Annotated in this window: 50 protein-coding genes (1 of these 50 cut by a window edge); 23 read left to right on the top strand and 27 right to left on the bottom strand. The window is 36.6% G+C overall.

What is annotated here, in order from left to right; translation table 11 throughout:
• The 4 genes from fumC to BMW42_RS02615 all read left to right on the top strand — a co-directional run.
• Positions 1–49 carry the final stretch of a class II fumarate hydratase gene (gene fumC / locus BMW42_RS02630; protein ID WP_092766317.1) on the top strand. 1,346 nt of this gene lie to the left of the window's left edge, so 49 of the gene's 1,395 nt are visible here — the last part of the coding sequence; its start codon lies off the left edge, out of view; the stop codon is at positions 47–49.
• A gap of 252 nt (positions 50–301) precedes the next feature.
• Positions 302–1,240 carry a DUF4760 domain-containing protein gene (locus BMW42_RS02625; RefSeq protein ID WP_143047392.1) on the top strand — a complete coding sequence of 313 codons (939 nt, stop codon included), beginning with the start codon at positions 302–304 and terminating at the stop codon, positions 1,238–1,240.
• A gap of 142 nt (positions 1,241–1,382) precedes the next feature.
• Positions 1,383–1,874, top strand: coding sequence for a hypothetical protein (locus tag BMW42_RS02620; protein WP_035267803.1), 492 nt, complete (start codon positions 1,383–1,385; stop codon positions 1,872–1,874).
• A 244-nt stretch (positions 1,875–2,118) separates the two neighbouring features.
• Positions 2,119–2,721 carry a nitroreductase family protein gene (locus tag BMW42_RS02615; protein ID WP_092766315.1) on the top strand — a complete coding sequence of 201 codons (603 nt, stop codon included), beginning with the start codon at positions 2,119–2,121 and terminating at the stop codon, positions 2,719–2,721.
• 49 nt (positions 2,722–2,770) lie between these two features.
• Here BMW42_RS02615 and BMW42_RS02610 read toward each other — a convergent pair whose 3' ends face one another.
• The 4 genes from BMW42_RS02610 to BMW42_RS02595 all read right to left on the bottom strand — a co-directional run bounded on the left by BMW42_RS02610 (position 2,771) and on the right by BMW42_RS02595 (position 6,135).
• Positions 2,771–3,979, bottom strand: coding sequence for an MFS transporter (locus tag BMW42_RS02610; RefSeq protein WP_092766314.1), 1,209 nt, complete (start codon positions 3,977–3,979; stop codon positions 2,771–2,773).
• On the bottom strand, positions 3,976–4,425 hold the full coding sequence (locus tag BMW42_RS02605; RefSeq protein ID WP_092766313.1) for a MarR family winged helix-turn-helix transcriptional regulator: 450 nt from the start codon (positions 4,423–4,425) through the stop codon (positions 3,976–3,978). The genes BMW42_RS02610 and BMW42_RS02605 overlap by 4 nt, the downstream gene beginning before the upstream one ends.
• 100 nt (positions 4,426–4,525) lie before the next feature.
• Positions 4,526–5,080 (bottom strand): thermonuclease family protein, encoded by a 555-nt coding sequence (locus BMW42_RS02600; RefSeq protein ID WP_092766312.1) that lies wholly within the window; start codon positions 5,078–5,080, stop codon positions 4,526–4,528.
• A gap of 140 nt (positions 5,081–5,220) precedes the next feature.
• A complete protein-coding gene (locus BMW42_RS02595) occupies positions 5,221–6,135 on the bottom strand; it encodes a LysR family transcriptional regulator (protein WP_092766311.1) in 915 nt (304 codons plus the stop codon).
• Between the two features lie 89 nt (positions 6,136–6,224).
• Here BMW42_RS02595 and BMW42_RS02590 point away from each other — a divergent pair, with 89 nt between their 5' ends.
• Genes BMW42_RS02590 through BMW42_RS02575 form a run of 4 tightly spaced genes read left to right on the top strand, consistent with a single transcriptional unit; the run spans position 6,225 to position 10,085 of the window.
• The gene (locus tag BMW42_RS02590; protein ID WP_092766310.1) at positions 6,225–7,466 is read left to right on the top strand and encodes an acyl-CoA dehydrogenase family protein; all 1,242 of its coding nucleotides are present in this window, start codon (positions 6,225–6,227) and stop codon (positions 7,464–7,466) included.
• A gap of 27 nt (positions 7,467–7,493) precedes the next feature.
• Positions 7,494–8,615, top strand: a complete 1,122-nt coding sequence (locus BMW42_RS02585) for a phosphotransferase family protein (RefSeq protein ID WP_092766309.1) — start codon at positions 7,494–7,496, stop codon at positions 8,613–8,615.
• The gene (locus BMW42_RS02580) at positions 8,612–9,310 is read left to right on the top strand and encodes a histidine phosphatase family protein (RefSeq protein ID WP_092766308.1); all 699 of its coding nucleotides are present in this window, start codon (positions 8,612–8,614) and stop codon (positions 9,308–9,310) included. Before BMW42_RS02585 ends, BMW42_RS02580 begins: the two co-directional genes overlap by 4 nt.
• A gap of 31 nt (positions 9,311–9,341) precedes the next feature.
• Positions 9,342–10,085 carry an SDR family oxidoreductase gene (locus BMW42_RS02575; protein ID WP_092766307.1) on the top strand — a complete coding sequence of 248 codons (744 nt, stop codon included), beginning with the start codon at positions 9,342–9,344 and terminating at the stop codon, positions 10,083–10,085.
• 24 nt (positions 10,086–10,109) lie between these two features.
• Here the strand turns inward: BMW42_RS02575 and BMW42_RS02570 are convergent, their stop codons facing one another.
• Positions 10,110–11,480, bottom strand: a complete 1,371-nt coding sequence (locus tag BMW42_RS02570) for an alpha/beta hydrolase-fold protein (protein WP_092766443.1) — start codon at positions 11,478–11,480, stop codon at positions 10,110–10,112.
• Positions 11,481–11,634: 154 nt separating this feature from the next.
• Here BMW42_RS02570 and BMW42_RS02565 point away from each other — a divergent pair, with 154 nt between their 5' ends.
• Both BMW42_RS02565 and BMW42_RS02560 read left to right on the top strand, forming a co-directional pair.
• Positions 11,635–12,369 (top strand): SGNH/GDSL hydrolase family protein, encoded by a 735-nt coding sequence (locus BMW42_RS02565; RefSeq protein WP_092766306.1) that lies wholly within the window; start codon positions 11,635–11,637, stop codon positions 12,367–12,369.
• A gap of 1 nt (position 12,370) precedes the next feature.
• Entirely contained in the window at positions 12,371–12,958 is a 588-nt protein-coding gene (locus BMW42_RS02560; protein WP_092766305.1) for a uracil-DNA glycosylase family protein, read from the top strand.
• 29 nt (positions 12,959–12,987) lie between these two features.
• On the opposite strand, the gene BMW42_RS02555 is transcribed toward BMW42_RS02560, so the two are convergent.
• The gene (locus BMW42_RS02555; protein WP_092766304.1) at positions 12,988–13,425 is read right to left on the bottom strand and encodes a hypothetical protein; all 438 of its coding nucleotides are present in this window, start codon (positions 13,423–13,425) and stop codon (positions 12,988–12,990) included.
• Between the two features lie 90 nt (positions 13,426–13,515).
• Complete coding sequence (locus BMW42_RS02550) at positions 13,516–14,994, bottom strand: phospholipase D family protein (RefSeq protein ID WP_092766303.1); 1,479 nt, start codon at positions 14,992–14,994, stop codon at positions 13,516–13,518.
• 201 nt (positions 14,995–15,195) lie between these two features.
• Here BMW42_RS02550 and BMW42_RS02545 point away from each other — a divergent pair, with 201 nt between their 5' ends.
• Positions 15,196–16,305 carry an S-(hydroxymethyl)glutathione dehydrogenase/class III alcohol dehydrogenase gene (locus BMW42_RS02545; RefSeq protein ID WP_092766302.1) on the top strand — a complete coding sequence of 370 codons (1,110 nt, stop codon included), beginning with the start codon at positions 15,196–15,198 and terminating at the stop codon, positions 16,303–16,305.
• 41 nt (positions 16,306–16,346) lie between these two features.
• On the opposite strand, the gene BMW42_RS02540 is transcribed toward BMW42_RS02545, so the two are convergent.
• Complete coding sequence (locus tag BMW42_RS02540; protein ID WP_035267772.1) at positions 16,347–17,552, bottom strand: amino acid aminotransferase; 1,206 nt, start codon at positions 17,550–17,552, stop codon at positions 16,347–16,349.
• 243 nt (positions 17,553–17,795) lie between these two features.
• Here BMW42_RS02540 and BMW42_RS02535 point away from each other — a divergent pair, with 243 nt between their 5' ends.
• The 4 genes from BMW42_RS02535 (at position 17,796) to BMW42_RS02520 (ending at position 23,849) form a co-directional block, all read left to right on the top strand.
• Complete coding sequence (locus tag BMW42_RS02535; RefSeq protein WP_092766301.1) at positions 17,796–18,566, top strand: alpha/beta fold hydrolase; 771 nt, start codon at positions 17,796–17,798, stop codon at positions 18,564–18,566.
• A gap of 375 nt (positions 18,567–18,941) precedes the next feature.
• A complete protein-coding gene (locus tag BMW42_RS02530; protein WP_092766300.1) occupies positions 18,942–21,077 on the top strand; it encodes a sensor domain-containing protein in 2,136 nt (711 codons plus the stop codon).
• 409 nt (positions 21,078–21,486) lie between these two features.
• On the top strand, positions 21,487–22,524 hold the full coding sequence (locus BMW42_RS02525; protein ID WP_092766299.1) for a 3-deoxy-7-phosphoheptulonate synthase: 1,038 nt from the start codon (positions 21,487–21,489) through the stop codon (positions 22,522–22,524).
• Positions 22,525–22,685: 161 nt separating this feature from the next.
• Positions 22,686–23,849 carry a PilT/PilU family type 4a pilus ATPase gene (locus tag BMW42_RS02520; protein ID WP_035267499.1) on the top strand — a complete coding sequence of 388 codons (1,164 nt, stop codon included), beginning with the start codon at positions 22,686–22,688 and terminating at the stop codon, positions 23,847–23,849.
• Positions 23,850–23,902: 53 nt separating this feature from the next.
• Here BMW42_RS02520 and BMW42_RS02515 read toward each other — a convergent pair whose 3' ends face one another.
• From BMW42_RS02515 to BMW42_RS02460, 12 genes are all read right to left on the bottom strand, one after another.
• The gene (locus BMW42_RS02515; protein ID WP_035267500.1) at positions 23,903–25,078 is read right to left on the bottom strand and encodes an MFS transporter; all 1,176 of its coding nucleotides are present in this window, start codon (positions 25,076–25,078) and stop codon (positions 23,903–23,905) included.
• 196 nt (positions 25,079–25,274) lie between these two features.
• Positions 25,275–25,649, bottom strand: coding sequence for a glycine cleavage system protein GcvH (gcvH, locus tag BMW42_RS02510; protein ID WP_035267502.1), 375 nt, complete (start codon positions 25,647–25,649; stop codon positions 25,275–25,277).
• Between the two features lie 68 nt (positions 25,650–25,717).
• A complete protein-coding gene (locus BMW42_RS02505) occupies positions 25,718–26,749 on the bottom strand; it encodes an AraC family transcriptional regulator (protein ID WP_035267503.1) in 1,032 nt (343 codons plus the stop codon).
• Between the two features lie 116 nt (positions 26,750–26,865).
• Positions 26,866–27,300, bottom strand: coding sequence for a MaoC family dehydratase (locus BMW42_RS02500; protein WP_035267505.1), 435 nt, complete (start codon positions 27,298–27,300; stop codon positions 26,866–26,868).
• Entirely contained in the window at positions 27,287–29,152 is a 1,866-nt protein-coding gene (locus BMW42_RS02495; RefSeq protein WP_092766298.1) for an ABC transporter ATP-binding protein, read from the bottom strand. The genes BMW42_RS02500 and BMW42_RS02495 overlap by 14 nt, the downstream gene beginning before the upstream one ends.
• A gap of 30 nt (positions 29,153–29,182) precedes the next feature.
• On the bottom strand, positions 29,183–30,424 hold the full coding sequence (locus BMW42_RS02490) for a mechanosensitive ion channel family protein (protein WP_228143075.1): 1,242 nt from the start codon (positions 30,422–30,424) through the stop codon (positions 29,183–29,185).
• Positions 30,425–30,981: 557 nt separating this feature from the next.
• On the bottom strand, positions 30,982–31,518 hold the full coding sequence (locus tag BMW42_RS02485) for a DUF2058 domain-containing protein (RefSeq protein ID WP_092766296.1): 537 nt from the start codon (positions 31,516–31,518) through the stop codon (positions 30,982–30,984).
• 12 nt (positions 31,519–31,530) lie between these two features.
• The gene (locus tag BMW42_RS02480) at positions 31,531–32,208 is read right to left on the bottom strand and encodes a YoaK family protein (protein WP_092766442.1); all 678 of its coding nucleotides are present in this window, start codon (positions 32,206–32,208) and stop codon (positions 31,531–31,533) included.
• Positions 32,209–32,242: 34 nt separating this feature from the next.
• Positions 32,243–33,445 carry a serine/threonine transporter SstT gene (gene sstT / locus BMW42_RS02475; RefSeq protein WP_092766295.1) on the bottom strand — a complete coding sequence of 401 codons (1,203 nt, stop codon included), beginning with the start codon at positions 33,443–33,445 and terminating at the stop codon, positions 32,243–32,245.
• Between the two features lie 162 nt (positions 33,446–33,607).
• Entirely contained in the window at positions 33,608–35,353 is a 1,746-nt protein-coding gene (locus BMW42_RS02470) for a SulP family inorganic anion transporter (protein WP_092766294.1), read from the bottom strand.
• A gap of 115 nt (positions 35,354–35,468) precedes the next feature.
• Positions 35,469–36,881: an amidase gene (locus tag BMW42_RS02465; RefSeq protein ID WP_092766293.1), complete on the bottom strand. Its 1,413-nt coding sequence runs from the start codon at positions 36,879–36,881 to the stop codon at positions 35,469–35,471.
• A 529-nt stretch (positions 36,882–37,410) separates the two neighbouring features.
• Positions 37,411–37,932 carry a hypothetical protein gene (locus tag BMW42_RS02460; RefSeq protein ID WP_228143074.1) on the bottom strand — a complete coding sequence of 174 codons (522 nt, stop codon included), beginning with the start codon at positions 37,930–37,932 and terminating at the stop codon, positions 37,411–37,413.
• Between the two features lie 342 nt (positions 37,933–38,274).
• Between BMW42_RS02460 and BMW42_RS02455 the strand changes: the two genes are divergently transcribed.
• On the top strand, positions 38,275–38,511 hold the full coding sequence (locus tag BMW42_RS02455) for a VF530 family protein (protein WP_092766292.1): 237 nt from the start codon (positions 38,275–38,277) through the stop codon (positions 38,509–38,511).
• Between the two features lie 207 nt (positions 38,512–38,718).
• On the top strand, positions 38,719–39,417 hold the full coding sequence (locus BMW42_RS02450; protein ID WP_092766291.1) for a DUF1826 domain-containing protein: 699 nt from the start codon (positions 38,719–38,721) through the stop codon (positions 39,415–39,417).
• Between the two features lie 17 nt (positions 39,418–39,434).
• Here BMW42_RS02450 and zigA read toward each other — a convergent pair whose 3' ends face one another.
• Complete coding sequence (gene zigA, locus BMW42_RS02445; protein ID WP_092766290.1) at positions 39,435–40,655, bottom strand: zinc metallochaperone GTPase ZigA; 1,221 nt, start codon at positions 40,653–40,655, stop codon at positions 39,435–39,437.
• 246 nt (positions 40,656–40,901) lie between these two features.
• Between zigA and BMW42_RS02440 the strand changes: the two genes are divergently transcribed.
• Positions 40,902–42,047, top strand: a complete 1,146-nt coding sequence (locus BMW42_RS02440) for an RICIN domain-containing protein (protein WP_092766289.1) — start codon at positions 40,902–40,904, stop codon at positions 42,045–42,047.
• Positions 42,048–42,907: 860 nt separating this feature from the next.
• On the opposite strand, the gene BMW42_RS02435 is transcribed toward BMW42_RS02440, so the two are convergent.
• From BMW42_RS02435 to betI, 4 genes are read right to left on the bottom strand one after another with little or no spacing between them, the layout of a single operon-like run.
• On the bottom strand, positions 42,908–43,687 hold the full coding sequence (locus BMW42_RS02435; RefSeq protein ID WP_092766441.1) for a TorF family putative porin: 780 nt from the start codon (positions 43,685–43,687) through the stop codon (positions 42,908–42,910).
• An 8-nt stretch (positions 43,688–43,695) separates the two neighbouring features.
• The gene (betA, locus tag BMW42_RS02430; RefSeq protein WP_092766288.1) at positions 43,696–45,369 is read right to left on the bottom strand and encodes a choline dehydrogenase; all 1,674 of its coding nucleotides are present in this window, start codon (positions 45,367–45,369) and stop codon (positions 43,696–43,698) included.
• A 10-nt stretch (positions 45,370–45,379) separates the two neighbouring features.
• Entirely contained in the window at positions 45,380–46,855 is a 1,476-nt protein-coding gene (gene betB, locus BMW42_RS02425; protein WP_092766287.1) for a betaine-aldehyde dehydrogenase, read from the bottom strand.
• Between the two features lie 33 nt (positions 46,856–46,888).
• Complete coding sequence (gene betI / locus BMW42_RS02420) at positions 46,889–47,470, bottom strand: transcriptional regulator BetI (RefSeq protein WP_035268653.1); 582 nt, start codon at positions 47,468–47,470, stop codon at positions 46,889–46,891.
• A gap of 248 nt (positions 47,471–47,718) precedes the next feature.
• Between betI and BMW42_RS02415 the strand changes: the two genes are divergently transcribed.
• Positions 47,719–49,755 carry a choline transporter gene (locus BMW42_RS02415; protein WP_035268654.1) on the top strand — a complete coding sequence of 679 codons (2,037 nt, stop codon included), beginning with the start codon at positions 47,719–47,721 and terminating at the stop codon, positions 49,753–49,755.
• 34 nt (positions 49,756–49,789) lie between these two features.
• Positions 49,790–50,398 (top strand): MarC family protein, encoded by a 609-nt coding sequence (locus BMW42_RS02410; protein WP_035268656.1) that lies wholly within the window; start codon positions 49,790–49,792, stop codon positions 50,396–50,398.
• A gap of 69 nt (positions 50,399–50,467) precedes the next feature.
• Here BMW42_RS02410 and BMW42_RS02405 read toward each other — a convergent pair whose 3' ends face one another.
• Entirely contained in the window at positions 50,468–51,082 is a 615-nt protein-coding gene (locus BMW42_RS02405) for an OmpW/AlkL family protein (protein ID WP_092766440.1), read from the bottom strand.
• A 309-nt stretch (positions 51,083–51,391) separates the two neighbouring features.
• Here BMW42_RS02405 and BMW42_RS02400 point away from each other — a divergent pair, with 309 nt between their 5' ends.
• The 3 genes from BMW42_RS02400 to BMW42_RS02390 are packed head-to-tail and all read left to right on the top strand — an operon-like array spanning position 51,392 to position 54,508.
• On the top strand, positions 51,392–53,857 hold the full coding sequence (locus tag BMW42_RS02400; RefSeq protein WP_092766286.1) for a heavy metal translocating P-type ATPase: 2,466 nt from the start codon (positions 51,392–51,394) through the stop codon (positions 53,855–53,857).
• 23 nt (positions 53,858–53,880) lie between these two features.
• Entirely contained in the window at positions 53,881–54,276 is a 396-nt protein-coding gene (gene cueR, locus BMW42_RS02395) for a Cu(I)-responsive transcriptional regulator (protein ID WP_092766285.1), read from the top strand.
• 34 nt (positions 54,277–54,310) lie between these two features.
• The gene (locus BMW42_RS02390) at positions 54,311–54,508 is read left to right on the top strand and encodes a heavy-metal-associated domain-containing protein (RefSeq protein WP_035268662.1); all 198 of its coding nucleotides are present in this window, start codon (positions 54,311–54,313) and stop codon (positions 54,506–54,508) included.
• Between the two features lie 77 nt (positions 54,509–54,585).
• Here BMW42_RS02390 and BMW42_RS14695 read toward each other — a convergent pair.
• The coding region (locus BMW42_RS14695) for a BapA/Bap/LapF family large adhesin (protein WP_171260673.1) at positions 54,586–57,671 on the bottom strand (3,086 nt) is incomplete at its 5' end.

Genomic DNA, 57,671 nt, shown 5'->3' with positions numbered 1-57,671 from the left:
TGATGAAGTCGTTGTACCTGAGAATATGGTTTCACCTAATGTGAAGTGATTTTGATTTGGTGAATTTTATGATTTGAAAGTTGATAACATATATTGACAAGCAACTGTCTTTAATATATTGACCAATTATTCATTTCAGAATACTATTTATATAACGACCTTTCATACGTCACTTAAGGCTTTTACAAAGGAGACAATCATGAATAATTATAAAGCTCGTCTAATCCTTGAAGAAGGCTATGGATTAGGTTGAGACTCATTTAAATTTGTGTAATAAAGCATCCATTAGGGTGCTTTATTTTTGAGTAAAATAAAATTGAATTACTTTTATACTTATCTTTTGATTATTCCATATGTCACTGTAATTGCTTATTTTTATATTTATCGTAGAGATAATTTCTTTATTAAGATTAGAAGTAGTAATCAACTCCTTCTCATCTTAATTTTATTAGGTATCACGTTTGTAGAAATATTAATTTGGAAAAGTTTTTTTGAAGATTATAAATTTCTAAATTTTGATATAGAAAATACAGATGGGCAGTTTAAAACGACAGCATTAGTTACGGTTTTAGCAGCTATAGCTGCCGTTTTTGGTTGGATTTTTACTTCAAGGGTGCAAATTATAAACACTATAAGAAGTCATTCAGTACAAGTATTGATGAATAGTAGGAATTCTACTGCGTATATTGCTAAGGTTGATATTGCAACCAAAATAAGAAGGAATTTGGGGAAGGATCAAAACGTAGAGTCGAAAGATAAAGTGCAATTGACTAGAGAAAAATTTAATTCATTGGAAGATGAGGAAAAATCGGCTGTAACATATTTATTAAATTTTTTGGAATTTGTAGCAATTGGAATCAGACATAACAACTTAGATGAAGAATTAGTAAAAAGTAGTTTCAAATCAATACTTAAAGCTAATTACAACCTCTTCCAACCTGTAATTGAATATTTAAGAGAGATTGATAGTCCTAAAATTTACAATCAACTCGAAATTTTGCATAAAAGGTGGGAAGAGAACAAAGAACCAGAATGTATCAATTGTAAGCAAGGTATTGATGATGAAGTTCAGAATAGAAAGAAACATAAATTTAATAATCTTCGGAACATTACATTAACAATTTTAACGGGCTCAGGGTGGCTAATAATGATAGCTATCATGAGATTAATAGAGAAATTAACGAAATATTCGACGGAGGAAGATTTATTATGCGATAACTGTAAAACATTAAAAAAATAAGTAAAAACTTCATCACATAGTCATGTAATTATTATGAGATTGATTAACTCGTCACAATTGTTAAAATACACATTGCTTTTAATTGCTGTTGTATCAAAGTTCTTATCTTAGACTTAAGACAGCCAATCTACGGAAATTTTCAATGCTCGATATATATTTAACAGATGTTCAAAAAAATGTTCAATTTCAAGATTATCCAGGTGAACATCCTGTTAAATTTATTCTTAACTTTAAAAAAATCTTCCCAAGTATCATGGAATTACTACTTCCTGTTCTGCCTAAAGATGAAAATCTAGAAGACATGACGTGGGAATCAACAACAAAAGATTTTGAAACGTTCAAACTCCTACTGACAGGTTGGGGTGTTATTGAACTGCGTCTAAATGCCATTACACAATTCAAAAATCGTGAATTTGCAGATCAGCTAGTAAAAACTGCTCAACAAAAAAGAGCAAAGTTTTCTAAAGAACAACCTAAGCTCAGTACGGTAGATTTAGACTATTTGTTCATGCATGAAGTTCATACGGCGATTGATGCTGAATTAGTAGAGTTAGGTGAAAAATTCTATTTGCCAACCTTACGCTCCCTATGGAAAAACCAAGTATCGGCTCAGGTTCTTGAGGCTAAATTTTAAGCTTACATATGCCAAGAAAAGCCCTCTATCATGGAGGGCTTTTTACTATTGGGTAAAAAAAATACGAATAAAATCAAATCTTCGAATTAGGGTTCAAAATGGATAGATGTTGGTCTGATAAATGCTTAATGTAACACTACAACATATTTGATTTGTTGAATATTTAATCTTTGGTTAAGTATTTCTAATGAATTAAAGGTCAGAGTATCGTATTTCCCCGAGGAAATACCAAGGATTTCAGAAAATGTCGAATCAATTTTTAGATTTAATTCAAAAACGCCGTACGATTTATGCTTTAGGAAAAGCAGTTGAACAATCTCCTGAGTACTTAACAGATCTTATTCAGAATGCGATTAAACAAAGCCCATCATCTTTTAACTCTCAATCTTCACGTGCGGTGATTTTATTTAACGCTGAACATGAAAAGTTTTGGGGCTTTGTGAAAGAGAAGCTAAAGTCATATGCGAAGGACGAGGCGAGTGCAGCAAAAACTTCTGCAAAAATGGATAGCTTTGCTGCAGGCGTAGGCACTGTATTATTTTTCGAAGAAATGGATACGATCACTGACTTACAAGAGAAATATCCTTCGTATGCGGAAAACTTTCCAATTTGGGCGGAACATTCAACAGCAATGGCACAATTTGCGGTTTGGACAGCTTTGCATACAGAAGGTTTAGGTGCAAACCTTCAACATTATAATCCGATTGTAGATGATCAAGTCCAAACTGAATGGGCTATACCAGCTTCGTGGAAACTACGCGCACAATTGGTATTTGGATCTAAAGAAGGAGAGGCTTTCGATAAAGGCTATATTGACGACGCCGCACGTTTTAAAATGTTTAAATAAAATTTGGAAAAGCACTCATTGGAGTGCTTTTTTTAAACCCATAAATAGCCTAAGCAATATTCATATTTCGAAATTTTTTCCCATGTAATACATAATATAAGACAATGCAAAATAAAGTACCAATAGCACTATATAAATAGAGTTGTTGGTAACTGATCAAATCTAAAGCTAAACCTAAGAAATAAGGACCGAATCCTAAACCTGCATCTAAAAAGATAAAGTAAGTTGAGGTTGCAAATCCCATCCGTTCCAAACTAGTACTTTTTACTGCTATTGTTTGGCAAATTGATTGGATATTACCGTATCCTAAACCTAATAATCCTGCGCAAATCAACAAAAGACCCGAACTGTTAGCTTGGCTCAACAAGAAGAATGCAAGTGCCATAATGAGAAAGGCAGGATACATAATTATATTTTCGCCCTTCTTATCCATCAGTGGTCCCGTAATAGGACGAGAGAGCAGAATCGTCAACGCATAAATGAGAAAGAAAAATGATGCTGCTTCAACCAGATCAATTTCTTTGGCATAAAAATTAATAAACGATAGAACACCTGAATAGAAGAGGGAGCTTACCAACATGATCAGAGCAATGGGTAAGGCGCTCTTTTCAATATATTGAGATAGAAAACTATTTTGAGTATGGGCCTGATCAGGTATAGACGAAACCTGATGCAATTGAGGAACTTGAATAAATAATGCTGTAATTAAACATAAAACTGCAAGGATTGAAGATAGGGCAAAAATAATGTTGTAACTGACATGAAGCATTAGCCAGATTGCCAAAAATGGTCCAATTGCAGTTCCTAAAGTACTACTCATACTGTAGTAACCTATACCTTCACCACGACGGGTTGCGGGAATAATTTGAGCGATAATTGTGCCAAATACGGTGGAGGCAACCCCCATCATAAAGCCATGCAAGAATCGAACGATTAATAAAGTTCCAACCTCTAAATGGAGAAAATAAAAGCCTGAAAATATGAGAAATCCAGTGAGTCCGACCAGCATGGTGACTTTAGAACCGAATTTAACGAGGAATTTAGCCACCAATAAACGACCAATCAGTGTACCCACAATAAAAAGTCCTGATACTAAACCAGCCTGCGCCGTCGTCGCTCCAAGTTCTGCTATCGAAAATCCCACAATGACAATGACGAGAAGATAAAAAGTCAGTACCAATTGAAAGTTAATTAAACTGACCAGAATAAAGTTACGTGTCCAAAGAGGCTGATTAACTTGATTTGAGGAAGTACTCATAACTCCTCCACGATATTTAAGCTTTTATAATGCTCTAAAATAGACAAAAACAGTTGAAGTGTCTCAGCACTTTGAGCAATGTCTTCAGGATTTACTTGATTCAAAAACTGTTGTTCAAATTGATCAATCTGAATTGTACAAATTTGATAAAGATCTCTACCTTTTTCGGTTAATTGAATTAATTTTTGGCGTTTATCAGATGATTCTAAAAACTGAATAACATCTAATTTATGTAAAGTATTAATGCGTTTTGCAATTGATGGTTTAGAAACATTGAGTTCATGAGCCAAATCAATTGAAGTGATGGAGTCATGATCATAGATATGATAAATCAACTGCCACATTGAATAGTTCAGTTGGTATTGAGCCAAGATATCATTTAAACGGTCACTAAAGAGTCGCGCACTTCGCAGCAATACGACACGGAATTTGGGAGAGTTTTGCATATAGTTAACCAAGCTAACTAGTTTGTTGGCTTGAATTTACGCTCAATAATTAGACGAATCAAGCGTAATGCACTTATTGATAATCAGGGTACTGAAAATATTAGTTTTTTTGTTTTCTAAAAGTACTTGGTCGAATAGGACGGGTCCCGCGCCAGAGACCACGTTTATTGCGTTTTGCACTATCTTGTAGCGAGATCATATATTTTAATTGCTTTGGATCACGTATGTATTCTTCGTAAACCCACGCACCACCACGCCTCACTAATTCTTCATTCATATTCTTGCGATAGCGGTAGACCACACCCACGCAACGTCCATAACGATCAATATCCGTGATTTTTACACGAACAATTTTACCTTGAACCATTTTCTTAACTAAGCGTTGGGATTCAAGCCCGTAACTTTGATTAGATTCAGGCGCATCTACAAAAGCAAAACGTAATTTAGTTTTGGAACGTCTCAAATTCAAACGATGGCAGGAGAGGGTGTCACCATCACTCACCGCTGTAACACGACACCAATAAGTTTTTCCTTTTTTAAAAGGTTTAAATACTTGAAGAAGATAAATCCATATTTGTCTGAAGATAATAAGAAGTAACAAGCATAAAATTGCCCCAAGCCCAATGAGCCATGATGCAGAGAGTTGATCAAACATAGAAAATACAAGAGAAAACAAGCCTTAATATGATAAATCAACTCGAAGTGAGTGTTTGATTCAATATTGAACAGATGGTGTTCACACAGATTTTCAACTAAATAGCCTAAATTTTATCATCTATCACCGCCACAAATAGCCTAAGCAAAAATTTTATTAATTTCTGAAATTAAATATTCAAACTTTTGATGTGATGCTAATTGTGAATTCCAATAAATTCCCATTTTCATTAAAGGAAATTCAACAGGGAGTTCAGAAATTTTTAAATTTTGAGGTAATTTTAAATTTTTTAAAATACTAAAAGGTAAGGTTAACAATGTGTCAGGATACTCCTTCAAAATTTGTAGTGCTGTTGAGTAATGTTGACAGCGTAAAAAAATATCACGTTGAATATTCAACTTTTTAAAATGTAAATCTTCAATAAGCACACCAGAATGCCTTGATGAAACACCAATATGTTGGGCATGTTTGTATTGTTCTAAATTTTCGATGGTTGTCAAACCACATATGACAAAACGATCATTCACTAAAGGGTTAAAATAAATTTTCTCATCAACTTTCTGTTGAAGATCGACCACTAAATCAAGTTGCTGTGATAATAAATCTTTTGCCCAGTTAGTGCGATCTAACTTGATACTTTGAAACCGTGTCGCTAGTCCTAAATCACGAAAATGACGAATTAACTGCGGAAAAATTAAAGGCTCAATTTCATCATGAATTGCTATACGGATAGATTGAATCGTCAATGGGTCAAAAGATATATGATGAGTCGAGATATGCTGAATTGCGATTAATGTTTCTTTTATTCGCGGATAAATTTGATGTGAAAAGGGTGTCGCAACCATCTTTATACCACTTCGGATAAAAAGATCATCTTTCAATTGTAATCTTAATCGCTGTAAAGCATGACTGGCTGTAGATTGTGTAATACACATCAAATTTGCGGCTTTGCTGATACTTTGATGTTCGTATATCGCAATAAATAATGGATATAGATTGATATCAATGTGTGAAAAAGCGCTCAGATCCACAGATTCCTGATGAATTCTATTCATAAAGTAATATTTAAATAAATCATTTTATTCATAGTAGATTTCAAGCTATGTTGATGTAAAGCGTGTTGAGAATATAGTTTGAGGGATTAATGTTTCAATTAACGGAAAAAGCTAAACACTTTTATGATTTAGCACAACGCTTTATTCAAGACGAAATAGAGCCTATAGAACAAGAATTTTGGCATAAAGTTCATCAATTAAATCCAAGTGATGATTGGACATCATGGACGTGGCCAGCAGAACTTGAAGTACTCAAACAAAAAGCTAAATCACAAAATCTGTGGAATCTTTTTTTACCAGACCCAGAATTTGGTCAAGGTTTAACAGTTCAAGAATATGCACACATTGCTGAGTTAACTGGTCGTAGTTTATTGGCTCCTACAGTTTTCAATTGTAATGCGCCAGATAGCGGTAATATGGAGTTAATTTGGCGCTATGGCTCAGCACAACAAAAAGAGCAATGGTTAAAACCTCTCTTAGACGGAAAAATTCGATCCGTATTTTGTATGACTGAACCAGAAGTTGCTTCTTCAGATGCGACGAACATGCAAGCCACTGCTGTAATTGAGGGAGACGAAATTGTTTTAAATGGACGCAAATGGTGGTCTTCGGGTTTAGGCGATCCTAATGCAAAAATCATTATATTTATGGCACATACACCAGACGCAAATAAAGGTCGACATCAACAACATTCAATGGTTTTAGTTCCAGTTGAAACTGAGGGCGTAAAAATTGAAAGAATGTTACCTGTATTTGGTGATTATGATGCGCCACACGGTCATGGAGAAGTAACCTTTAATAATGTTCGTGTTCCAGTCACTCATTTTATTGGTGGAGCAGGTCAAGGGTTTGAGATTGCACAGGGGCGACTTGGTCCAGGACGTATTCATCATTGCATGCGTTGTATCGGTGCTGCTGAGAAATCATTGGAATTAATGATTGATCGTGGAATGCAAAGAAAAGCATTCGGTAAGGAAATTTTGAAACTTGGTGGTAATTTGGAAAGAGTCGCGGAAGCGCGTCTTGCCATCGATCAAGCACGTCTTTTGACCTTATATGCGGCATATAAAATGGATAAACTGGGCAATATGGCTGCACTCACTGAAATCTCTGCAATTAAAGTCGTTGCACCTAGTGTTTTGGAAAAAGTTGTCGATATGGCAATGCAAATTCACGGCGGTGCAGGTCTATCTAGAGATACGCCATTGACAGGTTTTTTTGCACAAGCGCGTGCATTACGTTTGGCAGATGGGCCAGATGAGGTGCATAAAGGCATGATTGCAAAATTGGAACTTGCGAAACGTGGTTTTTCAACTCGTCATTCTCAATAAGATGAGCACTCGATTTAAGGAAGAAATATGTCAGTTATAGATACAGCAGGGCAAGTCAGACGTGGTGAAGAGCTCGATATCGTTTCAGTCACAAACTGGTTAAATCAAAATGGTGTGGAAGTGATTGAGCCTGTAGAAGTTACACAATATTCTGGTGGAGCTTCAAACTGGACATACCGGCTAAAATATAGCAATGCAGATCTGATATTAAGAAGACCACCCGCAGGAACCAAAGCCAAATCTGCTCATGATATGGTTCGAGAACATAATGTTCAGAAAGCTTTAAAAGATCTATATCCAGTCGTGCCCAAAATGCTGGCATTATGTCAGGATGAATCTGTACTCGGATGCGATTTTTATGTGATGCAGCGAATCGAGGGAATTATACCAAGGGCAAAGCTTCCACCAGAACTAAAACTCACTGAGTTTGATGTGCATCAGCTTTGTATAAATGTTTTAGACAAATTGATTGAATTGCACCAAGTTCCTTATCAAGGAACAGCTCTTGAGCAAATTGGAAAAGGTGAGGGTTACTGCCGTCGTCAGGTCGAAGGTTGGGACAGTCGCTACGACAAAGCCCATACCATCAATGTGCCGACCTTTAAGTTTGTACGAAATTGGCTTAAAGACAATATTCCTGAGGATTCAACCAACTGTATTATTCACAACGATTGGCGTTTTGATAATGTCATTTTGAATCCTCAACAGCCTACTGAGGTCATCGGGGTGTTGGATTGGGAAATGGCGACAATTGGTGATCCACTTATGGATTTAGGATCAGCCTTAGCATATTGGGTTGAAGAAAACGACAATATGATCTTTAAATCGACACGTCGACAACCTACACATCTTAAAGGCATGTTTACACGTAAAGAAGTTGTGGATTATTACCTAGAAAAAACAGGACTAAAGCCATCTAACTGGACGTTCTATGAAGTTTTTGGGATCTTTAGATTAGCGGTCATAGCACAACAAATTTATTTTCGTTATTACCATAAACAAACGGATAATCCTGCATTTAAGGATTTTTGGATTGTGATTCATGCATTACATATTCGTGCTTTAAAACTTATAGGTATACAAAAGCTTGAAGCGAATGAAATTGCAAAAACTTATCTCGCAAAATTACAGGATATTCTGCCAAGATGACGACAATATATTTGGTCAGACATGGTCAAGCTTCATTTGGTGCTGAAAGTTATGATCAGCTTTCTCAGAAAGGTGAAGTTCAAGCACGTGTGTTGGGACAATATTTTCAAAAGTTACTACAAGAGCGACCATATGTCATAGCTGGCTCGATGAAACGTCATCAGCAGACGGCGGATATCTCTATGAAAGAGTGTTTTCCTGACAGTCAGATTGATATCGATCCACATTGGAACGAGTTCAATCATCAACAAGTGTTTGCAAAATATGAACCACGTTTTGCAGATCCTGCATTACTTAAAAAAGATGTTAGTCAAGCGGTAGATCCACGTGCCTATTTAGGAAAAATTTTTGAAGGTGCAATTCAACGTTGGACCAATGGTGATCATCATCATGATTATGACGAAAGCTGGCTTCAATTTCAGCAAAGAGTACTTCAAGGCTTGAACAAACTATGTGTACAACTTGAAAAGGAAAAACCTCGCTATGCCGTAGTTTATACGTCTGGTGGTGTTATATCTGTTGTTGCAGGGCATTTACTTGGTTTAAGTGCAGACAAAACTTTTGCATTGAACTGGGCAATCACCAATACCAGTTTTACCACCTTAAGATTGGTTGGTACAGAACCACAATTACTCAGTTTAAATGAACATCATTATTTAAAAGAACAAGATCGTGATTTGCTCACTTGGATTTGATCAAGGCTATATGCCATAGAGAGAAAATGGAATGAACAAAACTATATTAATTACAGGTGCAAGCTCAGGTATCGGTGCTGGGATGGCACAAGAGTTTGCAAAAAAAGGATATAACCTAGCGATCTGTGCACGTCGTTTAGAAAGGTTGTATGCTTTAAAAGATGAAATAGAACAACGCTATCAGGTAAAAGTAAGTGCGAAGGCATTGGATGTCACGGATGATGAGCAAGTCTTCCGTGTATTTAAAGAGTTTAAAGATGAGCTAGGCACTATCGATCGAGTGATAGTCAATGCTGGTGTGGGCGAAGGACGTCGTATCGGTAAAGGTAATTTTGCGATTAATAAAGCAACAGTTGAAACTAATTTTATTTCTGCGATGGCACAATGTGAAGCAGCGGTCGAAATTTTTAGATCTCAAAATTCAGGACATTTAGTTGTAATTTCGTCGATGAGTGCTTTGCGTGGTATGCCAAAACATCTTACAGCTTATGCTGCCAGTAAAGCGGGAATTGCGCATTTAGCCGAAGGGATTCGGGCTGAACTTCTTGGAACACCAATTAAAGTTTCAACGATTTATCCTGGTTACATTCGAACTGAAATTAATGAAGGTGCTGAAAAATTACCTTTTGAGGTCGATCAAGCCACAGGATCACGACTATTAGCTGAAGCAATCGAAAAGCAACCAGTCAAAGCATATGTTCCAAAGTGGCCATGGTTGCCATTGGGTTTTGCAATGAAGGTTTTACCGCTTCAGCTCGTCAATAAGCTGAGTTAAAATAACGTCTTATAAATCCCACATTTAGTGGGATTTATTTTTAAAGAAATATTTCAAAGCATCTTGTATGACGATTTGCCAAACGGCATATGAATGTCCGCCTATATATTCTTGATAGTGAACATTGTGTCCCTGATCGATTAAATCCTGAGCGACAATCGGAGAGGTTTCTAGAATGCTTAAGCTATTATTTTGTCTCGAATTTTCATAGCTATTGGCTGAAATATACCAATTGAGTTTCTTTGTATTGTCTAATGTTGAAGCTCTGATCAGTTTACTCATACCATTGATTGTATCGTTTGGATCAGATTTCCACCAAAATGAACCAGAAAGTGGCACGACGTGACTAATATCATTGGATGTTTTTAACGCCAAATAAGCAGAACTCAGACCACCTAAACTTGAACCCAATAAGACTGTTTTGTTGTGATCATGTTGGTAGGGCAAATGTTGACTCATCCAAGGCAATAATTCTTCTTGAAAAAACTGTGTGTATTCTGGATTGGGGCTAAGTTCTTTAGCACGTAATTGATCATTTGGGTGTCCAACAAAAACAGCCTGTATAGGTGGGAGTTGCTGTTGTTGAACCAACTGATCTAATATATGGGGAACTTTAACTAAATGCGCATATTGCTCACCATCAAAAAAAATCAGAGTGATATATGATTTTCCGACTTGAGGTGGAGTTGCATAAATCTGAATAAGACGATCATTTCCCAAAACTTTACTTTTCAACACGGAAGAAGTTAATTGTTTTTCACTTTTTTCAGCCATTTGAGTTGGATCAATAAAATTGGGCGCTCGACTGAGTTTTGCGATATTTTCATTCCTCAGCGTGGTATTCGTTTTTAAGGCAATGTTTTTAGAATCAAACCACTTATGAGGATTGAAAGGGTCGAGTTGTTGTACCTTTAAAATAGATCGACGCTGATCTCGTGATTCTTTTAAATTTGGGTTTAAATGTGGACAGTAATTTGATAAATATCCATCGATATTCGGTGAATCCACAGCAAAACTATAACTTCCGATAAATCTTGAATCAACAATACTTTCTTTAAACCAAATATCAGTACCTTTAAGTCGAGTTAACCACTCATGATCATTACTCGGACCACCGATTAATCGCACATTGTGTTTTGCACCACGATATAAATAAATGACACGTTGGTGTGTTTCATTAAAATGTTCAATTATTGGGGTTTGATTTTTACGAATTTCCGACCAAAATTGATCGAGGAGATGATTTTTTTGCTCAGGATGCATCTGAATCTTGTTTTGGATTTGCTGAAGCACTTTACTTTTGGCATCCATATCTTCACATGCAGGGGCATAAGGTTGAGTGCTGACTTGTAATGAATGATTTACAGAAAGATCAGCACTTACTGCGGCACTCATTAACATCAATATAGAAAAAAATTTGATAGGATGATTCATAGATTATAGCTTTGAATTAATCATAGTAAATGATAATTATTTTCAATAATAAATAGCAATGAAAATATCAAAAAATCGTTTAAAATAGGAAATATCAAAACCTAAAATCAAATACATGTTTCTTAAATTAGCGACAATCGCACTCATTCCAGCATTACTTGTGCAAGGTTACCAAGTCAAGAAAAATACACCTCGTTTAGCAGAAGCTTTGGGGGAAAGAAATGGTTTGGTTGGGAATGGCCCTCAAATATCAATTTTAATTTTAGGTGATTCAGCTGCTGCTGGTGTGGGTGTGCAATTTCAAGAAGATGCGCTAAGCGGAACATTGTTACAAGAACTAAGAGATCATTTTCAAATTCGCTGGTCATTAATTGCAAAAACTGGAAATCGTACTTCAGATGTAATTCGAACTATACAGGCTATTAATGACGATCAGTTTGATATTGTAGTAACATCGATAGGGGTCAATGATATAACACAGCTCATCTCACCACAAAAATGGATCTGCCTACAAGAACAATTATATTCACTGATCGCTGAGAAATTTTCACCCAAGCTCATTATCGCGACAGGAGTTCCACCGATGAATGACTTTCCTGCATTACCAAATCCTTTAGCTTGGTTGTTTGGAAAATATGCCCATCAAATGAATGTTGAATTGGAAAATTGGATTGAACCACAACCAAAATTTGAATTGGTTAAATATGATTTGGATGAGTATAAACAACTCAATTTGAAGATGGCTGAGGATGGATTTCATCCAAGTAAAGAAATCTATCAGCTTTGGGCAAAAAAAATTAGTTCGATTATTCAAAATCACTTTAGATCGAAAAGTCAGACCGAAATTTGATATGACTGATATCGAAACACATCCACTTGAGCCATTTGTACCTCAACAAGCCAAATTGCTCATGCTTGGCAGTTTTCCTCCGCCGAAAGCAAGATGGAAAATGGATTTTTATTATCCGAATTTTCAAAATGATATGTGGAAAATATATGGGTTGATCTTTTTTCAAGACTCTCATTATTTTCTAGACCGTGAAAATAAACAATTCAAAGAGCAAATGCTGAAAGATTTTCTAAATGAGTTGGGCATTGCAATATTTGATACAGCCTATCAAGTACGGCGTTTGAAAGACAATGCCTCAGATCAATTTCTAGAAATCGTTACACCGACAGATATGTTTCTATTGCTTAAAAAAATTCCATATTGTCGAGATATTATGACCACAGGTGATAAAGCAACTGAGACCTTATTAAAGTCAATGAATGCATCTGTACACACTAAAGTTAAAATGGGTACAGTCGTGGATCTGCAATTTGATAACAAAGATATCCGAATTCATCGTATGCCATCTTCTTCAAGAGCTTATCCTTTAGCTCTTGAAAAGAAAGCTGAATACTATCGTGAACTTTTCCAGTCAATTGGATTAATTTAACAACCTGTTAAAGTCAATCGAGATGCTTATTACACATCATAATCTACATAATCCCACAAGTTTAAACGTGATTTAATTTCTTTACGAATATGTGGAAGCATATTGAGTAGAGTACCATCAATCCATAAAGATAATGCTTGAGCAGATAATTCTTGTCCTTCTTCATCAACTAAGCGGGCACCCTTCACAATCACGAGCGTTTGTTCTGAGACAGAGGTTTCAATGCCTTTGAACAAAACTTGTAACTCATGACCATTGTCTAAAATTAACCAAGCCAATTCAATTTGAACATTATGGTGAGACTTTAAGGTGATAGAACCTTCAACTAAGTCTTCATCAGTAAGGCAATCATAATCAACACTAATTTTAGCTAAATACCATTCATGCTGAGATAAATCTTCAAGTGATAAAAAAGGGGTGAGTATGTCGTTCAGATTATACTGTCGACTAAGATCAAAATATTGCATGGGAGTAGAGTAGAACCAAGGGTTCAAAAAATAAAACGTGAATAATAATGCAATTTATCCTGGTTGTACAAACCAGTCACCACAAAGAATTTACATCATCCATTCGATTGGGAGATAGGACAAAGACTTGAACATAAATCTCTGAAAACGAGTCGTTTCAGGGTCATGATCATGTATTAACTTTTCTTCACCTCGTTGTTCTTCCCATCTTAAGTTTTGATGTGCATCCAAATGTAGTTGATAGGCAACTTTGGGAAGATTTTCATCTAAAGATTGAGATATCTCTGTTTTAAAATCGGCTGACTCAATGATCAGTCCAAGTTCAGTATTCAAATACGCTGAACGTGGATCAAAATTGAATGTTCCAATAAAAACTTTATCATCTACAGTAAAAAATTTAGCATGAAGCCGCGAAGCATTTTTTCCTTTCGCAGGAATAACATTACCCGTCATAATTTCATACCAAGTCCGATCAGACCGTTCAATATAAGGTTTAAACTCGTAAAGTTTTACATCTGACCTTAAGAGTGAGGTTCGATATTTTTGATAAAATGCATGAACAATCGGGACATCATTTGCCAAATATGAGTTTGTTAAGACGCGAACTTTGACATTCTGCTCACTCAATTGTTTGAGGAAAGACTCACCATGAACAGTAGGAACAAAATAGGCAGACACCAAGTTTATTTCTTGAGCGGGTTTTCCCATAATGGATTTGAACTGATTAAACAGCAGTTCATGAGATTGAGCTTTCGCTCTGATTTTATTAGGGCTGTCTGCAACAAAATGAGCTTTAGACCAGCGAATAGGATGTTTTTTTAAATTTTCTTCTAAAAAACGTTCTGCTTGATCAATACGTTTTTTAGTTTCAGCACCTTGAAAATTTTGCTTGGTTGAATAATACGATCTTAAATGCGCCAATTCTTTTTGAGACTCAGGAATTATTTGCTGAATATCATAACTCAGCTCATCATTCCAAAATTGGTGAAACACCGTGTTTGCAGCTGAAACTGATTGACCTGCAAATAAAATATCCATATCCGCGAATTGAAAATTGTCACTGGCATCAAAATATTCATTACTGATATTACGCCCCCCAGTAACAGCAATCGCTCCGTCAGCAATAATCAGTTTGTTATGCATTCTATGATTGACTTTATTAAAGCGAAACACATAATCCAAAACTCTAAAGCTGCGAAATTTGTAGGGATTAAATAGCTTAATTTCGATATTAGGATGTTTAGACAATGCACTTAAGGTCGAGTCTAATTGAGTGCCATTTTGATCATCAATTAACAGTCGAACCTTCACATTACGATCAGCTGCTTTGAGTAGGTCAGACAATAAATGCTGACCTATCACATCATTTTCCCAGATATAGTACTGTAAATCGATCGTATGTTTTGCTTCACGTATTAAATGAACACGTGAAGCCATACTCTTAAAAGGATCATGAAGTGGTAAAAATGCAGTTAAACCTTGTTCAATATTGCGTTTTGTTTCTGGTGTATTACTGAGCCAAAGTGCGGTATGAGGTTGGATTGGGGCTTGTTTTATACTTGTATTCATCGCCAAATTACATCCAGTTAAAATAAAGAATGTGAGTAAACACAATATATGTCGCAACATAAGCATCAAAGCTGTCGTTCCTAAATCTTATTATTCAGTTGTATGGCTATAATATCATCAATCAAATAGTTGAATGTTTTTATCAAAAGCGGTTACTGTAACTTATCTGTTAAATCTTAATTTACAAAGGAAGTTTTCATCATGAAATCTCGTGCAGCGGTGGCATTCGGTCCAGGTCAGCCATTACAAATTGTTGAATTAGATGTTGCTCCACCACAAGCTGGTGAAGTATTGGTGAAAATTACGCATACAGGTGTTTGTCATACTGATGCATTTACACTTTCTGGTGAAGACCCAGAGGGCGTATTCCCTGCGGTACTGGGTCACGAAGGTGCAGGTATTGTAGTTGAAGTTGGTGAAGGTGTAACCAGTGTAAAACCAGGTGATCATGTCATTCCACTTTATACTGCAGAATGTGGCGAATGTTTGTTCTGCAAATCAAATAAAACAAACTTATGTGTCTCTGTACGTGCCACTCAAGGTAAAGGTGTTATGCCTGATGGAACGACTCGATTCTCGTATAACGGCGAACCTATCTACCATTATATGGGATGTTCAACATTCAGTGAATACACAGTTGTTGCCGAAGTATCGTTAGCAAAAATTAATCCTGAAGCAAACCCTGAACACGTTTGTTTATTGGGTTGTGGCGTGACGACTGGTATTGGTGCGGTTCACAATACTGCAAAAGTACAGGAAGGTGACACTGTTGCTGTGTTCGGTTTAGGTGGTATTGGTTTAGCAGTTGTTCAAGGTGCTAAACAAGCCAAAGCTGGCCGGATTATTGTAGTGGATACTAATCCAGAAAAATTTAAATTGGCTGAGCAGTTTGGTGCTACAGATTTCCTCAATCCTAAGGACTATGATCAACCTATTCAACAAGTCATTGTAGAGATGACTGGATGGGGTGTTGATCATTCATTTGAGTGTATCGGTAATACAAACGTAATGCGTTCAGCGCTTGAATGTGCACACCGTGGTTGGGGGCAATCTGTCATTATCGGTGTAGCTGGTGCAGGTCAAGAAATCTCAACTCGTCCATTCCAATTAGTGACTGGACGTAAATGGATGGGTACAGCATTTGGTGGTGTAAAAGGTCGTACTCAATTACCAAAAATGGTTGAAGATGCGATGAAGGGTGACATTCAATTAGAACCTTTTGTCACCCATACTATGGGTCTAGAAGACATTAATAAAGCCTTTGATTTAATGCACGAAGGTAAATCAATCCGTACAGTTGTACATTTTTAATTGAGCAATAAAAAACGGGCAATATGCCCGTTTTTTTGTTTTTAAGCGGTAGCTTTCAAAACTTCTGCAATTGATTCAGCCACATAATCAATATTATTTAAGTTTAATCCTGCTGCACACATACGACCACTACGGACTAAATAAATACCATATTTATCTTTCAGAATATCCACTTGTTCGCCAGTCAAACCTGTATAACTGAACATACCTTGTTGTTTTACTAGATAGCTAAAGTCACGTTCAGGCAGAGCCGCACTCAATTTAGCATTTAACAATTCACGCATTTTAATAATACGTTCACGCATTTCTTGTAATTCAGCTTGCCATTGAGCAGTTAGATCTGCGTTGTTTAACACGTTTTCAACCAACAATGCACCTGTGCTTGCTGGACTAGAATAAATACGGCGTACAGTTGCTTTTAATTGTCCAAGCACTTTTTGAGCAGTAGCTTGATCATCACAGACAAATGTTAAGCCGCCGACACGCTCACCATACAGTGAGAAGATTTTTGAGAATGAATTACTCACAATGAAATTCATACCTGATTTATCTAAAGCACGAATAAGGTATGCATCTTCTTCAAGACCTTTACCGAAACCTTGGTAAGCGATGTCAAGGAATGGAATAAGATCATTCGTCTTAAGTACTTCGATCACTTGATCCCATTCTGCTGGCGTTAAATCTGCACCAGTTGGGTTATGGCAGCAAGGATGAAGCAAAACAATACTTTTTGCTTTTAGTGTTTTTAATTCCTCAAGCATTGCTGGAACGTTAACGCCATTTGTATCAGCATCAAAATAAGGATAGAAATGCGATTGGATACCAGCGCCATTAAAAATTGCGATATGGTTATCCCAAGTTGGCTGACTTACCCAGATATCTGACTCAGGGAAATATTTTTTCAAAAAATCAGCACCAACTTTAAGTGCACCTGAGCCACCAAGTGTTTGAATCGTGACAGCACGACCATCTTTACGCGCTTGACTATCAGGACCTAAAACTAATGCTTGAGTCGCTTCGTTATAAGATTTCAAACCATCCATTGGTAAATAAAGTTTAACTTTATCGTTGCTCGGTTCAATATTTTTGTACGCAGCTTTGACCGCATTTAACTGAGGTACAATACTGTCTTCGTTATAATATAGACCAATACTCAAATTCACTTTTTGAGTACGCTCATCTTTACTATATTCTTCCATAAGTGAAAGAATAGGGTCACCTGCATAAGCATCTACATGATGAAACATGGTCTAAATTTCCTAAAATGTTCAAAGTAAAAAGTTTAATCGGATAATATATATAATTTCCGCACGATCACAAGATCGAATTACAGGACTAATTTTTATAAAACTCAATACTTTTACTTATAACCTAATTTTTTGATTGTCTTTAATTTACTGAATTATATAAATAAAAATTAAACTAACACTAAAATACAAACTCTACTGTTAGAATTTGAATCACATTTTTAAAGCTATTTGAGTATATATATGCGACTAAATGCTGAGATCACCAAAGCAAATGCGATTCAACGTCAACCTGCTCTTGTTCTGATTCATGGTCTTTTTGGTAGTTTATCGAACCTCGGCATGCTCGCGAGAGCATTTCAGGAAACGCATGATGTCATCCAAATTGATTTGCGTAATCACGGTTTATCACCTCATTCTAATCAAATGAGTTATCAACTCATGGCGCAAGATGTTGTAGAAACCTTAGATGATATGAATGTGCAACAATTTCACATCATTGGTCATTCGATGGGGGGGAAAGTTGCCATGCACTTAGCAAACCTTGTACCACATCGAGTAGTTAAGTTGATTGTACTTGATATGGCACCCGTCGCTTATCAAAAATCTCATCATGATCAAATTTTCAAAGCTTTAGAAGAAGTTCAAAAAGCTCAAGTTGTTTCAAGAAAGGAGGCAACCGAGTTGATGCAGAAATATATTAATGAAATTGGCGTTATTCAATTTCTGCTCAAATCTTTCCGCAATGGACAGTGGCTATTCAACTTAGATGCACTTAAACAACAATATTTTCAGATTTTGTCATGGGAACATCTTAATCCACAATCGAATGAAACTTTGTTTTTAAAAGGAGAATTATCCGATTATATTAATCTCGAGCGTGATAACGATCTTATTCGGTTCCAATATCCTAAAGCTAAATTTGTGACGATTGATGGCACTGGACATTGGTTACATGCAGAAAAACCAAGTGAGGTTATCAAAAACATTAAAGATTTTTTTATAATAAATTAATAGTAAGTTTAGATTATTTTTATATTATTCAACACCTACTTAATATAAGTAGGTATTTTTTTAATTAAAATCGGAATTATTTAATTCTAAGATGTCGAATTATCAAATAAATTCATTATTGTGTCGTATTTCATTATTTTTTATGCATTTTGTCTATTTAATATTCACAAGTGATAAAAATTATGTATCATGCAGAAATGGTATTTGTATTAATTTAATCCATTTAAGTGTTATTATTATCACGTATTTTAAAATTAATGATGATTAATAATCATTATTAACTAAATTTAAATACTGATTAATTAAACTCTAAATTTTTACGCTGATTTTTGTATTCGTCATTTTGATGGGTTGTTATTTTCGAATAGGTGAACTATGAGCATTCTGGATCTGAATAGAGCTGATCATTTACAGTCCAAAGCTGTGCCTTTGCATCTAACACTGTCAGATGACTTTAAATTTGCACTCGATTTACTGCCCAATTTGATTTGGGTCAGTCACACCAACTCAGGGTATTGTAATCTCGCACTTAAACAATATATCGGTGCGGATACGCAAATCTTACGTGACGTAGACTGGCTTAAATTTGTTCATCCTGATGATGCTGAACATCTTTATCAGATTTGGAATGATGCTCAAAAAAACGGTCAGAAATTTGAAAAAGAGTGTCGTATAAAAAATAAATCAGGTGAATATCTTTGGTTCTTAATGCTTGCTGAACCTAAGGTGATTCAATCCAACCAGCAAAATTGGATGATAAGTTGCACAAATATCCATGATCGTACAATCAAAATGCGTGAAACTGCTGAGGCCTTGCGTGCGAATACAGATATGCTCGATGTCAGCGTAGACTGTATAAAAATTATCACACCAGATGGCAAGCTTGAACACATGAACAAATCTGGATGCATGGCATTACTGGGTCAAGAGCGTGTTAAGAAATTTGGAATGGATTGGTTAACGCTGTTACCACCTGAAGTACGTGAACAGGGGGCAAAAGCGATTAAAACAGCAGCTCGAGGGAAGAATGCCCGTTTTGCGGGGATGAGCACACACGGCGATACTGTGATGTATTGGGATAATATTTTAACACCTGTGCATGATGAACAAGGAAATACGACCAGTATTCTCTGTGTATCACGTGATGTTACCCGTCAACGTGTTGCCGAAGCTAAACTAAAAATCAGCAGTGAATATGATGATCTGACTGGTCTGATGAATCGTCGTGCCTTCAAAAATAAATTAAAAGCGGCGATTTCACAAGCAAATCGTGAAAAAACACTTATTGGTATGATGTTTATTGATCTCGATCATTTTAAAAACATTAACGATACTTTAGGTCATCCTGCTGGAGATCATCTACTTAAAGTCTTATCTAAACGTCTGCAAAAGAGTTTGGATCGCAAGTGTATTGTTTCACGTTTAGGTGGAGATGAATTTGCAATTATTGTCTCAGGGATGACCTCAGAAGAAGAATTACATCAAACCACACAGAAAGTGCTTAAACAAAATATTGCCCCCATCACTTATGCAGGAAAAGTGATTAATAGTGGGATGAGTATTGGATGTGCCATTTATCCTAAAGATGCTCAAGATGTATTCGGATTGATGAAATGTGCGGATACCGCTCTAAATGATCTTAAAGAAAAAGGTCGTGGTGGGTATCGTATGTATGATGACGAAATGTTTGCACTTGCTGAAAAGAAGATGCAACAACTTGATACTGCTCGCTATATCATACAGGACAATTTAATCGAACCGTATTATCAACCTAAGGTTCGCTTAGATAACTGTCAGCTAATCGGATTTGAGGCTTTGATGCGTTGGCATGATACACAGCAGCAACTTCATTATCCAGCTTCAATCTCAGAAGCGTTTAACGATTATGAGCTGGCCAGTAAAATCAGTGAAATCATGCATCAAAAGATTTTCAGTGACATGGCAGATTGGATGTCTAAGGGCGTTCAACTTGTACCGATCTCAATTAATGCCTCTCCAGTTGAATTCATGCGTGACAATTATGCAGAATTGTTAATTCAACGTTTAGAACGACATCAAATTCCTGCTCATTTAATCGAGGTTGAGATTACAGAACATATTCTGGCTGAGCGTGGAATAGAATTTGTGATTCGAGCACTACAAAAGCTAAAAAATTATGGTCTTCGAATCTCATTGGATGATTTCGGAACCGGTCATTCTTCAATGACGCATTTAAGAGATTATCCTGTCGACTGTCTCAAGATTGATTATGCTTTTGTGAATCGAATGAATGAGGAGAAGTCAATCAATTCAATTGTAGAGGGCATTGCTAAGCTCGGACCTATTCTGTCATTGGATGTGATCGCAGAAGGTGTCGAAACATGCCAACAGCTCTTAAGTCTTCAGGATGTTGGCTGTGCATATGGTCAAGGCTTTTTATTTAGCCAAGCGATTTGTAAGTCTGAGGCTGAGCAACTGATGCTCAAACAAGTATGTGCTATAAAAGATTGGCTTCCTACAGATAAGCAATAAACCATTGATATATTTGAGTTATGATTGATATAACAATATTTTTTATATAAATTGCTTGTCAATCAGTCTATTTATGCGTATTTTACTTTTAAGGGTTATATTTTAGATAATTTGATGAAAACGACACACTTGATTACTAACGCTTATTATTATTTTTGGCAATTTAACATCTAGTTGCCTAGACGCGTTCGGGCAACAAAAATGTTGCCCATCAAGTTTATACCTGATTGGCAACACCAATCAGGTTTTTTTTCATCTCAACAAATATAGGAGCATCTCATGAAAACATTGAATACTTTTTATTTTAGCAACGGTTATTGGTTCTATTTTAGTCAAGAACAAAACCCAGCCAATAGACACCTCACGCTCAAATAAAAGATAGGGCAATTGCTGCCCAAAGGAATTCAAGATGAATGCAATTAATTCTCAGCTTATAACCACAGCTCAACATACTTTAGAAAAAAAATTAAGCTTACCATTAGAACTAAAATCAGCTTTACCAGTTAGTCCGATAGTTTCATTTCAAATTCGTCAACATCGCCAAACAATACAAGACATTTTAGCGGGTCATGATCCACGTTTATTGGTCATTACTGGTCCATGTTCGATTCATGATCCTAAAGCAACCCTCGAATACGCACAAAAATTAAAACAACTGCAAGAACAAGTCAAAGATCAGATTTTCATCGTGATGCGTACTTATATTGAAAAACCTCGCACCACTGTAGGATGGAAAGGCTTCTTGTATGATCCAGATTTAAATGGTTCAGCAAATATGCAAAAAGGACTTGAACAGTCTAGATCACTCTTCATTCAAATTGCTGAAATGGGTTTGCCGTTGGCCACAGAAATCTTAAGCCCAATGGCAACAGGATATTTTGATGATTTGATTTCATGGGGCGCGATTGGGGCGAGAACAAGCGAGTCGCAAATTCACCGTGAAATATCTAGCCATATGCCTTATAGCATTGGGTTCAAAAACGGTACAGATGGATCAATCCAAATTGCATTGGATGCGATTCAGTCCGCTTCACAACCGCATCAATTTCTTGGTTTAAGTCAAGATGGTGGTCCAAGCATTTTATCTTCAAAGGGTAATCCGCATGCACATTTGATCTTACGTGGATCGAATCAGGGTACAAATTACCAATTATCTGAAATTAAAAAGATTCAAGAAAACAATAACCATGTACTACCTGCTTTGATTATTGATTGTAGCCATGGAAACAGCGCTAAGAATCCATTGAATCAACCTGCTGTATTAAAGCAAATTGTGAATGAACGACCTCAAACACAAGTCCGTGGCGTCATGCTAGAAAGCTTTTTAGTCGATGGCAATCAGAAAATTTCTGATCACATGACTTACGGTCAATCAGTGACTGATGGATGCTTGGGTTGGTTAAGTACAGAGCAATTGATTTTGAATGTTGCTCAACAACTCTCCTAATATAATTCGTAAAAAAGAACCCATGAAATATGGGTTCTTTTTTTTTGCCTTTAAGATTTGAATGTTTGTTTAAAGCATTAAATATTTGATGAAACAGCTGAAATAACCTTATATTTCTATTAGTATTTTAAGTATTTAATATTTATAACTTGGGGAAATTAATGTTCAGTAATGAATTACTTAGCGAAGCTCGGCAATTCATGTTCAGATTGCTTAAAAGCGTTTTTGAACATGAGGGATCAGATTTATTTATTTCAGCTGATTTTCCTCCAAGTATGAAACATCAAGGTTCAATGAAGCCTTTAAGTTCTCAAGCTTTGACTGCAGAAAAAACAAAACTATTCGCTTATAGCTTAATGAATGAAAAACAAAGAGCAGAATTTGAGAGTGAATTAGAATGTAATTTTGCCATTAATGTCCCAGATGTATCGCGCTTTCGCGTGAATGTTTTTCAACAGCAACTTAATGTAGGGATGGTCATTCGTACCATTACCTCTGAAATTCCAAACTTTGAAAAGTTGAAATTACCAGAAACATTGAAAGATGTGGTAATGGAAAAGCGAGGTTTAATTCTAGTGGTTGGTGGCACTGGATCGGGTAAATCTACTTCACTTGCTGCCATGATTGATTACCGTAATGAGAACTCAGCAGGGCACATCATTACTGTAGAAGATCCAGTTGAATACGTGCATAAACATAAAAAATCAATGGTCACTCACCGAGAAGTCGGAGTGGACTGTCACTCATGGCATAATGCGCTTAAAAATACACTTCGTCAGGCACCAGATGTAATTTTAATTGGCGAAATCCGTGATACGGAGACCATGGAGCATGCGATCGCTTTTGCAGAGACTGGTCATCTGTGCTTAGGCACGTTACATTCGAATAATGCCAATCAAACCTTGGATCGAATTATCAACTTTTTCCCTGAAGAACGGCGCAATCAGTTGCTTATGGATCTTTCATCAAATATGAAAGCCATTATTTCTCAACGTTTAGTTCGAACTGAAGATGGTGTCGGACGTAGAGCTGCTGTAGAAGTCATGCTAAATACACCTTTAGTTTCTGATTTGATTTTGAAAGGTAACTTTCATGAGTTGAAAGAAATTATGACCAAGTCGCGAGAACTTGGTATGCAAACATTTGACCAAGCATTATTTGATTTATATAACGAAGGTGCGATCAGTTATGATGAAGCCATTCGTAATGCTGACTCTAAAAATGAATTACGTCTACAGATTAAGCTAAAAAGTACACGCGTCCGAGAGAATGCTGAAACCTCTTCACAAACCTTCAGTATGTTTGATGAAGATGCAGAGAGCTAATTAAATAAAAAAGCCTTCATCTGAAGGCTTTTTTTGGACAAATTTTTAGCTATCTAGACCGCTTTAACTTTAGTTTGAACAACGAAGCGGTAAAACAGCAAGCTCAAAAGCGTCAATATCGCGCATAATATATATGCAATCGAATACTGATAGTGTGTGATCACAATACCTAGAATAAAAGAACCTAATGCGATGCCAATATCGTAAAAGGTGTAAAAAGTTGAACTCGCATGTCCAACTCGTTCACGTGCTACAGCTTGAATGGCTTGCGTTTGGAGACATGGCTGAGCAGACCCAAAGCCTATACCAATAAAGACAGCAGATATCAATAATCCGGCAGCAGAATGAATTTGGCTTAGAATGAATAGCCCAATGCTAAAGCTCACAATCGCTGGATAGACAACGTAGGCAGGACCCTTAGAGTCATATAACTTTCCTGTGAAGGGTCTTAGAAGCATCATGGAAATTGCAAAAACAGCAAAGAATAAGCTCGCATAGGTCAATAAATTTTTTGATTCAGCATATGTCGAGATAAAAGACATGATACTTGCATAAGAAAATGAGATGAGCATCGCCATCATCGCAACAGGTAAAGCTTTAATCTCAACAAAATCATGAACACTAATTTTTGTTTTGCGCTTAACAGTTTGAAATTGTGTCTGGATCGGAATCAAAAAGCAGAACAAATAACCAATAAAAACAATTGCAGCTAAAAGTGTAGCCACTGGAATATATCCCCATGGTTGAATGAGAATCAAGCCCAACATGGGTCCTAGTACAATGGCAAGATTGACTGACATGACAAAATAGCCCATGCCTTCACCTTTACGCTGATTTGGAATGAAGTCATTGACGATTGGTATCATGGCAGTGGTCAAAATACTGAACCAAATTCCTTGTAGTAACCGAATGACCAGTAATAGGGTTAGATTATCAGCAAAGATATAAGCGAAAGAGAGCAGTACAAAAAATGACTCAGAGATATAAAGTGCTTTTTTAAGCCCAATCTTCTCGATAATGAGACCGGTAAACGGTCGTATTGCGATCGATGAAGCTAGAAATAAAGTCAGTGCAAGCCCAGCTTGGGTAATATTACCATTTAAATCATTAAGAATATAAATTGGCAATATCGTTGTCTGAGCAAAATAGAAGATGAAAATAAATAAGTTATTAATTAGACACAGAATAAAAGATTTATTCCATAGATGCTCAGCATGTATAGAAGACATAGACAACCTTGAAATATTGAACCATTAAAAGCTTCAATCTGTGCCAAATAAAATTATTTTTGGTTTTGGTCAGCAATGAAGTAGGGAGAGAAGTTGAATTAATTATAATCAAATTACATGAAAATTACATCAAAAAGTGAGCCATTCATCCGAAAATGTATAAATAAAAAACCAGTCCGTAGACTGGTCATAAATATCACAAACCTGATTCATAATCTGTATTTGAGAGAAGTTGTTCTACATCTGCCAAATTAGATGGTTTAATTTTGTAGATCCAGCCTTTGCCATAGGGATCATCATTTACAAAATCTGGATCATCTTCTAGATTTTCATTAATTTCTACAACTACACCACTTACAGGAGCATGAATATCAGAAGCTGTTTTCACAGACTCAACTACACCCGCTTGTTCACCAGCAGTCAATTCACGACCTACTTCAGGTGCTTCTACATAGACAAGATCACCCAATGCATCTTGTGCGTGATCTGAGATCCCTGTAACAACGAGATCACCTTCAATACGTACCCATTCGTGTGTGCGAGCATATTTAAGCTCTGAAGGATGATTCATCACGACTCCTCAATTCGATTTGAAAAATTTTCTTGTGTTATACAGTGTTTTATTTAAAAACGAAAGTTCTATAAATATGGATCTTTACGCCAACTGCTTGGACTTCGACCACTCCAACGTTTAAATGCACGACTGAAATTCGCAACATCTGAATAACCGAGTTCATCTGCGATTTGTTCAAGTGAATAGTCAGTACGTGACAGTAGGGAGGTTGCATGACGATATCGAACTTCATCCACTAAGGTTGAAAAAGAAGTTCCTTCTGCAGCCAACTGACGTTTCAGTGTACGATCAGACATATGCAGGCGATCTGCCACATTTTCAATACTTAAATAGTGCTGTTCAGAATGTGTCAAAATATCGCGAACACGCATTGAAATTCGACGGCGTTCTCCAAGCTCTGATAGTTCTGCTTCACACTGATTAATTGCAATTTGACTGGCAATCGGATCTGCGTTAACCATCTTCAAGCCTAAATAACTTTTATCGAAACTGGCAAGAAAATGAGTCTGGTCAAAATGAATAATCGTTTTAGGGTGTAGACGACTGATGTATTTGTCAAAGCCTTCAGGTTTAGGAAAGTCGAAATTAATTTCGCCATACAAATCATTTATGCCTGTCAGTGCTTTTGCCATGGTAATGACACCAAAAGTCAAAGCCATGACAATTTCAGTTCTCAGCGGTTCAAGATCAATATCACATTGTAACTGCAAAGAAACTTGTTCTGTAAATGTCGAAAAATGAAATTGCAGAAAAGGCATACGCAGTTGTATAAAGCGGTTGGCTAAAATAAGTGCATCAGTAATCTCATTCGAGGTCATAATGGCATAGCCAATAAAACCATGGATAGAAATCCGCATTTGGTTACCAAGATGATAACCAAGAGAACTTTCACCTGTCATTTTGCGCGCGAGAATAATCATCTCATTCGCTACTTGTAGTGGAATTCTAAATTCAGGATCGGCAAGTTGCTCGTTGGTGAATCCAAAGGGAGCGAATAGCGACTCAGCACTATAACCCCAACGAGAAACAACATCTAAAAGTAAGAGTCCGTAAACACCTGGAATGCCTAAATCTGGGCGAACTGAAACTGTTTTCATGTGCGATCCATTGCTTTACACAATTTTTTTCATAATTTTTGGTGAAAATAATACTGACATAAATTCCAGATAGAAAATACCAATTTTGTCGGACAAATCTAGTGTGAAACCGATGTTTAAGCCTTAAAAACGACAATTTTTGTGGTTGAAATCAACAAAACATCACCATGCTGATTTTTTGTTTGTGTGACATAGCTCACAATTCCACGATCTAGCTTTGTTTTAGAAGGATTGATAGCAACAATTTCAACTTCCACATGCAAACGATCACCTGCACGAGCTGGTTTTGGCCATCTTAAGCTTGACTCTGAACCGATAAGCCCCTTGGCAATTGGAAAACATTCAGTCCAGAGACGCATGGTAATGGCTGAAGTTTGCCAACCACTGGCTGCGATACCTTGAAAAATAGGATGATCTTTTGCAGCCTCTTCATCAGTATGAAAGACTTGAGGGTCATATTTTTGTGCAAATTCTTTAATTTCTTCGAGTGTTAACTCATATTCACGACTTTTAAACTGATCACCCACTTTTAAATCATCAAGATAAAGCATCTTCGTCTAATTCCTTGTCTTTCACTTTTTGTTCAACTAAAAATCCACCCGTTTGGCGTTGCCAGAGTTGGGCATAAATTCCATTCTGTTGGATCAGCTCATCGTGAGATCCTTGTTCTACGATATTTCCTTGATCCAAAACAATTAATCGATCCATTTGAGCAATTGTTGAAAGGCGGTGTGCAATTGCAATTACCGTTTTACCTTCCATCAAGTCATCAAGGCTTGCCTGAATCGCCGCCTCAACTTCTGAATCGAGTGCGCTGGTTGCTTCATCTAAAATCAAAATTGGAGCATCTTTTAGGAATACCCGTGCAATTGCTATACGCTGTCTTTGCCCACCAGATAATTTTACACCACGTTCACCCACATAAGCGTCATATCCTGTCTGACCACGTAGATCTGTAAGCTGAGGGATAAACTCTTCTGCTCGAGCTTTACGGACAGCTTCATACATTTCTTCATCAGTCGCTTCAGGTCGACCATATTTAATATTCTCAGCAACACTTCGATGCAGCAAAGAAGTATCCTGCGTCACGAGAGCAATGTTTTTTCTTAAGCTATCTTGGGTGACTTCATCAATCGCTTGGCCATCGATATAAATTTTACCTTGTTGGGTTTGATAAAAATGAAGTAGTAGTTGGATCAGTGTCGATTTTCCAGCACCAGACCGACCGACAATTCCAATTTTTTCACCCAGTTTAATTTCTAAATTCAAGTGATTAATAACATTTTTTTGATTATATGCAAAGCTCACATTATCAAATTTAATCGCACCAGAGTGTACCTCGAGTGGCAGTGCAGCTTCTTTGTCTTGAATTGCTATTGGTTTGGCTAGCGTGGTCATCCCATCTTGGATGGTACCAATATTTTCAAATAAGGCTGAAGTTTGCCACATCATAAAAGAAGCCATACTATTCAGCTTTAAAATCATGGCTGTCGTTGCGGCGATCACACCGATGTTTGCTTCACCAATAAACCAAAGCCAAACTGCTGTACCTAAAACGCCAAAGAATAAAATTGCGGTCAGTAGATTAATGCTAATTTCATAAGCAGTTCCCAGACGCATCTGGGTATACACCGTCTTCATAAAAAGTTGCATAGACTCTTTGGCATATTGGCTTTCACGACCAGCATGTGCAAACAATTTTACTGTTTGTATATTTGTATAAGCATCAGTCACACGACCAGTCATCACCGCGCGTGCATCAGCCTGCTTTTTTGAAATTTTTCCAAGTCGCGGGATAAAGAAGGATGCCGCGCCAATGAATAAAATCAACCATGCCATCAGGGGAATAAGGAGAAGAGGGGAGACGTTTCCTAAAACCACACTGATGGTAATAAAATAAATCACCACATAAGTAACGATATCCCCCAAAATTACCCAAAATTCACGAACTGCAAGTGAAGTTTGCATGACTTTAGCTGACAATCGACCTGCAAAATCATTGTGAAAAAAGTCTAAACCTTGAAGAAGTAATAAGTTGTGAAAACGCCAACGCAAGCGCATTGGAAAGCTACTGAATAAAATCTGATGCCTTATGATTGATTGCAAACTTGCAAAGAAAATATTAGCAAGTAGAAAACCAGACAAAATCATCAGATTTGTTTGGTTATTTTCGAGAAAATTTTGAGGCGTCGATGCGGACAACCAATCAACTAAATGACCAATTTGAGAGAAGAAAATAGCTTCAAATGAAGCTGTTGCTGCAGTAAATAACACCAACACCAAGAGATAGCGCTTAACTCCTGATGCTGCTTGCCAAACAAATGGAAAAAATTTCTTCGGCAAGGGCTGATTTAAATCTTTGGATGGATATGGATCAACGAGTCTTTCAAACCACTGCAGCATACGACTAATCTTAATTCATCTAATCAAAACTCAGTTTACTGTGTCTTGAGGAATCTTGAAATCATTCCCAGAAGGAATCTGGAATATTTTTAATCCAAACTCAGGAAGAATCGCCAAAAGATGATCAAAAATATCGGATTGGATCGCCTCATAAGCCACCCATGCTGTCGTATTTGTAAAAGCATAAATTTCTATAGGCAAACCTTCACCTGTCGGTTGTAATTGACGAACGATTAAGGACTGATTTTGTGCAATACCTGGATGATTTTTTAAATAGTATTCAATATATGCGCGGAATGTTCCTAAATTGGTTAAACGACGTTGGTTATTGACCCCATTATTTGCGTATTGCTGATTAAAGTTTTTTAACTCAGTTTGTTTCTCATCCAGATATTTTTCTAAAATCAGAAATTCTTTAAGTTTGCTGTATTCCATTGCAGATAAGAAGTGAACACTATTTTGATCGATATAGAGTGCACGTTTAATACGACGAACACCTTGCTCTTGCATACCTCGCCAGTTCTTAAAAGTATCTGTCACCAAACGATTGGTCGGAATAGTGGTATAGGTCTTATCAAAGTTTTGTACGGTCACCGTATGTAATGACATATCAATGACATCGCCATCCGCATTTAAGGTTGGCATTTCAATCCAATCACCAATCCGAACCATGTCATATGAAGAGATTTGAACTGAAGCCACTAGAGATAGAATTGTATTTTGGAAAACCAGCATGAGCACTGCTGCCATTGCCCCGAAACCTGCCAATAGCGTGAAAACATCTTTTTTAAGAAATGTTCCTATGACCATCAGTGCACAAACAACAAAAATAATGAGTTTAACTAACTGTAAATAACCCTTAATTGGCTTATTGTGAGATTTAGGATTACGTTGATAAATAATATTAAAAATGGTGAGAAGCTGACTAATTGCCAAGGCAATGGTTAAGAAAATGAAGGCTTGTGCAAACATCTGAATCAATGTAATGACTTTTTCAGACAGGTGAGGAACCGTCACAATTCCATTCATAATCACCAATGCTGGGACAATGTTTGCAATTCTTCGAATAACGCTATGTTCCGCTAAGACATCACTATAACTAAAACGTAGTTTGCTAATAATTTTGCGAATACCACGGACGACCACTTGTTTAGCAATAAAATTTGCGATAAATGCAATGAGAATAAGAATGCTCAGAGAGGTCAACATCTCTAACCAAGGAAATTGATCTGACCATTCTTGGATTTGAGTTACAAAATTTAATCTGTCCAACTTGATCACCTCTAAATGAATTGGCATTAGCTTAATGGTTTAAGTTATTAAATTTATTAGAGTTAACGTTTATCAAACAGAATAGATTAAATAAATTACTTGAAACATTTTATGAACTTCTATTTTAAATAAAATTAAAGTGAAGTAAGGCACACTATAAAATTTCCTAGATTATCGTCATTACATTTTTAAATTATAAAGCTTATCTTGAAACCAGATTTTTTTTCATTCTCAATCTCATTGTATTCTTAACCTTCGCGAAAGTTCCTGAAAGAAGCATTATTGAGCTTGTGCATTTTCAGCATTTATAAATTGAAAAAATAATGTGAGAAAATCAATCGATTATTTTTTTGAGCTCCCCCAAATACCATCAATTGAAAAAAAATCGAATTAGAGAATAGAAGGCGAGCGCAGAAAATTGATAGACTCATCTCGTGATGGTTGGAAGCAGCAATATGACTTAAAGCATCTTAATCGTGAATTTATACCTGCTACACCGCAATCTGAATCACACATTAAGCGTAAAAAAAGCCTAATAAATTAGGCTTTAGAGTAATTTACCACATTAAATCATCTGGAATAACATAAGCTGCATATGGATCTTCCTCATCTGTAATAGCTTCGTTTTTTTCAGCATTATTCACAATAATAAATCCTTCGACTTTTTCATTAATCCGCTCAGATAGCGTTCTTGGTAGAACTGCATAACTGGCTTGATCTTTAGCAATGACTAATGTGCCTGCCACGAGTGCATTGTAAACTTGTTGATTAATATAAATTTTCTTGATTTTATTTTCATCAACGAACTGGTAGCTGATTTCACCATCAATATCTTTGATTTTATGTTGACCAATCATTTGCACTACTGCTGCACGTAATGCTTTTTCATCTTGCTGGCGTTTGATTTCAAGATTAAGATTCTGATCTTTTTCTAGTTTTTGCTTTAAATCTTGTTCAATTTTAGCTTTAATCTCAGCTTCGTTGCTTTGACCCGTGCGTTGCTCATGCACAGCTTGTTTAGAAAGTTTTTTAGCCTTTTTTTGATCGACTAAACCAGCTTTGAGCAATTGTGCTTGCAAGGCATTTTTTACCATGAGTAATACCAACTACGATTTTTGAAAATAACAATGACGGAAATATAAAATCCAATAGATCAGGGTCAGTAAAAAACTTAAACCTGCAGGAATTAAAAACGCTTCTAATTGTAAATAAGGATAGCTGAATGCCGCAACAGTACTGCCAATAATAAAACCAAATAAAATCACTAAATGCAAAATAACTTTTCTGGATTCCGTTGTCAGACCTCTTACAAAATATCCAAATGCTAAACCAAGATCGGTTAAGACACCAGAAAGGTGAGTCGTGCGTATAATCGCACCTTTATAATGACTTACCATGGCATTTTGTACACCCATCGCACAACATGCCCATAGCAGTGCATAACGAGGATAATAGGGAATAAATACCCAACAGAGCAGAATAAAAAGAGTCACTAAACTCAATGGTAGACCATATCTGCGCCCGAGTTTAAATTGACTATTCCCCAATATCAGACCGCTAAAACTAGAGCCTAAAACATAACTCAGGATAATAAGAATAAGAAAAATTACAGCTTTGAAATCATGGTCAATAAGACCGATGGCAAGCAAACTTGCATTGCCTGTCATGTGTGAAACTGACTGATGTAATAAAGAAATGAGACCCAAAACGTTGATCATGCCTGCATTTACTGCAAGCATGAAAGCCCCAAATTGTACCCAGTTTGGAAGGAATTGAAATGGCATATCTTTCATTCTAAATGTTTATGCCATGAATATATTATTTTGAAGGAGCGCGATCAACCGCAGCAGTAAACAATACATCTGTAGATGAGTTGAGGGCTGTTTCAGTTGAATCTTGTAGAACACTGATCACCATACCGATGGCTACAACTTGCATAGCCACATCTGGTGAAATATTGAATAAGCCACAAGCGACAGGAATCAATAACAGTGAACCACCCGCTACACCTGAAGCACCGCAGGCAGAAACAGTAGCCACAACAGAAAGAACAAGCATAGTGGTAAAGTCAACGGAAATACCAAGTGTATTCACCGCTGCTAATGTTAATACGGTAATCGTTACTGATGCGCCCGCCATATTAATTGCAGCACCCAACGGGATTGCTACACTCGCTGTCGATTCATTCACGCCCAAACGCTTGGCAAGATCCAAGTTCACCGGAATATTTGCTGCTGAACTACGGGTGAAAAATGCGGTGATCCCACTTTCACGTAGACATTGAATAACCAATGGATAAGGATTTGAACGCGTAACAAATGCCACCATAATTGGGTTAATTACAAGTGCAACAAAGAACATAGTCCCTAATAGAACAGACAATAATTGTGCATAACTTGCTAAGGTTTTAAGACCTGCATCTGCAAAAGTCACTGCAACAAGTCCAAAAATACCGAAAGGTGCAAAACTGATGACAAGACGAATCACGTTATTCACGGCATTCGCAGCATCCGTCAGACACTGTTTTGTGGTGTCTGTGGCATGACGAAATGCTATACCCAGTGCAACAGCCCAACCCAAAATCCCAATAAAGTTTGCTTCACTTAATGCAACGATAGGATTCGCAACAAAACTGAGTAATAAATTTTTAAGAATTTCAGTCAAGCTGCCAGGTGGTTGTAAATCAGCTTGCGCAGCGACATCTAGGAAAAGAGTGCTTGGAAATAAATTACTCACAATGACAGCAGTTAACGCAGATAAAAACATACCTACGGCATACATCATCATAATGGGTTTGATTTTCGTACTGCTGCTATCACCAACTTTAAAGTTTGCAATCGAAGACAGGACCAAAACAAAAACAAGAATTGGTGCAACAGATTTAAGGGCTTTAATAAATAAATCACCCAGCAAGCTTAATTGTGGTGCAACTTGAGGAAAAAATATAGCCACCAAAACGCCAAGAATAATGGCGATAATGATTTTGGTGACTAAACTCAAACGTGCTAGAGCAGTGAACATAACTGAACCTAATAATGCCGAGTCTGGCTTAAAATCGGATAAATAAGTGGGGTATTCTATACTTAAAAATGATTTTAAATATAAAACTTATTCATAATAAAAATTAAGTGAATCAAATCACTGGATTTTTTTTGATAATTCTTACTTAAGAATATCAAATTCTTATGCAAAAGATGATTTATTTTCGCTGAAATGCGGGTCTAATTCATATACTGCTTGGAAATGAGTGAGGTATATTTTACCTGTCAGATGTTGTATCCAATTGGTTGAATTTAAGCGATCCATAACAGGACCTTTAACTTCGCTTAAGTGTAGTTGAATATTGAGTTTAGATAACTCAGAATTCATTTCTTCAAGAGTCTCTAAAGCTGAATAGTCAATATTACTAATACTGGAACAGTTAATGACAACATGTTGAAGCTCATCATGTTGGCTAACCTCTGAAATAATAAATTCCTTCAGGGTGTTTGCATTGAGAAAACTCAAATTTTCATCAATTCTCACCGAAACGAGCCTTTTACTGGTAATAACCTGGTGCCTTGAAATATTTCTAAAATGCTGCGTGCCTTCAACGAGACCAATCACTGCAATATGTGGACGACTAATTCTCCACAACAGCAACACAAATGTTGAAATAATACCTACCATTAAGCCTGTCGTAATATCTATACACAGCACTCCTAAAAATGTGAGTGCCATTGCTAAACCATCTGCTTTAGAATATTTCCAAGCCGCTATAAAAGGTTTAATTTCAACAAGTTTCCATATCGACACAATGATTGTTGCAGCCAATACTCCTAAAGGTAAATATTCAAATAGGCTTGTAAAATATAGACTGACCACAATAATAAGTAGCGAGGATAAAACCCCAGCCATAGGTGTTTTAGCACCAGCATCAGCATTGACCACTGTACGTGATAAGCTACCAGTGACAGGAAATGCGCCACTGATTCCAGCGCCAAAATTTGCAACACCGAGCGCAACAAGCTCTTGATTACTGTTCAAATTACTACGTGATTGAAAAGCCGTAGCTTGCGCGATCGAAATAGATTCAACGAAACTCACCATAGCGATCATTACTGCGCCAGGAAGCAATATTTTTACCATGTCCCAAGTCCAGTACGGCATTTGAATAGGGGGTAATCCACTTGGAATTTCACCTACTGTTTTAATTCCATAGGCAGTTAAATCAAAGGATTGAACCAGTAAGATTGAAAAAAGCACTAAGCATAACGGTAATGCTTTTTGTACAAATTGCATTAATTTTTGATGATTTGAAAATGCTGGAATTTTAAGTAATTGTGGTAAATAAATGAGCGCTAAAATTGAAGCTAAACCCAAAGATAAGCTGGCCAAATCATATAAAGAAATATATTGAGCCAAACTCGTAAAAAATTCGATTAAATTACTGGATTGCAATGGAATATTAAGAATAAATTTTATTTGACCTAATGCAATTAAGACAGCTGAAGCAATGATAAAACTCTTAATCACAGGATGGCTAATGAGACGAATCAAAAAACCAAATCTAAATAGTCCCAATAAAAATGAAATTATGCCAACCATTACTGCTAGCAAATAGGCAGCTTGAATATAGACTGGTGAACCCACTTCATATAATGGCTGTAATGTAGCAAAAGTCATCATGGAGATTAATGCAACTGGACCAATTGAAAGGGTAGTACTCCCTCCAATCAATGCATAAGCAATCATAGGGATAATACTGGCATATAATCCCATAATTGGAGGTAAGCCTGCAATCATGGCATATGCCATGCCTTGTGGTACAAGCATTGCAAGCACGATCACAGATGCAAGAAAATCAGATTTAAAATCTTGAGTATTGTATTTTTTTAACCATTTCCAAGCTGGAATGATTCGTTCCACAGAATGCTTCGTTAAATCCATACAAATCTCTAAATCACATTTATGTATATATTATGCATAAAAAGTGATAAACAAGCACTGAGTATTGTTGATAAGGATCATCAAGAATTTGATTAATGATCCTTAGCGTATGAATTTAATCGAATATTTTTTTAAAAGGTTGTATGTGTTCAAGCTGATAAGCGAGATCTATCAGTAAACGTTCTTGTCCCAAATCAGCAGAAAGCTGAATACCTATCGGTCTTGAATCTAATTTGGTCATACCCATCGGCAATGATATCGCTGGAGCACCTGCGATATTCTGAATAGGTGTGAATGCCACATAATTCCTTAAACGCTCAAATAAAACATCAAATTCGAGTTGAGGTGAAAGATATCCAATTTGAGGCGAAACATGCGCTAAAACTGGCGAAAGGATGACATCATATTGTTGGAAGATTTTTTGATAGATGCGCTGGATTTGCTTTAAACGGTATAAAAATAAAGGGGTTTTATAGAAATTTTTCCTGTACAAGCTTGCAAGCCCAACTGTTAGATGATCTAACTCATTCACGTTAAAATCTTTGCCAAGTAGCGGTTTTCCAAACTGTTGAATCATAAATGATAAAAAACCCCAATAGTGGCTGAAATCATCTACAAACGAATCTGGAATAGGAAGTGAAAATTCTTCAATATGATGACCTAAATTCCTGAGTAATTGAGCAGTAGACTCAACAGTTTGACGGGTCTCAGCATCAGTATTGGTTTGCAATGAATCATAAACAAGACCAATCCGTAAAGGTTTGCTGGATGGATGCTGGATTAAGCCAATTTCGGGTAATTTTTTTGACTTATATTGTTTTTCCATTTCAGCAAAGAAAAACGCGGTATCCCGCACAGAACGTGTTAAAACACCATCTGAAACAAGGTCAATTGGTAAATACTGCGAACCTTCATTTGGATACCAACGACCACGTGTCGGCTTTAAACCGACTAAACCGCAATTTGCTGCAGGAATTCGTATCGAACCACCACCATCATTTGCATGTGCAATTGGTACTACGCCTGATGCAACGAGTGCCGCAGCTCCACCTGAAGAAGCTCCACACGAATAATCAGTATGCCAAGGATTGCGTGTGTAATCCCCAGACTTAAATTCTGTTGAAGCATTTAAGCCAAATTCAGGCATTTTAGATTTACCCAGTGCAATTAAGCCTGTATCTAACATTTGTTGAGTAATTTTAGAATTTTTGATCTTTTCCTTGGATTTGAACGATGTTGATCCTTGTTGCGTAGGAAAACCAATAAGATCCAAATTATCCTTAATAAATATAGGGATTGCAGAAAAAATCTGATTTGGTTTAAAAGTAGGCGAATTGAGTGTTTTTTCGAAGTTTTCGAATTCAATTGCATTTAGCAGAGGATTTACAATTTTTGCGCGTTCAATCGTAGCTCTTAAAACTTCATCAATTGAGATGTCTTTAGATTGAATTCTGTTAGAGAGCTCAATCGCATCACTCGTACCTAATATATCATCCGTGAAAGCATGAATTCTTTTTTGATTTTCCATAATCGATTTTCTTTAAAATTGACTAAGCATATGTATACACATGAAATATTCATTTGTCGATTGACCAGAGATTCATTTACTATAATTTCGCATAATGTATATTATGTTAAATAGAGTATTTGGAACAACAACCCTTAACATTGGTTTATATAATTTGTGATGGCTAAGAATTCAGTATCAAGGAATCTTAGATAAAACTCATCATTGAGAAAAAAATTTTGATGAAATAATCAGATGTAATACATGCACTGATCAAATATTACTTGAAGAATCTAAAACCCAAACAAGCTGTAAAATTTAGGAGGATTAACAGCCCTTTTATTCTTTAATTTAAGACGAGAGTCCACCATTAGATAACATGGACTCTTTTTAACTATTTTTTAATAGGTCCTTTTTTCTTTCTAATGGCTTTGGCTAGTTTATATAATCAGCTTTAGAGTGATATAACTCATTCAATAAATGGCTCATAAGCTCATAAGCGTCAAAGACATCATCTTGTGATATTTCAGAATTAGCATGACTTCCCGCATTACCAAGCCATAAGCTCGCCTAAAACAGCATTTTTATCCTTTGCTTTAGCAATTCTAGAATCTAAAGTTAGCCTATTATTTTTCCCATTTTTTCTAGAATATCTAGGAACACCATATTCCGTTAGAAGATTTTCTATGGCAGCTCTAACTTTGTTAGCTGCTGAACCAGGTGATTGAAGTGTTAACGAAAAAGCTTCAATTAATAATGAATTAACACTATCAGGACATTTTTCTGGAATATTGAAAAAATGTATTGTAGGGATAAATATTTTAGGAAGATAAAACGAACAGTATTGTTGTTCCATTTCACCATGTTCATTATGTTCATTAGGTTTTAGTTCCCAATCGACAGATCTAATACCAGAACATATGACTGACTCAGCACAATCTGAATTATTACAAACAAGTACGGTAGTAAAAACTGAATTTAGCCATTCTGGCTCCCAGTAGTCATCATCTGCTTGCATTTTTTTTGACAATGCAGTGTATTCTGCAAAAAACTTATCGTTAATTAATTTCAAACTTAGATTCGCGCAACTAGGACAAGGAAAAGTGACGTTATCTGTCCGTTTAAAGTATCTTTTATAAAGCTGTCTATTCATCTTAATTTAACAAGTCATTCTGAAATCACATAACTTCCATTTTATTTTAAATACAATATCTTAAACAGCGCACCAATACTAGCTATTGTCTTGTTACATGGCATAAAACAACTAATGATTAGAATTCAAATTAGGAAAAAAAATTAAAAGCAAAACACAATCTGTCATTTTTGATGGACCATTGAGTATAGAAAGCAACGTTCACAATTTTTGTCTAGCTCAGGTTATAATGCTCAGCTTACACAATTCAGTTGATCTATTATGAACACCTCCAATGATCCTTTACATGGCAAAAAACTTGCTGACATTTTAGATGAGTTATTGGATTACTACGGAGGTTTTGAAGGATTAAGTCGTAAAATTGAAATTCGTTGTTTTTGCATCGACCCGAGTGTTAAATCATCTTTACGATTTCTACGGACTACTCCATGGGCACGTGAAAAAGTAGAAAGCTTATATTTGTATGCTCTCCGTCAAAAAGCTAAACAGAAATTGTAGCTAATAAAAAACTTAAGCTATGTTTAGCTTTTTACACACAATTTTAGAATAGCCTTAATGAGTATCTATCGTTATTGTTGACAGCGTGTAGTTATGGGTGGAAGCTCCACTCTCCTACTACATAGGACAACGATCAATTATCTAAATCCAGTCTTATCAAGTCTAGAGCTAAAAGCTATAATATGTTTTTAAAAAGTTTTAGATCATATGCTCGAACTCATTCACTCATATCCTCAAGCCAAATTGGTGAATACTTTCCAAGCATTAGCGAATGAAGTTTTTGAAGACCCTGTCAATGCTTTATGTTGGTATAGGCATTTAGACTTCAATTTCGAAGAAATCGTTAGAAAACTTACACTCATAGAAGATATTACTGAAATTACCATCGCTCAATTAGAGCAACTCAAACTTTCAGACTCTGCAAGCAAAGCGAGAGACATTATCCTCAATGATATAATGTTACTCACCGAATTGGGTGCATCTCCGTCTTTAAACTTAATCAAAGAATATCAGCGTGATGAAGAATTGGATTTTATCAGCACTGATGTATATTCTTTTCATGTAGATCGATCGCCATTAGCAACGGATACATATCTGTGTACCTATTACGGGGCGGCTAGCGATATTATTTCCAATGATCAGGTTGAACAAAAAATTCATATTCCAGAAATCCGTCAAAAAATTAAATCATTGTTTGATGGCGAAGACCATGAGTTTGAGGATTTTCTTGAAGAGACCTATATGGATCTTCACTATCAACCTAAAAATGGTGCAGCACCTTTAAATTTAGGAATTGGTCATCTCTGGCGTTTGGCTGTAGATCATCCTGATCAGAAAGTACTTCCTTGTATTCACCGTGCTCCAAAAGAAAATGCAGGAGAACTCAGATTACTCTTAATTTGTTAAGGAATTCCTTGCTCAATTTAGGCGAATAATTCTTTTTCAGCTTCAAATGGATTAAAGAAATTACACCAAACGATTGGTCCTAAACTCATCTCCGAATCAGTAAGTAAACATTGATCAAAATTCTGGATTAATTGCTCTTTATCCATCTCTTGACCAATTAAAACAATTTCCTGTCTGGCATCACCCGTTTCTGGATGCCAACTCGATTCAATTTCCTGAATAGATTGCGTATCTTGTGGCCATTCCTCTTGTGGTACCGAAGCCCACCAATATCCTGCTTGACCATGCCGAGCCATACCTCCAGCTTGTGACCAAGCCATAGCCATTGTTGGTTCCGCAGCAAGCCAAAAAAATCCTTTTGAGCGTATAACACCTTTCCATTCTGAATGAATAAAATTGTAAAAACGTTGTGGGTGAAAGGGTCTTCTTGCTCTATATACGAAACTTTCGATTCCATATTCTTCAGTTTCAGGCTTATGCTCTCCTCTCAACTCTTTTAACCAACCAGGTGCTTGTGAGGCTTCATCAAAATTAAAAAGCTGTGTGTTGAGTATTTTATCGAGTTCAACCTGACCAAATGTAGATGACTCAATTTTTGCTCTAGGGTTAAGCTTTTTGAGAATCGCATAAAGCTGGGACTTCTGATGCTCATCGATTAAATCAGTTTTGTTTAGAATAATAACATCACAAAATTCGATTTGATCTATCAGTAAATCCACAACAGTACGTTGGTCAAATTCTCCAAGTGATTCGCCACGCTCATGAAGAAGATCATATGAACGATAATCACGTAAAAAATTGAATGCATCGACTACGGTCACCATGGTATCTAAACGAGCGTACTCATTTAGAGATACGCCGTCTTCATCTTCAAACGTAAATGTTTCGGCTACAGGTAGAGGCTCTGATATTCCGGTAGATTCAATGACGAGTTGATCAAATTTTTTCTCTTCCGCTAATCGTCTTACTTCTACTAATAAATCTTCTCTCAAAGTACAGCAAATACATCCATTACTCATTTCAACGAGTTTTTCTTCCGTTCGTGATAATTCCGCCCCACCTTCTCTGACTAAAGCCGCATCAATATTGACTTCTGACATATCGTTCACAATTACTGCGACACGTTTTCCTTCTCTATTATTTAAAATATGATTTAAAAGTGTGGTTTTTCCTGCACCAAGAAATCCAGATAGCACAGTGACAGGTAATTTATACGGTTGTGAAGAATCAATATTCATGGTGAGTTACTCGTTTTCATGTTCAACCACATCATTTGATCGCTTATTGCAATCAATGAATGATCTTGATTTTTGATGTAACTAAATCATAATTGTTATGTTATAACATTTCAACATGTTTAATGTTTAGTTAAACTTAAATAAAATTTATTTATAGTGATTCTAAATTGTATTCATCACTGTAGAATCATAAGTAAAACTAAAGAATCTATGTCTTAATTTTTATAATCATATGAGCATATAACAATGAATTTAATCAATCTTATTATTCGTACCACTTTAAGTACTTCTCTGTTACTTGGAGTTTCGAATACGTATGCCGTGGTTGCAGGCGGAATGGTTTCTACTGACTACCATTGGAACAATATTCCTGCTAATGGCTTTGCAACACTTGAAAATCAAATCATCATTACCAATGAGCCAGGAAATGATGGTAATACATTTTGGGCCAATCAATTTTCATTAAAAAATGGAAATATCGGTTATGTTGGATTACAGCAACGAAGCAATGATCAGAAGTATTTAAATTTCTCAATCTGGAAAACGACATCTTGGAAATCAGGATACCCTGCGTATTGCAGACAATTTGATCATGAAGGTGATGGCGTTCAATGTGACTTACCTTATGAATGGAAAGAAGGCACGAAATATAATTTTAAGATTGTGAAAAATAATGACAGTACAGTTTCAGCTTTTGTTAAAGACATGAGTACTGGTAAACAACTTGAAATTGCAAAAATCAATGTGCCTCAGACCTGGGGTGGTTTTGATAGTTTAGCTACATTTACCGAAAATTTCAGACAGCACCAACAACCCAACGGTATTTATGGCTATAACAGTTGTAATGATGTTCATACATCTGTTTCTGCCACCTATTCTGCAATAGCAAACTCTTCAATTAAGTCTAAATCACAAACGACTAAAACTTATGGAAATTGTGTACAAGTGGCATCAGCGCATTGCACGGATGATTCTACTTGCATTTCTACTGTGAATAATGCCAATTACACCCAGCAAAAACCTTTCACTTTGAAAAATGGTGCACGTGGTTTTTGTGCAGATAGCTTGAATGGTGGTCAACAAATGGGATTGTATTCATGCGATCCCAACAACGGCAATCAACGTCTGAGTACGGATCACACACATCGTTTATACTTAACTCATCGGGATGCTTGTTTGATGGGCGATGTTAAAGATAATTTTGTTAAAGTTGCGCCGTGCAATAATGATAGTAGTCAACGATGGCTGTATAGCCGCCATACAAGCCAATATATCAACTTAAAAACAGGTCTATGCCTTGATGCCGCTGATGGTGCAAATAGTATGGCACGCTTACAAATGATTGGATGTCAAAGCAATAATTCATATCAAACGTGGAAAATTACACGTTAACTTATTAAATTCAGAGCTTTAGCATTTAAAGCTCTGAATTTTAATGCTGAAATTTTAATTTTTTTGCTTTCTTTGAGTGACTCGTACTAATTTTGGTACAATTTGATATCTAAATTAGAGATTTTACTCATAGATAAGCCAGCTCACTCAGGTTAAAAGCATTCTTAATACTGGCTCAAAAAGCGAAATAAGTTCAATGATTTTAGGGAGATATTTGTCTAAGGTATATTTGTAATATTGATGACAGCAATAAAATAAAAACAATTAAAAATATTCTTCATAAATCGTTGCTATTTTTCCGATAGCGCCGTTAATGATGAGAACAAAATTCTTCAAAATATTAAAACTTAATAAATGAGATTAGACGTTTAGTTGTTTATCTCTGAAGATAGAAATCAAAAGCCCTATTTTAATATTGGAGAGAATCAAATTCTAACCTCATGTTTAATATGAACATTCATAGTTTTATTTTTTCAATCCATTGTCCTTCATGAATTATAAATTATAGGATATCTAGTTGATTTATGAATTTGGCTGAAATCAGTTAATACTTGAGCATAGTCATCTATGTAACCTCAAAAAATCTTAGTGAACTTTTTTCACAAGAATTATTTCTAAATAAATTCTTGAAAAAAAATTGCGTAAAATTTTACTCTCCTCGTCATATTCATGACCTATTTTTGGTCAATTCTTACTTCTATCACTCATTAAATAAATACTAAGTTGATAAGTTTTTTTACTAATAATCTTTGATATGTCGATATTTTATTTATTGATGAGTCTAATTTAAAAATTACATTTTTGCTTAGGCTATTTTGGTATTCAAAATTTAAGCCTAAGCATTTGAAGATTTTCTTAAATTAGAAACTATAGGTGAAAGCCACTACACCTAAATTTTTCTGTTTTTCGTTATAGCGGTTCTTACCACCAAAAATATATTGTCCACTCAATCCGAGTTCTGGTGTCAAGGCATAATCTAGCCCGATAGATGAGAAGCGATAAGTAAATTCTCGTTTTGTATCACCGAGCTCTAGACCTTCATATTTCCCATTATCATTAAAATAGCTCGCTGCAGCACTTGCTGTAGCAGATAATTTATCATTGAGTTGGTGGGTATATATTACGTTTAGATAAGTATCCCCTTGGTTTGCATACACGACATCATATGTATATGCAGATAAACTGGTTGATAAAGAGTTTTTATCATTGAATTGGTGTGTGGCAGTTACCCCCATTTCATTGGAAGTTGTATTTGACGCGTTCGGATAGAAATAAGTGGCATTCCAAATATTCCAATTTGTCCTACCAGTATCAAAACTGTAGCCGACAATAAAGTCGTGCTCTAATTTATCAGTTTTACGGCGCTTATCACCTTGAAGTTCAGCATAAGAGTAGCCTAGTGTAGAACCCCAATACCCGACATAGAAGTTGTTATAACTAAGGTTTAGACCTGTTTGAATTGCGAGGTCATCATTTTCTGGTGCATTTGTTAAACCACGTGAAATGTATTTGGAGGTTAATGTGACATATCCATCAAATTGAATTGGTGAATTTGTTTCTTGATTCGTAGAATTTGCATAACTGGGTAAAATAATAAAGCTAGCAGTGCTCAACAGCACTGCTTGAGTCGTTTTAATCATCATAAAATTTATAATTTAGAAAATGAGGGTGAAGTTTCTGCACGATAAAATGGTGCATCTGAAGGGGTTAAAGCAGGTCGATTACGAATGTGATCTGCAATCTTCTCGGCCATCATGATCGTCGTTGCATTGAGGTTACCAGTAATAATCAGCGGCATGATAGAAGCATCGACCACTCGCAACCCATCTATTTCATGGACACGACCGTAACCATCTACAACAGCTAAATCATCTTCACCCATTTTACAGCTACACGAAGGATGATACGCTGTTTCTGCATGATTTTTTACAAATTCATCAATTTGCTGATCTGTTTTTAATGCTGAACCTGGACTAATTTCTCTACCTCGATACTGATCTAATGCAGGCTGATGCATAATTTCTCGTGTAATTCTCACTGCATCACGGAATTCGCGCCAATCTTGTTCAGTGCTCATGTAGTTAAATAAAATGCTCGGATGATCAAAAGGATTTTTCGAGGTTAAACGAATTCTTCCTCTTGACGGCGATCGCATAGATCCAACATGTGCTTGAAAACCATGTTCATTGATTGCATTCGTACCATTATAGTTAATTGCAATTGGTAAAAAGTGATACTGGAGATTCGGCCACTCAAACTCATCACTAGAGCGAATGAATCCACCTGCTTCAAACTGATTGCTTGCACCAATTCCTTTACCCAAAAACAGCCATTCAGCGCCAATTTTAGGTTGGTTATACCATTTTAATGCAGGGTAAAGACTGACGGGCTTCTTACATTGGTATTGAAGATACATTTCTAAATGATCTTGCAAATTTTCACCCACTCCCGGTAAATCTTGCACAACCTTTACATCCAGTGACTCTAATAATGACTTAGCCCCTACCCCCGAACGCTGTAAAATTTGAGGTGATGCAATAGCACCTGCGCACAGCAATACTTCTCGCTCAGCATAGACCTTGTGTAAATTAGTTGCATCTTGACCAAGAATGTATTCAACACCGATAGCTTGTTTTTTTTCAAATAAGATTCGATTGGTTGTGGCATGCGTAATAATCGTTAAATTCTGACGACCTTTAGCCATATCTAAATAGCCACGAGCGGTACTGGAACGTCTGCCTTGAGGTGTCACCGTACGATCCATTGGACCAAAGCCTTCTTGTTGGTATCCATTTAAATCATCCGTACGTGGATATCCAGCTTGCACACCCGCTTCAACCATTGCATGAAATAACTCATTATTGTCGGAGTTTGGCGTAGCAACACTAACTGGGCCTTGATCACCGTGATATTCATTTGCACCAATATCTCTAGACTCTGCTTTTTTATAGTAAGGTAAACATTCAGCATAGCGCCAATGACTGAGTCCTTTCATTTGAGACCATTGCTCTAAATCCATGGCATTCCCACGGATATAACACATACCGTTAATTAATGATGAACCACCTAAACCTTTACCACGTCCACATTCCATACGGCGGTTATTCATATGTGGTTCTGGATCGGTCAAATATGCCCAATTATAACGTCGACCTTGTAAAGGATAAGCCAAAGCAGCAGGCATTTGAGTTCTAAAATCTAAACGGTAGTCAGGGCCACCCGCTTCAAGGAGCAGAACTTTGATATCTGGATCTTCGGTGAGTCTCGCTGCAAGTACATTCCCAGCAGAACCTGCACCTATGATAATGTAATCATATGTCATAGTGTTCTCCTTAGGCTTTAAATACAGATTGAAATGGACTTAATTCCACTTGTACCGATTTGATTTGCGTGTAGTGTTGTAAAGTCGTTAAACCATTCTCTCTTCCTACACCAGAATGCTTATAGCCACCGACTGGCATTTCAGCTGGCGATTCACCCCACGTATTGATCCAACATATACCTGCTTCAATTTGGTGGATGATTCGATGTGCTTTGACAATATCAGGGGTAACCACGCCAGCAGCCAATCCATAAGAAGTATTATTAGCGCGACGAATCACTTCTTCTTCTGATGTATATGTCAAAATACTCATCACAGGACCGAAGATTTCCTCTTGAACAATGGTCATCTCATCTCGACAATCACTGAAGATTGTAGGCAGTACAAAAGCACCATTTTTTAAATGATCATCTGTTGCTCTAGAACCACCACACACTAAACGTGCTCCCTCCCTTTTAGCAGAATCGATGAATGCTAAAATTTTATTCATATGCGCAAAGCTAGATACTGGTCCAAAATTTGTTTCTGGATCTAGCGGATTACCTAAGCGGAGATAAGGAATACGTTCTAATAGCTTTTCTTCAAATTTTGGCTGTAATGATTCTGGAATAAATACTCGTGTCCCATTCGTACAAACCTGTCCAGAACTATAGAAATTTGCCATCATTGCAATATCTGCAGCTAAGTCTAAATCAGCATCTTCACAAATAATTAATGGTGACTTCCCACCCAACTCCATCGTGACTTCTTTAAGACTCGATTCAGCAGCTTGAGCCATCACTTTTTTTCCAGTGCTCACACCACCAGTAAATGAAATTTTCGCAATATTTACATGCTGGCTTAAATAGGCACCAATATCACCGCCCCCTGTTACAACATTGAATACCCCATCTGGCACTCCAGCTTCGGTATAAATTTCTGCCAATTTAAAGGCTGTTAATGGGGTAATCTCGCTGGCTTTGAAAATCATTGCATTCCCCGCCGCCAAAGCAGGTGCTGACTTCCATAAGGCAATTTGAATTGGATAATTCCATGCTCCTATACCAGCTACAATTCCCAAAGGTTCACGGCGTGTATAGACAAATGAATCTGTTCTTAAAGGAATCTGTTGACCCTCGAGTACAGGTAAAATTCCAGCGTAGTATTCGAGTACATCAGCACCTGTCACAATATCTACAGTCGATGTTTCACTATAGGCTTTCCCACTATCTAAGGACTCAATGGTGGCAAGTTCATCATTTCTTTCACGTAAAATAGCTACAGCTTTATTTAAAATTCTTGAACGCTGCATAAAAGTCATTTCTGCCCAAATTTTCTGTCCTTGTTGGGCAGATAGAATGGCTTGATCCACATCCTGTTGAGAACATGCTTGAATGGTCGCGAGAACTTGCCCCGTGGCTGGATTAATCGAATCAAAAGTTTGACCTGATTGAGCATCGACGAATTGTCCATGAATATAAGGACGTTGTAATGGGAATTTATTCATACGATTAGCCTCAGATATAGTAAATATTAAAAATTATTGTGTAAGTTGCTGCTGGATAAAGGCATGGCAAAGACGGATAGAAAGATCAGTATCAATCTCACTTCTTGTTAATGCGCCCCTTAACCAGAACCCATCAATTAATGCAGCCAACCCTTGAGCTGCTTGCTCAGCTTTTAGGGGGCTTAAACGTTTTAAAAACTCATGTTTTAAATTTGAATGTAGACGACAGTGATTCACTTGCTGTAATCGGTGTAGATCGGGTTGATGCAAACTAATAGCCCAAAACGCGAGCCATACTTTCATCGCGGCTTGATTGGTCTGAGGAGTAGCAAAATTCGCTTTAACAATCGCCATTAAACGATCTTCTGGAGAATGTCCAACCTCTGATTTTAGATCCCTTACACTTTCTCCAAGTTGCTGTAGTAAATAGCGCATGGTTGCCTCAATCAATCCATTCTTGCCACCAAAATAATGACTAATAATACCCGTGGAGACACCTGCTCTTTGCGCGATCTGTTGAATGGATGCATCAGCAAAACCGAGCTCATTTACAGTGGAGAGAGTGGCATCAATCAATTGTTGACGACGAATGGGTTGCATACCAACTTTTGGCATAAGATGACCTAAACTTACAGGAGATTATAATTAGCGTTTATCAATAAGAACGCTGTAACATTAGTAAACGTTTTTTTAATTGAACGCTCAATCAATAAAAATTATAGTGCTATTACTTCCATGATGTACAGCTCAGTTTGTTTTGTATTTGCAAAAGTTTGTAATTGTGGATCAAGCAAGCTTCTATCAAGATATAAATCGAACTGCGCTGTAGATCATTTCATTACTCATTGAATGGTCACTGATTTATGCATAACAAAAATGATCAAACGCAGGATAGTTTGAATAAGGTCGTGTTCTATGTATCAGCATCATTGATACTTTTGTTTTCGATCACCACAATTTTGTTTAATGAAGCTGCTAATAACGTCATTACACAAACCCTCGATTGGGTAAGCAGAACCTTTAGTTGGTATTACCTGTTGGCTGCGACACTCTATTTTGTCTTTATTGTATTTATCGCATGCTCTCGATATGGCGAAATTAAATTAGGACCTAAACACTCTAAGCCTGAATTTAGTTTACTAAGTTGGTCTGCAATGCTCTTTTCTGCGGGTATTGGTATTGATCTCATGTTCTTTTCCGTGGCTGAACCTTTATCGCATTACATGAACCCACCTGTGGGTGAAGGACAAACCTTTGAAGCAGCACGTCAGTCCATGGTATGGACCTTGTTTCATTATGGTTTAACTGGTTGGAGCATGTATGCATTGGTTGGTGTAGCCTTAGGTTACTTCAGTTATCGTTATAACCTTCCCCTTACGATCCGTTCAGCTCTCTACCCTATTTTTGGAAAAAAAATTAACGGCCCTATAGGTCATACTGTAGATACAGCAGCCGTCTTAGGTACAATTTTTGGTATCGCGACTACCTGTGGTATTGGTGTCGTACAACTCAATTATGGTCTTCATGTTCTTTTCGATCTACCTGAAAATTTGTGGATTCAAGCTGGTCTAATCGGGATCGCGGTGGTCATTACTGTCATCTCAGTAACGGCAGGTGTGAATAAAGGGATTCGCGTACTTTCTGAAATCAATATCTATGTCTCGATTGGATTACTCCTCTTTATTCTTTTGATTGGCAATACAGAATTCTTGCTCGCAGGCTTAATCCAAAATTTAGGTGATTACCTCAGTCAATTCCCAAAATTGAGTTTAATGAGTTTTCCATTCGAACAACCTAAAGAATGGATGAACAGTTGGACGCTTTTCTTTTGGGCTTGGTGGATTGCATGGTCGCCATTTGTTGGTCTGTTTTTAGCACGTATTTCTCGTGGTCGTACAATTCGTGAATTTGTATTTGGTACGTTGATTATTCCGCTACTATTTACACTGACTTGGCTATCCATCTTTGGAAATAGTGCGCTTCACAATGTAATTTTTGATGGCAATGCGCAACTCGCAACTACCGTTTTAGAAAATCCAGCGCATGGTTTCTATGACCTACTTGCACAATATCCTGGTTTTACCTTCTTAGCAGGTATAGCAACAATTACAGGATTATTATTTTACGTTACTTCTGCAGACTCAGGCGCTCTTGTTTTGGGTAATTTCACGACAAAATTCACCAATATCGAGCATGACTCTCCAAGATGGCTCAGCGTATTTTGGGCTATAGCCATTGGTTTACTCACCTTGGCGATGCTGATGGCAAATGGTATTACTGCCTTACAGAACACAACCATCATCATGGGTCTGCCTTTTAGCTTTGTCATATTCTTTGTGATGGCGGGTTTATACAAATCCTTGAGATTGGAAGATTTCAGACAAGCCAGTACTAGCTTAAATGCCGCGCCAGTCGTGGGCAATGTGGATATTCTCAATTGGAAAAAGCGACTCAGTCGCGTAATGCTTCATCCAAGCCATGAACAAACATTAAAAATGTTAGATGATGTGTGTAAACCTGCAATGGATGCCGTGGCACAGGAACTTTTATCCAAAGGTGTCAAAGTCGATGTGAATACCAAGCCTCTTGAAGATAATGCTGAGCTTTATCATTTGGACCTCATTATTCACTTGAATGAAGAAGAAAATTTCGTCTATGAGATTTGGCCCGTTCGTTATGATACCCCTAACTTTAGTACCCGTGCTAAACGAACAAAGCGTTATTACTATCGTTTAGAAAGTTACTTATTTGAAGGTTCGCAAGGTAATGATTTGGTCGGTTACAACAAAGAACAAGTGATTAACGACATTTTGGACAAATATGAACGTCATATGATGTACCTTCATATTAACCGAATCAGTCCAGGTAAACGTCCACAATTTCCTGATCGTGACATTTAGTTAGTAGTAGCTCATCTAAACAAGGAAAATGACCATGTCAGAAAGTCTAAACGCCTTTGCTCTATTTTTTTCGTTGCTTAATCCCTTTTTAATGAGCATTTATATGCTTGGGATTATTCGAAATTCAGATGCAAAAGTTTTTAATATGGCGCTGATCCAAGGTAGTTTGATTAGCTTTGTGGTTTTTGTCATTTTTGCTAAAACAGGTGAAGCCTTCTTTAATGATGTACTGCATGCACGATTTGAATCTTTCCAAATTTTTGGTGGAATCATTTTCTTGGTGATTGGATACCGTTATGTATTTGAAGGTGCTGATACGATTGGGGTCATGCGTGGAGCACCAAACCATTTGGCTGGTACGATCGCCATGCCTTTTATGATCGGTCCAGGAACAATCTCTGCATCGGTAATCACTGGCATTCAATTAAGTTTATGGCAGACGATCACAGTCATCTTTATGACCTTATTCTTAACCTGTAGTCTTTTGATATTAATGAAATATTTGCATGATAATTTACAGCATAAATATTCTAATTATATCGACTTATATGTAGATATCGTGGGTCGTGTTGCTGCATTGCTTATCGGTACGATTGCCATTGATATGATCGTGACTGGTGTTACTGGGATCATCAATGGCTAATTGAAGGTTGTTGGTGATATTTATAAAAAAGGAGTCTTATCATTGACTCCTTTTTTTAAACCCTAATATTTAGAATCTATATCCGATATTTAAACTATACACCGTTGGATCTACGTCCACACTTCCTACCTTTTCTCCATTTACTTTTACATCAGTTTTGATATCCGCATATCGGATATCAGCACCAACACTCCATTGAGGGTTAAATTGGTAATCTACGCCTATTTGACCAGCCCAACCAAAAGAATCTGAGAGATCGAACTTATCACCACTATATAATCGGTCATTAAAAAAATAGGTGTAATTTAAGCCCAGACCCACATAAGGTTGTAACTTTTCATTGGGTAAGAAGTGATATTGCACACTGAAAATTGGAGGTAAATGTTTTGTTTTTGCGACTTCATTACCAGCAACATTAATTTTATGTTCAGGTGGCAAACCGACTAACACATCAAATGCGATATTTGGTGTATAAAAATAAGAGATCGTACCAGTGACTCCCCAAGCATCATCTATCGTGACGGGTGCTGTTTGATTAAAAATACTACCTGGAGAAGATGTGGGATCAATATTGCTAATCGCACCTCTTATCTTCCATTTATAATCTGCGCTGTGCGCATTAGAACTTAATGCCACGGTACTCAATAAAATCGCGAATAAACTAAAACTTAATTTATCATTCATATCATTACCCATTTTTTATAAATATCTGAAATTTTGAAGATTGTTAATCAATTAAATTGAATGCTTTAGATCATATCGATAATTCTTTTTGTTGGTTATTTTTTATTCTGATTTGTTTTGATGATTTTTTATTTAAGAAAATTTATTCAATTTAAATGGATTTTTGGAATATTGTTTTTAATTTAAGTGAGGAAAGAACATACGCCTAATTTGGATTCCAATCAGTAATGATGAAACAAGAAACAAATCTTATTGACCTTACCACAATGGGAAGGTTTAGAATGATCATGACCTTATTTCAATCAGCATATGGAGTTAAGTATGTCATCTACTTCAACTAAATCTATTCAAATCAAAATTGAAGGAATGACCTGTGCTGCTTGTGTAAGCCGAGTTGAAAACTCATTAAAAAAAGTCGAAGGTATTCAAGATGCCAGCGTAAACCTCGCCGCTGAAATAGCACAAATTGAGTTAACAACAGATGTACAAGATCAACAAATCATTCAAGCCGTAAATAAAACAGGTTTTAAAATTAAAAAATGCGCAACAATAAAATTAAAAATTTTAGGCATGACTTGTGCTGCATGTGTGAGCCGAGTTGAACGTTCTTTACTAAAAATACCAGGTGTATTAGCAGCACAAGTAAGTTTGGCAACTGAGATAGCAAGCATTGATCTACTTTATCCAGTTCCTGTTGATCAAGTTATTGAGCGTATTGAAAGATCAGGGTTTGAAGCTGTACTTGAACAGCAAACGATCACAGCACTTCCAAATCGCGAACTTGAATCAAAAAAAATTCTCAAGCATTTTATTATCGCACTTGTACTCAGTTTACCTATATTTATCATTGAAATGGGCTCGCACCTCTTGCCTTCATTTCATCATTTTATAGGTACTTACATCAGTCAGAATCAGAGCTGGTTATTCCAATTTATTCTTGCGACTTTAGTTATTTTTATACCTGGACGGCATTTTTTCACACAAGGTATCAAGTCACTGATAAATTTACATCCTGACATGAATTCTTTGGTGAGTTTAGGATCAGGAGCTGCCTATTTATATTCTATTGTTGCTACGTTCTTTCCAAGTTTATTGCCACAACAGTCAGTACATGTCTATTACGAGCCTGCAACACTCATTATTACATTTATTTTGTTAGGCAAATATCTAGAAGCACGAGCTAAAGGTCGAACTTCTGCAGCGATTCAACATCTGATTGGCTTACAACCTAAAACAGCGCGAGTTAGAGTATCTGACCTCCAGACTAAAGATATATCGATTGATAAAATTACAATCGGTATGCAGGTTGAAGTTCGGCCTGGTGAAAAAATTCCTGTAGATGGCGTGGTTATTTCAGGTGAAGGCTTTGTAGATGAGTCAATGATCAGTGGAGAATCTTTTCCAATCCACAAATTGATGGGTTCAGAAGTTGTTGGTGGAACCCTCAATCAAAATGGATTTCTTGTCATTGAAACCAAACATTCTTCTGAAAATAGCATTTTATCTTCAATTATTCAGTTGGTTGAAAATGCTCAGACACAAAAGCTCCCCATACAATCTTTAGTCGATAAAGTCACCTTATGGTTTGTTCCAGTTATCCTCTTAATTTCGATGATTACTTTCATCGCGTGGCTGGTGATTGGACCTGAACCTAATCTGAGCTATGCTTTGATTAACGCCGTTTCTGTTTTGATTATTGCATGCCCTTGTGCGATGGGACTTGCAACCCCGATGTCGATAATGGTTGCGACGGGACGTGCTGCTGAACACGGAATTTTATTTAAAAATGCGACTTCACTTCAAAAACTTCGAGAAATTTCAACATTTGCATTTGATAAAACTGGAACATTAACAATAGGGCAACCTGCGATTAGTCATATCGAGATTTTCGCACCATTTACACATCAACAGGTTCTACAAACTGTTGCATCCGTTGAATATCATTCCGAGCACCCAATTGCTAAAGCGATTGTTCAATATGCTTCCGATCATCATATAAAGATGATCGAAATTTCTGAGTTTAAGAGTATTTCAGGATTCGGCATTCAAGCACAATTGAATGGTCAGGATATTAAAATTGGATCTGTAGAATTTATTACTCGAGAAAATGCAAAGATTTCTCATGCACTCTCTCACCATCAAAGATTACTAGATGAAGCTCAAACACCCATCGCGGTCTCCATCGATGGTGAGCTTGCATCAATTATTTTAATCACGGATCAATTAAGACCTGAAACCTACGAGGTTATGGCTCAATTTAAAAAAAACGACAAGCACATTGCTTTGATTACTGGCGATCATCAAAATGCAGCGCAATATGTGGCTAATCAACTCAATATCAATGCAGTTTATGCACAAGTCAAACCACATGAAAAGTTAAACATCGTTGAGACCCTTCAAACGCGATATGGAAATGTTGCTTTTGTTGGTGATGGTATTAATGATGCTCCTGCACTTGCGCAAGCTCAAGTCGGTATTGCGATAGGTTCAGGTACGGATGTCGCCATTGAAACGGCTGACCTTATTTTAATGTCATCAAATTTGAATAACTTATCTAAAGCCATCAAATTAAGCGAAATGACCATTAGAAATATTCATCAAAATCTGTTCTGGGCTTTTTTATACAATATTTGTCTGATTCCGATTGCTGCAGGCATACTTTACCCCTTGACTGGTATCCTGCTCTCACCTGTTTTAGCCGCAATCGCAATGGCACTTTCTTCGGTATTTGTATTAGCGAATGCCTTAAGACTCAAAACTTTGAAATTAAATTAGCAGCTTAAAACAAAGGAAAGATCATGAATATTGGCGAATTAGCACGACGTTCAGGCTTAACTGCTAAAATGATTCGATATTACGAAAAAATCGATCTCATTTCTGTTCCGATCAGAAGCGCTAGCGGTTATCGTGTTTACACAGAGCAAGACCTTTCGACTTTAAGTTTTATTAAACATGCTAAAGATCTTGGTTTTTCGATCGATCAAATCAAAAGTTTAGTTGAGCTTTGGAAAAATCCTGACAGAAAAAGTGCTGATGTGAAAAAAATTACAGATCAACATATCCATTTTTTGACAGAACAAATTCATTCGATGCAATCAATGATTTTAAAATTAAAGGCTGCGAGTCAGATGTGCTCTAATGATTCGACTTCAAACTGCAGTATTCTGAATCAAATTGAACATATTCAATCGTGACAGTGATAGATGTTAACTAACGCAAGAGGTTATTATGAAATTATTTATTGAAAATATTAGTTGTTCGGGTTGTGCTAAAGGTGTCACTGCATCTGTATTGTCACTTGATCCTAATGCAAGCGTCAATGTAGATGTTGCCAACAAAATTGCAGATATTCGTACAACATATAGCTTTGAAAAAATCGCTGAAGTTTTGACTGAAGATGGTTTCCCTCCTGAATTAAAAGATTAAATTGCCATAAAAAAGGCGAAACATTATTTCGCCTTTTTTGATAAAACGCATACCGTAGTATGCGTATTTTTAAAGAATTAATAAATGATTTGACCGTTTTGAAGTAACTGCTCCAACGTCAGATCTGCATTTTGAGGACCAATATTCAACAATTGAGTAGCTTCAAATTGTGTACCTTCACCATCGCGATCGATTGAAATTACAGAATCTTTAACAGTGATATATTTACTTAAGATATCCGCAACTTGATCAGTCGAATCTGTTGAGAATGTAGTTGAAGTATTAGCATCAACAAATAGTTGAGATACATCAATTACATCGACACCTGCTTCGAAATCTGACCACGTATCAAAACCATTTCCACCCGTTGCATCGGCTTCATCAAGTAAGTTGAAGATTAATTTATCCGCGATATCACTTCCAGTGAATGCGTCATTAAATTTCGAACTTGTAAATGATTTGTTTACATCAAAGCTTAAAGTAGCTGTTGAAGTCGTTCCACCAACTGTCGAAACAGTATAGCTAAATTCTTCTTTACCAAATCCTTTTCCTGAAGGTGTATACGTATAGCTACCATCATTATTGAAAACAAGAGTACCAAATTTACCTTCGACAGTTACACTAGGATTACCACTATAAGTCGACGTCGTTAATCCATTAATAGTATAAGAACTAATAGAATTTAAACCGTCATCATTATTAGAAACGTTTCCAATAACTGGTTCTAAAGCAACTGGAGTAAATTCATTCAAGTACGTTGTATTAAACGTAATTGTAGAGTCTTTGAAATAAGCAAGTCCAGGATTAACAAGACTAGCTTGTACAGTATATACGCCAGCCGGAAGATCATTTAACTGTAATACTTTTCCAGTAACAGCATTTAACTCACCAGTCTTAACTACAGTGCCAGCTGCATTTTTCACTGTGTAACTAATACTGCGTGATGAAGTTAAAGATAGAGTACTTTCAAAAGAAATTGCAACTGTACTGACTGAGTTTTCAGCTATTGCAAATTTAGCATCGATAATACGTTGAGCCAGACCAATATCTAAAATTGTATCATTTACAATAGTTTCTGATTTATTTTGCATTACAATTTCAGATTCTTCAAAATCATCTTGAGCAACAGCTAAATCAATTTTAATCGTTAACGTTTCGAGTGAACTATTTCCATTCTGATCTTTAATGACATAAGTAAATGTCTCGATTTCACCATATGGTAAGCTTGTGCCTTCACTAGGTTTATTTACGAAGTATTGGTAAGTTCCGTCCTTATTGAGAATTAATTTACCATACACACCTTGAAGTTCTGTTTCTTCAACAAGCTGAGTATTACCAGCAATAATGATTTCTGACCCATTAGCTAATTCAATCTGACCTGAAGTTTGACCGACAAAATCATTGTCTGTTTTAACAGTCGAATAATCATAAAGTGTGTCTTTATTAACATATAGACCAGATCCACCAAGTACATTAAGTCCTGTTGGAACAGTCACTGCATAATAGTCACCCTCTGTAAATTTAAGTGTAACTTCATCAGATTTACCACCTAAAATTACTGTGTACCAGTTATTTATGCTGTGAACTTGGACATATTCATTGGTATCAGCATTGAACTTATAAATAAATAAAGAGTATGAAGTTAAACTTACACCGCCGCCATCGCCTTGGAAAGTCATTTCACGAACATTATTTTCATTCACTGTGAAATTCATGAACGAAGATAAATCAACTGCACCAGCTTTAATAACTGGATCTAACAAACTTACATCTAACACTTTAACATTTGTTAATTTAGGCACTTCACCAGTGATATCTTTAATTTCAGGAAGTGGATTGATGATAACAGTGTCGTTGATTTCTGATTGTTTTACCTCAACAACTTTATTATCAATCGATATATTAAGCTTTGCAGAAGCTGTATTACCTAGTTCTGTTTTAACGTAATAGGTAAACTCATCTACTTGCCCGAATGGACCTTTAAAGTCTTCATTAATCTCGTAACGATAGCTTCCGTCTTGATTAATAAATAACGTACCAAATTTACCTTCGATCGCGGTTTCAGAATTACTATTCAACGTAATTGCTGCATTAGAACCAGCCATAACTGACTCTACAATCGTACCAGTTGGCAGTACATCCTGACCATCAACAGCATCTGCATCTGTGATTACATTACCAGTTGCTTCGCCATCGACTGACACAACTTCATTATAATCCAGAATAATGTCATTCAATACCTTCAATGTATAACCACTTAATACTGTTATCCCAACAGAAGGTGTTAAGAATACAATATATTTACCTTCAGGAAGGCTCACGTTCAATTCTTCAGAAACACCAGCCAGTAAATAAGCTTTCAACCATTGTTTCTCAGTCATGTACTCTTTGTATTGACCAGTTTCTTCATCAAATTGATAAATTTTAAGATCGTACATCGAGACGATCGAAACACCACCTGATTGTGATTTCAATGTTAAGTTGCGAACTGTCCCATCAGCAACATCAACTGTTAATGAATTTTGAAGAACTTCTGTTAAAACATTAGCTTCGAGCACTGCACCCAAGCCAACACTTGCTACCGCAAATGCAGTTTTATCTTCAAGTTGTTGTTCTGCTGAAGGTAATTTAGTAGTCGGGTTAATCACTTCAGGAATGAAATTAACTGAGTTATCCGCTGGAAGTACTATTTCTTGAAGATCATCGACAATACCATTGTTATCTAAATCGTTCACTGCCGGTACTGCTGTATCCAGAGCATCTAAACGAGCATCTAGATCATCTTTAGCTGCTGATGCAGGTAATGCATCAACCAAGCCTTGTGCTGTACCTTTCAACGCATTCAATTCTTCTTTGATCGCTTGTAATTCAGCTTGAGTTGTTGGGCTGATTACACCATTTTCAGCTGCAATTGCCTCTACCAATTCATCATGCTTAGCTTCTGCAGTTTGAACCGCTTGTGTTGCTGCTGCAATCGCAGCATCAACATCATCAGCAATACCATTGCTATCTGTATCGTTCACTGCAGGTACAACTGTATCTAGAGCATCTAAACGAGCATCTAGATCATCTTTAGCTGCTGATGCAGGTAATGCATCAACCAAGCCTTGTGCTGTACCTTTCAATGCATCTAATTGATCTTTGATCGCTTGTAATTGAGCTT

This window comes from Acinetobacter sp. DSM 11652, from assembly GCF_900109815.1.
Lineage (GTDB): Bacteria > Pseudomonadota > Gammaproteobacteria > Pseudomonadales > Moraxellaceae > Acinetobacter.
Note: the sequence above shows the minus strand (reverse complement) of the source record. Positions and strands in the feature narration are given on the sequence as shown.

Excerpts from the sequence above, each read along its gene's own strand:
- zigA (WP_092766290.1), bottom strand. The coding sequence starts at position 40,655 with ATGAATATTGATTCTTCACAACCGTATAAATTACCTGTCACTGTGCTA.
- sstT (WP_092766295.1), bottom strand. The coding sequence starts at position 33,445 with ATGTTCACTGCTCTAGCACGTTTGAGTTTAGTCACCAAAATCATTATC.
- betB (WP_092766287.1), bottom strand. The coding sequence starts at position 46,855 with ATGAATAAATTCCCATTACAACGTCCTTATATTCATGGACAATTCGTC.
- BMW42_RS02560 (WP_092766305.1), top strand. The coding sequence starts at position 12,371 with ATGACTGATATCGAAACACATCCACTTGAGCCATTTGTACCTCAACAA.
- BMW42_RS02605 (WP_092766313.1), bottom strand. The coding sequence starts at position 4,425 with ATGCAAAACTCTCCCAAATTCCGTGTCGTATTGCTGCGAAGTGCGCGA.
- BMW42_RS02620 (WP_035267803.1), top strand. The coding sequence starts at position 1,383 with ATGCTCGATATATATTTAACAGATGTTCAAAAAAATGTTCAATTTCAA.
- BMW42_RS02595 (WP_092766311.1), bottom strand. The coding sequence starts at position 6,135 with ATGAATAGAATTCATCAGGAATCTGTGGATCTGAGCGCTTTTTCACAC.
- BMW42_RS02390 (WP_035268662.1), top strand. The coding sequence starts at position 54,311 with ATGAAATTATTTATTGAAAATATTAGTTGTTCGGGTTGTGCTAAAGGT.
- BMW42_RS02455 (WP_092766292.1), top strand. The coding sequence starts at position 38,275 with ATGAACACCTCCAATGATCCTTTACATGGCAAAAAACTTGCTGACATT.
- BMW42_RS02545 (WP_092766302.1), top strand. The coding sequence starts at position 15,196 with ATGAAATCTCGTGCAGCGGTGGCATTCGGTCCAGGTCAGCCATTACAA.
- betA (WP_092766288.1), bottom strand. The coding sequence starts at position 45,369 with ATGACATATGATTACATTATCATAGGTGCAGGTTCTGCTGGGAATGTA.
- BMW42_RS02570 (WP_092766443.1), bottom strand. The coding sequence starts at position 11,480 with ATGAGTGCCGCAGTAAGTGCTGATCTTTCTGTAAATCATTCATTACAA.
- BMW42_RS02600 (WP_092766312.1), bottom strand. The coding sequence starts at position 5,080 with ATGTTTGATCAACTCTCTGCATCATGGCTCATTGGGCTTGGGGCAATT.
- BMW42_RS02495 (WP_092766298.1), bottom strand. The coding sequence starts at position 29,152 with ATGCTGCAGTGGTTTGAAAGACTCGTTGATCCATATCCATCCAAAGAT.
- BMW42_RS02535 (WP_092766301.1), top strand. The coding sequence starts at position 17,796 with ATGCGACTAAATGCTGAGATCACCAAAGCAAATGCGATTCAACGTCAA.
- BMW42_RS02440 (WP_092766289.1), top strand. The coding sequence starts at position 40,902 with ATGAATTTAATCAATCTTATTATTCGTACCACTTTAAGTACTTCTCTG.
- BMW42_RS02575 (WP_092766307.1), top strand. The coding sequence starts at position 9,342 with ATGAACAAAACTATATTAATTACAGGTGCAAGCTCAGGTATCGGTGCT.
- BMW42_RS02435 (WP_092766441.1), bottom strand. The coding sequence starts at position 43,687 with ATGATTAAAACGACTCAAGCAGTGCTGTTGAGCACTGCTAGCTTTATT.
- gcvH (WP_035267502.1), bottom strand. The coding sequence starts at position 25,649 with ATGAATCATCCTTCAGAGCTTAAATATGCTCGCACACACGAATGGGTA.
- BMW42_RS02540 (WP_035267772.1), bottom strand. The coding sequence starts at position 17,552 with ATGTTTCATCATGTAGATGCTTATGCAGGTGACCCTATTCTTTCACTT.
- BMW42_RS02465 (WP_092766293.1), bottom strand. The coding sequence starts at position 36,881 with ATGGAAAATCAAAAAAGAATTCATGCTTTCACGGATGATATATTAGGT.
- BMW42_RS02580 (WP_092766308.1), top strand. The coding sequence starts at position 8,612 with ATGACGACAATATATTTGGTCAGACATGGTCAAGCTTCATTTGGTGCT.
- BMW42_RS02530 (WP_092766300.1), top strand. The coding sequence starts at position 18,942 with ATGAGCATTCTGGATCTGAATAGAGCTGATCATTTACAGTCCAAAGCT.
- cueR (WP_092766285.1), top strand. The coding sequence starts at position 53,881 with ATGAATATTGGCGAATTAGCACGACGTTCAGGCTTAACTGCTAAAATG.
- BMW42_RS02405 (WP_092766440.1), bottom strand. The coding sequence starts at position 51,082 with ATGAATGATAAATTAAGTTTTAGTTTATTCGCGATTTTATTGAGTACC.
- BMW42_RS02585 (WP_092766309.1), top strand. The coding sequence starts at position 7,494 with ATGTCAGTTATAGATACAGCAGGGCAAGTCAGACGTGGTGAAGAGCTC.
- BMW42_RS02500 (WP_035267505.1), bottom strand. The coding sequence starts at position 27,300 with ATGCTTTATCTTGATGATTTAAAAGTGGGTGATCAGTTTAAAAGTCGT.
- BMW42_RS02555 (WP_092766304.1), bottom strand. The coding sequence starts at position 13,425 with ATGCAATATTTTGATCTTAGTCGACAGTATAATCTGAACGACATACTC.
- BMW42_RS02525 (WP_092766299.1), top strand. The coding sequence starts at position 21,487 with ATGAATGCAATTAATTCTCAGCTTATAACCACAGCTCAACATACTTTA.
- BMW42_RS02515 (WP_035267500.1), bottom strand. The coding sequence starts at position 25,078 with ATGTCTTCTATACATGCTGAGCATCTATGGAATAAATCTTTTATTCTG.
- BMW42_RS02410 (WP_035268656.1), top strand. The coding sequence starts at position 49,790 with ATGTCAGAAAGTCTAAACGCCTTTGCTCTATTTTTTTCGTTGCTTAAT.
- BMW42_RS02565 (WP_092766306.1), top strand. The coding sequence starts at position 11,635 with ATGTTTCTTAAATTAGCGACAATCGCACTCATTCCAGCATTACTTGTG.
- BMW42_RS02505 (WP_035267503.1), bottom strand. The coding sequence starts at position 26,749 with ATGAAAACAGTTTCAGTTCGCCCAGATTTAGGCATTCCAGGTGTTTAC.
- betI (WP_035268653.1), bottom strand. The coding sequence starts at position 47,470 with ATGCCAAAAGTTGGTATGCAACCCATTCGTCGTCAACAATTGATTGAT.
- BMW42_RS02485 (WP_092766296.1), bottom strand. The coding sequence starts at position 31,518 with ATGGTAAAAAATGCCTTGCAAGCACAATTGCTCAAAGCTGGTTTAGTC.
- BMW42_RS02550 (WP_092766303.1), bottom strand. The coding sequence starts at position 14,994 with ATGAATACAAGTATAAAACAAGCCCCAATCCAACCTCATACCGCACTT.
- BMW42_RS02480 (WP_092766442.1), bottom strand. The coding sequence starts at position 32,208 with ATGCCATTTCAATTCCTTCCAAACTGGGTACAATTTGGGGCTTTCATG.
- BMW42_RS02470 (WP_092766294.1), bottom strand. The coding sequence starts at position 35,353 with ATGGATTTAACGAAGCATTCTGTGGAACGAATCATTCCAGCTTGGAAA.
- BMW42_RS02520 (WP_035267499.1), top strand. The coding sequence starts at position 22,686 with ATGTTCAGTAATGAATTACTTAGCGAAGCTCGGCAATTCATGTTCAGA.
- BMW42_RS02610 (WP_092766314.1), bottom strand. The coding sequence starts at position 3,979 with ATGAGTACTTCCTCAAATCAAGTTAATCAGCCTCTTTGGACACGTAAC.
- BMW42_RS02615 (WP_092766315.1), top strand. The coding sequence starts at position 2,119 with ATGTCGAATCAATTTTTAGATTTAATTCAAAAACGCCGTACGATTTAT.
- BMW42_RS02400 (WP_092766286.1), top strand. The coding sequence starts at position 51,392 with ATGGAGTTAAGTATGTCATCTACTTCAACTAAATCTATTCAAATCAAA.
- BMW42_RS02415 (WP_035268654.1), top strand. The coding sequence starts at position 47,719 with ATGCATAACAAAAATGATCAAACGCAGGATAGTTTGAATAAGGTCGTG.
- BMW42_RS02590 (WP_092766310.1), top strand. The coding sequence starts at position 6,225 with ATGTTTCAATTAACGGAAAAAGCTAAACACTTTTATGATTTAGCACAA.
- BMW42_RS02450 (WP_092766291.1), top strand. The coding sequence starts at position 38,719 with ATGCTCGAACTCATTCACTCATATCCTCAAGCCAAATTGGTGAATACT.